Origin of the sequence: Micromonospora matsumotoense, assembly GCF_900091525.1 — a bacterium.
Lineage (GTDB): Bacteria > Actinomycetota > Actinomycetes > Mycobacteriales > Micromonosporaceae > Micromonospora > Micromonospora matsumotoensis.
Window position 1 is genome coordinate 1 of record NZ_FMCU01000022.1, and the last position, 57,671, is coordinate 57,671.

The window sequence follows — 57,671 nt, forward strand, 5'->3', positions numbered from 1 at the left end:
GGGTGGGGTCGGTGGGGTGGGTCAGGGTGGGGGTGGGGGTGGGGTGAAGAGGCGGCGGATGACGGTGCGGGCGGCGGCGCGGGGGTCGGCTTCGACGTCGGGCGGCAGCGCGCCGGAGAGCCAGAGGGTGGCGAAGCCGTGCACGATCGACCAGGCGGCCAGCGCGTCCGTCCGCGCCTCGCCCGGGGCGGCCCGGCCCACCGGCAGCGCCGCCACGCCGAGGCGCAGTGCCGCGCCCGCGCGCTCCCGGGCTGCCCGCACCTCGGGGGCGTCGGCCCGGTAGAGGTCGGGGCGGAACATCACCTCGAAGTGCGCCCGGTGGCGGACGGCGAAGTCCACGTATGCCACCCCCACGTCGAGCAGGTCGTCACCGGCCGCGGTCAGGGCGGCGGCCAGCAGGTCGAACCCCTCGACGGCGAGGGCGGTGAGCAGCCCGGCCTTGTCGCCGAAGTGGTGGGTCGGGGCGGCGTGAGAGACGCCCGCGCGGCGGGCGAGGTCGCGCAGGCTGAGCGCCGCCGGGCCGGACTCCCCGATCGCCGTCACCGCCGCTGCGAGCAGGGCGCGTGGCAGGTCGCCGTGGTGGTAGGCGCGGGCGTCGGTCATGACACCAGCATATCTTTACGTTGACAAGACGGTCGTTCGGGTGGCTATCTTGTCAGTATAAAGATTTGCACCCGAGGAGGCCCGCATGGTTCCGTTGATCGCCCTGCTCGTCGGCACCGCCGTCGCGCGCCTGGCCGGGCTGGCCGGCGTGGCCGCGCTCGACGGCTGGCACCCCGCGCTCCGCGTCGGGCTGGCACTGCTGTTCGTGCTGACCGGCTTCGCCCACTTCACCTCACCCCGCCGGGAGGGCCTGATCGCCATGGTCCCGCCGCGCCTACCCCACCCGGGCACCCTGGTCACCGCCACCGGGGTGCTGGAGTTGGCCGGGGCCGCGGCGTTGTTGATCCCGACCACCGCCCGTCCGGCCGCCGCCGCGCTGGCACTGCTGATGGTGGCGATGTTCCCCGCGAACGTCTCGGCGGCCCGGCGCGGCCTGACCCTCGCCGGTCGACCCGTCACCCCCCTCGGCCCGCGCACGGCGCTGCAGATCCTGTACGTCGGAGTGGCCCTGACCATTTCGTTTGGCCCCTGATGATCCGGGAGCTAACATACTCACCGTGCAGATGGAACCACTGCCTGTCTATCCCGACGTGCTCCACAGCGTGCCGCTCGGCCGGCTGCTGTCGGTCGCCGGGCACCTCGCCGACCAGCACTGGGGGCGCTACCTGGCCGAGCACCACGGCCTGACCCCGGCCGGGATGCGGGTGTTGTTCACCCTCACCCACCTCGACGACGCCACCCACCGGGACGTCGCCGACCGCTGTTTCGTCCGGCCCGCCACCCTCACCGGGATCATCGACACCCTCGAACGGGACGGCTTCGTCGAGCGCCGCCGCGACGACGCCGACCGGCGCAGCGTCCGACTGGCGCTGACCGACAAGGGGCGCGAGCACACCCGGGCCCTGGTCGACCGGATGCACACCACCACCCCGCTCACCTCCGTCGACGCCGATCCGGCCCGACACGCGGTGATCCGGGATTTCCTGATCGAGGTCATCACGACCATGTCCGACGGGGAGGACAAGAGGTTGACAACACAGCACCAGGAAACGACCGACGACCCGAGGCCCGGGAGCCATCCGTGCTGATCAGTCTGCTGCGCCGCTACCTGCGGCCCTACCACCGGCCGCTGGGCGCGGTGGTGCTGCTCCAGTTCGTCGGCACGATGGCCTCGCTCTACCTGCCGAGCCTCAACGCCGACATCATCGACCTCGGGGTGGCCCGGGGCGACACCGACTACATCATCCGTACCGGCGGCTGGATGCTGCTGGTCAGCCTGGTGCAGATCGCCTGCTCGGTGGCGGCCGTCTACTTCGGCGCGCGCACCGCGATGGCCTTCGGCCGGGACGTCCGCGCGGCGATCTTCGGGCAGGTCAACCGCTTCTCCGCCCGCGAGGTCGCCCGCTTCGGCGCACCCTCGTTGATCACCCGCAACACCAACGACGTGCAACAGGTGCAGATGCTCGTCCTGATGAGCTGCACCATGCTGGTCGCCGCGCCGATCATGAGCGTCGGCGGGGTGGTGATGGCGCTGCGGGAGGACATCGGCCTGTCCTGGCTGATGCTGGTCAGCGTGCCGGTGCTCGCCGTCGCGCTGGGCCTGGTCATCCGCCGGATGGTCCCCGGTTTCCGGCTCATGCAGACCCGGATCGACACCGTCAACCGGGTGCTCCGGGAGCAGATCACCGGCATCCGGGTGGTCCGGGCGTTCGTCCGCGAGCCGTACGAGACACAGCGGTTCGGCGTGGCGAACGCGGACCTGACCGCCACCGCCCTGCGGGTCGGCCGGCTGATGGCGCTGATCTTCCCGGTGGTGATGCTGGTGCTCAACGTCTCCAGCGTCGCCGTGCTGTGGTTCGGGGCGCAGCGGGTCGACTCCGGGCAGATCCAGATCGGCGCGCTGACCGCCTTCCTGGCGTACCTGATGCAGATCCTGATGGCCGTCATGATGGCCACCTTCATGCTGATGATGGTGCCGCGCGCGGCGGTCTGCGCCGAACGCGTCACCGAGGTGCTGGACACCGAGTCCTCGGTGGTCCCGGCGGCCAACCCGGTCACCCGGGTCGACGGCCACGGTGAACTGGAGCTGCGCAGCGTGGCCTTCCAGTACCCGGGGGCCAGCGCACCGGTGCTGCACGACATCTCGTTCCGGGCCACCCCGGGCCGGACCACCGCCGTGATCGGGTCGACCGGCGCCGGCAAGACGACCCTGCTGACCCTGATCCCCCGGCTGGTCGACCCGACCGCCGGTGCGGTGCTGGTCGACGGGGTCGACGTACGGGAGCTGGCCCCGGAGGAGCTGTGGCGGCGGATCGGCCTGGTGCCGCAGAAGCCGTACCTGTTCACCGGCACGGTGGCGAGCAACCTGCGGTACGGCAACCCGGACGCCACCGACGACGAACTGTGGACGGCGTTGGAGATCGCCCAGGCCCGGGACTTCGTGGCCCAGATGACCGGCGGCCTGGAAGCCCCGATCGCGCAGGGCGGGACGAACGTCTCCGGCGGCCAGCGGCAACGGCTCGCCATCGCACGGGCGCTGGTCCGCAAGCCGGAGATCTACCTGTTCGACGACTCGTTCTCGGCGCTCGACCTGGGCACCGACGCCCGGCTGCGGGCCGCGCTGCGCCCGGTCACCGCCGACGCCGCGGTGGTGATCGTGGCGCAACGGGTCTCCACGATCATCGACGCCGACCAGATCATCGTGTTGGAGGACGGGGGCGTGGTCGGGATGGGCCGACACGACGAACTGCTCGAGGACTGTCCGACGTACGCCGAGATCGTGGCGTCCCAGCAGACGACGGGGGTGCCCGCGTGACCGCCGTACCCGAGCAGAAGAAGGCCCCGGAGGCGACCACGCCGGAGCGGCTCCCGGCCGCCGGCCGGCGCACCGGCGGCCCGCCGTGGATGAACGCCGGCATGCCGGCGGAGAAGTCGATGAACTTCGGCCCGTCGGCCCGTCGGCTGCTCGGCCGGCTGCGACCGCACCGGGCGTCGCTGACCGGCATCATCGCCCTGGCGGTGACCAGCGTCGGGTTCAGCGTGATCGGGCCGAAGATCCTCGGCCACGCCACCGACATCATCTTCGCCGGGGTGATCGGCCGGCAGTTGCCTGCGGGCAGCACCGTCGACCAGGCGGTCGCCGGGATGCGGGCCGCCGGCAACGACAACTTCGCCGACATGGTCGCCCGGATGGACGTGGTCCCCGGGGCCGGCATCGACTTCGACGCCCTGGGCCGGACGCTGCTGTTCGCGCTCGGTCTCTATGTCGCCGCCAGCCTGCTGATGTGGTGGCAGGGCTGGCTGCTCAACGGGGTGGTGCAGGCCACCGTGCTGCGGCTGCGCGCCGAGGTGGAGGAGAAGCTCAACCGGCTGCCGCTGCCCTACTTCGACCGGCAACCCCGGGGTGAGCTGCTCAGCCGGGTCACCAACGACATCGACAACATCTCGCAGACCCTGTCGCAGACGATGAGCCAACTGCTCACCTCGCTGCTGACCGTGGTGGGCGTGCTGGCGATGATGTTCTGGATCTCGCCGCTGCTGGCGCTGGTCGCGCTGGTCGCGGTGCCGCTGTCGGTGATCGTGACGCAGCAGATCGCCAAGCGGTCGCAGCAGAAGTTCATCGCCCAGTGGACCCACACCGGGGAGCTGAACGGCCAGATCGAGGAGGCCTTCACCGGCCACGAGCTGGTCAAGGTCTTCGGTCGCTCCCCGGAGGTGGAGGCCACCTTCCACGCCAAGAACGAGGAGTTGTTCCGGGCCAGCTTCGGCGCCCAGTTCATCTCCGGGATCATCATGCCGGCGATGATGTTCGTCGGGAACCTCAGCTATGTGGCGATCGCCGTGGTCGGTGGGCTGCGGGTGGCCTCCGGGTCGATGAGCCTCGGTGACGTGCAGGCCTTCATCCAGTACTCGCGGCAGTTCACCCAGCCGCTCACCCAGCTCGCCTCGATGGCGAACCTGCTCCAGTCCGGGGTGGCCTCGGCCGAACGGGTGTTCGCCGTGCTCGACGCCGACGAGCAGAGCCCCGACCCGGTGACCCCGGCCCGGGTCGCCGAACCGCACGGCCGGGTCGAGTTCGAGAACATCTCCTTCCGGTACGACCCGGACAAGCCGCTGATCGACGACCTGTCCCTGGTCGCCGAGCCCGGCCACACCGTGGCCATCGTCGGCCCCACCGGCGCCGGGAAGACCACCCTGGTCAACCTGGTGATGCGCTTCTATGAACTGGACGCCGGGCGGATCACCCTGGACGGGGTGGACATCACCACGCTGCGCCGCGACGACCTGCGCGGCCGGATCGGCATGGTGCTCCAGGACACCTGGCTCTTCGGCGGCACCATCCGGGACAACATCGCCTACGGCCGCCCGGACGCCACCGAGGAGGAGATCCTCACCGCCGCACGGGCCACCTTCGTGGACCGGTTCGTACGCAGCCTCCCCGACGGGTACGACACCGTGATCGACGAGGAGGGCAGCAACGTCAGCGCCGGCGAGAAGCAGCTCATCACCATCGCGCGGGCGTTCCTCGCGGAGCCGTCGCTGCTGATCCTGGACGAGGCGACCAGCTCGGTGGACACCCGCACCGAGGTGCTGCTGCAACGGGCGATGGCGGCGCTGCGCTCCGACCGGACCAGCTTCGTCATCGCGCACCGGCTCTCCACCATCCGCGACGCCCACCTGATCCTGATGATGGAGAACGGCCGGATCGTCGAGCAGGGCACCCACCAGCAACTGCTCGCCGCGCGGGGGGCGTACCACCGGCTCTATCAGGCGCAGTTCGCCGCCGCGACGGTCGACGACGGGGCCGCGCCGGCACCGGTCGGGGGCTGAGCGACGCACCGGTGCGGGGGCCGGGGGGCGTCGTCCCCCGGCCCCCACGCCGTCAGCGGGGCGGGAGCAGTTCCGCCGAGCGGGCCGCGACCACCGCGCCGACCAGTCCCACCGCGTCCGCCGCCGGCATCGGGTCCAGCGCCCGGCCGTCGCGCAGGCGCAGGGCGACCGCGTCGACGGCCGCCTCCCGGGCACCGACCACCCCGACGTACGGCACCCGGCGGCGCGACGCGTCCCGGACCCGGGCGCCCAGCGAGCCGGCGGCGTCCACCTCGACCCGTAGCCCCGCGTCGACCGCCCGACGGGCCAACCGGGCCACCGCGTCGGCCTGCCCGGCGTCGACCGGCAGGAGCAGCAGTTGGACCGGGGCGTACCAGGGTGGGAACGCGCCCTGGTGCACCTCGATCAGGTAGGCGAAGAGCCGTTCCATGCTCCCCACCAGGCTGCGGTGCACCAGCACCGGCCGCCGCCGGGCACCGGACGGGTCGGTGTAGGACAGGTCGAACTTCTCCGGCTTGTCGAAGTCGAGTTGCACGGTGGAGAGGGTCGACTCCCGACCGGCCGCATCGACGATCTGGATGTCGATCTTCGGGCCGTAGAAGGCGGCCTCGCCGGGTGCCTCCTCGTGCTCCACCCCGTCGAGCGCGGCGCGCAGCAGCTCCTCGGCGCGGGCCCAGGACGCGTCGTCCCCGACGTACTTCGCCCCCGACCCGCGCAGCGACAGCCGGAACCCGGCCGGGCGGACGCCGAGCGCGGCGTGCGCCTCCCGGATCAACCGCAGGATCTCCCGGACCTCGTCGCCGACCTGCTCCAGGGTGCAGAAGTTGTGCGCGTCGTTGAGCGAGATGGCCCGCACCCGGGACAGCCCGCCGAGCACCCCGGACCGCTCCGCCCGGTACATCCCGCCCAGCTCGCCGACGCGCAGCGGCAACTCCCGGTAGGAGCGCCCACGGGCCCGGTAGACCAGCGCGTGGTGCGGGCAGAGCGCCGGCCGGAGCACGAACTCGTCGTCGGCGCTCAGCCGCATCGGTGGGAACATCTCGTCGGCGAAGTAGCCGAGGTGCCCGGACAGCGCGAACAACTCCCGTTTGCCCAGCGGCGGGGAGTAGACGTGCTGGTAGCCCGCCCGGCGCTCCAACTCGCGGACGTACTCCTCGACGGCGTGCCGGGCCGCCGCGCCGGCCGGCAGCCAGATCGGCAGCCCGGCCCCGGCCAGCGGATCGGAGACGAACAGGTCCAGCTCCCGGCCGAGCCTACGGTGGTCGATCATGTCGCGCTCCTTGATCGGGTACGACCCGGAGGCGACCTCCCCCGAAACGCCGCGAGGCCCCGGGCGGATCGCCCGGGGCCTCGTCGACGGTGAACGTCAGTGCGGCACGTCGGGATCTCCCGACGTCGTGGTCACCACCGCACTGCGCATACCGGCACCGTACGACCCCGGCGACGCCCGGCGCGAGCGCTTTTCCGGCCGGCGGCCGATCGGCACCCCTCCGACCTGCGCTCTTCCGGACGACGGCGACCGGTCAGCGCTTCTCGCAGGCGACCTTGTCCTTGTCCCGGTCCAGGTGGGTGTTCTTCGCATAGACCGAGTCCGACACGGTGAAGTTCGTGACCGGCTTGGTGCTGCCCCGGACCTTGTCCTTCGCGCCCTTCTTGCCCACCCCGTGCTTGTACTTCTTGTTCAACGCGGTGCAGTTCTTGTACTTCGTCGCCGCCGCCTCGGCCGGGCCGGTCACGACGACGAGGGTGCTGCCGAGCGCCAGGGTCACGACGAGCGCGCCCCGCAGCAGGGTGGAAACCATCTACGAGCCTCCGAAAGGGATATCGGTTGAGCCCGGGACGCTATCCGAGCGATGCTGGCGAGCGGGGCGTGCTGTCCCCGGGCCGACAGCCGATGTGCCCGAACGACGATCACCCCTCGGCCGGTGGCGGCACGACGCCGCTCCGACGGCGGCAGGCGTCGTACGACCCGTGCCGCCGACCACCGGGAAGGGGGAGACTGCCCGGCTCGTCCGTGGGGCGGGTGGCCGGTGGGGCTGGGGCGGACGGCCCCGGTTCGACCCGCCGAACCGGTCGTCGCCCGCGCGGCTGGGGTCAATGACCGGGTCTGCGCCGGTGGCGGCGATACGGTAGGCCACAGTTGCCATCGTCAGAATCGACAGAAGTCATGATCGACAATTGTCATCCGGGGCCGGCGGAGAACCGATGCCCTCCCATGGAGCGTTTCCGCTGGTCGGAGCAGAAATCCGGGCGGAGATTAGGAGGGTCGCCGGCACGGGACCTGCCGGCGACCCACGGCGGCCCGCTCGTCAGGAACGGGGGACCCGACGGGGATGGGGCCGCGTACCCAACGGTACGCCGACGATCCCCGATCCGCCGACCCCCTCCGGGCGGCGAGCGGCGAGCGGCAGACGGCGAGCGGCAGACGGCAGGTGGCCCTGCACCCCGCTACCGGTGGCACACGGCACGCAGTCGCGCTGTCGTCCCCGGTGGTGTCCGTGGTCACCACCGGGTGGTCCGGTCGTCGGTGCCGGGGCAGCCACCGGGAGGCTCGGTGCCTGGAATCGGCCCTGACCGGCGAGGTGGCAGTCGTGCCCGAGCTTCTCACTGATGTCGCATCGCCCCTGCTGGCGTACCTGTTGCTGATGGGTCTGCTCATCGCGGACGCCTTCGTGCCGGTCATCCCGACCCAGGCCGTCATGATCACCGGGGGCGCGCTCACCGTGGTGGGCGGGCTGAGCCTGCCGCTGACCATCGGCGTCGGGGCGCTCGGCGTCTTCGTCGGCGACCTGGCCTGCTACCTGCTCGGCCGCAGCGCACCGGACCGGCGGCGGGCCCGGCACGTGGACCCGGGTCGGGCCCGCCGGGTCGCCGGGCTTGTCACCCGGGGACTGCGCCGCCCCGGGCCGCTGACCATCCTGCTCTGCCGATTCGTGCCCGGGGGCCGGATGGCGGCCTGCTTCTCCGCCGGCCGCAGCCGCTACCCGTACCGGCTGTTCCTCTGTTACGAGGCGCTGGCGGCCGTCGGCTGGGCCAGCTACGGGGCCCTGGTCGGCCACCTCGGCGGCACCGCGCTCACCGGATCGGCCTGGCGGTTGGGGCTGGTCGCGGCAGCGGCGGCGGCCGGGTTCGGGGCGGCCGGCTGGACGATGACCCTGCTCAGCGCCCGCGCCGCCAGCAGAGAAACCCCCACCGACCTGAGCGCGTCCACACCCCCGCCGGTATAAGGTTTGCTTATATTGAAGGGGTGTGGGACATCAGACTGCATCCTGAGGTGGAGGCGTGGTTTCTCAAGCTGTGTCGCGTCGATCCCACAAGCGCGGATCTGGTCAGCGAAGCCATCGATCTTCTTGCCGAACATGGCCCTGCACTGGGACGTCCGTTGGTGGACCGTCTCAAGGGTAGTTCGTTTCACCACATGAAGGAACTACGGCCGGGGTCGAGCGGTACCACGGAGATCAGGATGGTCTTCGCCTTCGATCCGCAACGCGAGGCGGTCTTTCTGGTCGCTGGCGACAAGTCGGGACAGTGGCAGAGTTGGTACCAGAAGGCCGTCCCGCTCGCCGACGCCAGATTCGGGGAGCATCTGATCGCACTGAAGGAAGCGCAACGATGAGCAACGGATCCGACTGGCGTGAGGTCAAGGCCAAGGCCCGCGAGCTCGACCCCTCCTGGGAAGACCCCGAGCGGATCGCCCGGCGCGGCCGGTTCCGCGAAAAGATGCTCGCCTCGGTGAGCGGCGCGCAACTGGCCGAGATCCGCCGGCAGCTCGGCATGACCCAGCAGCAACTCGCCGAGGCATCCGGCCTGTCCCAGGCCAGGATCAGCCAGATCGAGACCGGCGAACACACCAGCCTGGAGACCCTTCGCGCGTACGTCACCGGACTTGGCGGTCAGGTGGACGTGGTCGCTCGCATCGGGAACATCCAACTCAACGTGGCCTGAGATTCCACCGCCGGTCGGCTTGTCGGTCGACCGGCACCGCACGTCAACCTCCGATCCGGCTGACATCGCACGGTCGGGCGTCGGTCAACTGCTCGACCGACGCCCGCCGGGTCACCGGGTCATTCGAGTTCGTGGAGCATGAGCTGGCGGGCCGCCTCGGTGATCGAACCGGACAGGCTCGGGTAGATGGTGATGGTCTGGGCCAGCTCGTTGACGGTGAGGTTGTTCTCGATCGCCATGGTGATCGGCAGGATCAGCTCGCTGGCCTTGGGGGCCACCACCACCCCGCCGACCACCTGGCCGGTGGACGGGCGGCAGAACAGCTTGACGAAGCCGTCCGCCAGGTCGTCCATCTTCGCCCGGGCGTTGCCGGTCAGCGGCAGCATCACCTGGCGGGCCAGGGTACGACCGGAGTCCGCCTCGTCCTGGGAGACGCCGACGGTGGCCAGCTCCGGGTCGGTGAAGACGTTCGCGGCGACGGTCCGCAGCCGCAGCGGCCGGACCGCCTCGCCGAGGGCGTGCCACATCGCGATCCGGCCCTGCATGGCGGCGACACTGGCCAGCGGCAGGACGCCGGTGCAGTCGCCGGCGGCGTAGATGCCGGGGACGTTGGTACGCGACACCCGGTCGACCGTGACGTAGCCGCCCTTGGCCAGCTCGACGCCGTACTCGGCCAGGCCCAGTCCGGCGGTGTTCGGGATCGAGCCGACGGCGATCAGGGCGTGCGAACCGGCCACCACCCGCCCGTCGGAGAGCACCACCTCGACGCCGTCGCCGACCCGCCGGACCGCGTCCGCCCGGGAGTTGTTGAGGATGCTCATGCCCCGGCTGCGGAAGACCTGCTCGATGGCCATCGCCGCGTCGGCGTCCTCGTGCGGCATCACCCGGTCCCGGCTGGAGACCAGGGTCACCTCGACCCCCATCGCCTGGTAGGCGCTGGCGAACTCGGCGCCGGTGACGCCGGAACCCACCACGATCAGGTGCGCGGGCAGCTCGGGCAGGTCGTACACCTGCCGCCAGGTGAGGATGCGCTCCCCGTCGGGCAGCGCGGTGGGCAACTGGCGCGGGGTGGCGCCGGTGGCGACCAGCACGGTGGACGCGGCGATCGAGTATTCCTCACCGCCGTCGGCCGGGGTGACGACGACCCGGTGGGTGTGACCGAGGGTGTCCTCGCCGAGTCGGGCGGTGCCCGCGACGAAGGTCACCCCGGCCTTGAGCAGCTTGGCGTGGATGTCGGCGGACTGGGCCAGGGCGAGCCGCTTCACCCGCCCGTGCACGGCCCGGGCGTCGACCGTGACCGCCTCCAGACCGTCGGAGTGGATGCCGAACTCCTCGGTGTCCCGGTAGCCGGTCACCACCTCCGAGCTGGCGATGAAGGTCTTCGACGGGACGCAGTCGGAGAGCACGCAGGCACCCCCGGCGCCGTCGGCCTCCACCACGGTGACGTCGGCGTCCAGCTGGGCGGCGACCAGTGCCGCCTCGTAGCCGGCCGGCCCCCCGCCGATGATCACGATGTGGCTCACAGCCCTCGCCCTTCCTCGGTGCTCACAGTGACTTTCTTCTCCCGAACCCGTGCGACACGCACCGTCGTATTCTCCCCCACCCGTCCGCCGGGCTATCGTCATCGCCGTGCGTCACTACGCGGCCTACGGCTCAAACCTGGACCCCGCCCGGATGCGGGCCTACTGCCCGCATTCGCCGATGGTGGGCATCGGCTGGCTGGAGGGGTGGCGGCTGACCTTCGCCGGCGAGGACGTGATCGGCTGGGAGGGTTCCGTCAGCACCGTGGTCGAGTCCCCGGGCGACCGGGTCTTCGTGGCGCTGTACGACATCGACCCCTACGACGCCGCCCAGCTCGACGAGTTGGAGGGCGTCACCGCCGGCACGTACCGCAGGCTCACCGTGCGGGTCTCGACGTTGGACGGTGACGTGACCGCCTGGGTGTACGTCTTCGACGGCTACGAGGGTGGTCTGCCGACCGCCTGGTACCTGTCGGAGATCGCGAACGCCGCCGAGAAGGCGGGCGCACCCGACGACTACGTCTCCGAGCTGCGGTCCCGCCCCACCGGCACCGCCTCGGCGTAACGCGTGTCGCACCCGTCCAGTGTGCTACCGGCGTCGGCGACGTCCGACAGCGACCCCGGCGGGCGTCACGCGGCGCACACCGGGCGCCCGGTCAGGCGGCGGCGGGCACGCTCCGCTCGTACAGGTCGATCCAGCGGGTGTCGCGTAGGCCCACGGAGCGGTAGAGGGTGACCGGGGCGGTCGGGTTGGCCAGGTCGACGCCGAGCCCGGCGTGGCCCCGGCCCTTGGCCGCGTAGACCGCGAACGCCCGTCGCAGCAGCGCCGCCCCCACCCCGCGCCGCCGGTACGCGGGCAGCACCGACAGGGTGCGTACCCAGCCCATGTCCTGCTCCACCGCCTGGTCGGACGAGTTCAGCGCGCCGGCCGGCGCACCGTCGACCTCGGCGAGGAACCACTCGTCCCAGACCCGCCCGCCGTCGGTGAGCCGGTCCCGCCAGCCCTCGAAGCCGACCGGCTCGTAGTCCGGGGTGTCCCGGAAGGCGGTGTCGTGGATCCGGTGGAACAGCCGCAGGTCGACCTCGTCGTCGGGGCGCAGCGACCGGACGGTCACCCCGGGCGGGGGTGGCGGCTCGGCGGGCAGGTCGGCCAGCGACCGGCCCATCCGCACGTACCGTTTGACCCGGGTGAAGCCGGCGGCGGTCAGCTCGCCCGCCCAACGGGTCTCCGGCGCGCAGACGGACGCGCGGGCGGTCAACGCGGGCCGGCCCCGTTCGGCGGCCCGTTCGGCGACCCGGCGCAGCATCCGGTCGAGCAGCACGGCCCGCAGCGCCATCGCGCGCTCCGGATCGACGAAGACGTCCAGGTATTCGCGGCCCACCCCGGTCGGGTTGTCCACCAGCGTCCAGCCGACGACCTGCTGATCAGGATCGGTCAGCAGCCAGGAGTCGCGTTGCGGGTCGAAGAACGGCGCGGTCAGCGCCGCCCGGACGTCGTCGGCGTCGAAGTCGGGATGGCCGATGGCGAACGTGTCGGCGGCGTGCACCACGGCGAGCAGCGCGGGCACGTCGTCCAGGGTGGGGCGGCGGGCGGTCCAGCCGGCGGGGAGCGTCACGCCGCAGATCCTGGCAGCCCGCCGGCGGGACCGCCGCCGATTTTCGCCGCCGCCCGCCCCGGACCGACCGCCGCAACGCCCGCCCGTCGGCCGGCCGGCCGGCCGTGCAACGAGCGGCCGGTGGGTCCCGGTGGTGCGGCCGCCGGCCAGGGAGCGGTCGGCGCAGAGCCGACGGCCGGGCCCCGCTAGCTGGCCGCGCCGGCCCGCAGCCGCGCACGGACGTCGGTGAGCAGCTCGATCAACTCCCGGCCCTCGGCCGGGCGGAGCGCGCCGAATCCGGCCGAGGTCAACCGGTCGGTCACCGCCTCGGCCCAGAGCCGCCGCCGCACCAACGGCCCGACCGGCGGGTAGGGCGGGGACCACCCGCACGCCGCCGCCCCGGCCTCCCCCTCCGGCCCGGCCAGCACCGCCTCCAGCGGTGTCATCCCGGCCGCCCGCACCGCCAGCAGGTACGCCCCGGCGAAGTGCTCCCGCAGCAGCATCAGCGCCACGGCCGCGCGGGCGCCCTCGGCATGCTCGGACAGCGGCATGGCCCGCCAGGCCGCGAAGAGCGGCATGCCGGTCGCGTCGGCGGCGGCCACCACCCGTTCCAGCAGGGCGGTCAGCCGGGGCGTGCCGGGCAGGTCGTCGAGGTGCTGGGCGCCCCACCGGCAGCACTCGGTCAGGTTCGCGGTGGCCACCTCCAGGGGCCGGACCACCCGGACGGCGGTGTCCCACCCGTCGGCGACGGCTTCCGGGGCGAGGAAGCCGAGCGCCGCCGCCACCGTCTCGGCGCGGATGTCCCCCAACGCGCCGGCCCGCCCGGTGACATAGAACGCCCAGCCGGGAATGCCCATCATCCTGGCCCGTCGCAGGGTCCCCGGGCAGCGGCTGAACAGCTCTCCCAGCTCCAGCACGGCGGGTTTGCTGCCGGCGGCGACCTGTTCCGGCGTCATTCCGACCGCCCGATGCACGCATTCATCGTGCTCAGTCTGCCTCGCCACCGCCAGCCGTGGCATCCCCCTCTTCGGCGTCCGCCGCCTCGATCACCCCCTCGACCTCCCCGGTGCGGCGGCGGGCGGCGGTGAGGGTCCGCTCGGCCGCCCGGCGGGCCAGTTTGGCCCGGCTCAGCTCCTGTTCGGCGCCGGCCCGACGACGTTCCAGTTCGGCCAGTTCCCGCTCGATGCGGTCGAGCGCGTCGACGCCCTCCCGCTCGGCCGTCGCCGCGCCGTCCAGCTCCCGTTCCGCCTGCCGCTGGGCGGCCCGCGCCGCCACCAGCTCCCGGTCCAGGGCCCGGCGGCGCTTCGCCCGTTCGGCCCGGGCGGCCCGCGCCGCCGCCCGCTCGCCACGGTCCCGTCGCCCACCGCCCCGGTCCACGTCCCGCTCCGGTACGGAGGCCACCTCCGCCCCGCCGCCGGTGGCCTCCCCGGCGGCACCGCCGGGGACCAGCCGTAGCTGGGGGCGGGGCACCTCACCGAACCCGGAGTGGTGCACCGCCCGCAGCAGCCGCCCGGAACGGACCTGCCCGGCCACCTCGGTGTCGGCGAGCGCGGCGTGCAGGGTGGCCTCGACCTCGGCCAGCGGCAACCGGGCGGCGGGCGGTGCGTCGGGAATGTCGGCGGCGATCCGGCGTACCTCGGCGACCAGCGCGGCGACCAGCCCCCGCCGTTGGGCGGACAACTCCCGCAGCCGGCCCCCCTTGAGGTCGCGCTGGGCGGTGCGCAGCGCCTCGGCCAGCGGCCCGAGGTCGGCGACCAGTTCGGGCCGGTCCAGGGCGAGCAGGTTCACCAGCCAGGCCGCCACGGTGGGCCGTTTGCACCGGGCGAGCACCCGGGCGGTGGCGACGTCCCCGGCCCGGCGGGCCTCGGCGACGGCGGCGTCCCGGGCGGCGACGAACCGGTCGGGCGGGGTGCGGTAGAGCTGCCGGGTCAGCGCGGATTCGTCGGCGGCCACGGCTCAGGCGTCGATCCGGCTGCCCGGCTCCAGCCGCTGGTAGTCGGTCCGGGACAGCGCGGTGTACTGCCGGTCCAGCACGCCGTACCCGTTGTCGTTGAGCAGCGCGTCGTGCAGCGCGTACGCCCGGCGGGGGGCGACCGCCCGGATGAAGTCGACCACCTCGGAGAACTTCGACCACGGGGCGTGGATCGGGGCGAAGAGCGTGTCCACCTCGACGCCCTCGGGGACGTGCAGCGCGTCGCCGGGGTGGTAGACCGTGCCGTCGACCAGGTAGCCGATGTTGTCCACCACCGGGATGTCGGGGTGGATGACGGCGTGCCGGCCGCCGACGGCGCGTACCGGGATGCCGGCGGCGGTGAACGTGTCGCCGGGGGTGACCGGGGTCAGTGCCGTCGCCGCGTCGCCGAGGACGGCACCGAGCGCGGCCGGCCCGTACACCGGGATCGGTTCCCGGTCCAGCCGGCGGGTGAGCGCGGCCACGTCGAGGTGGTCGGGGTGCTCGTGGGTGACCAGCACCGCGTCCGCCCCGTCCAGCGCCGCCGACTCGCTGAACACGCCCGGGTCGACGACCAGCACCGCCCCGTCGCGTTCGATCCGTAGACAGGAGTGCGAATACTTGGTGAGCCGCATCGTGACTCCTCGCTTATCGAATCGTGATGTCCTCAGCGCAGTCTGCCGGAACCGGGGCGGCAGCGCGCCGCGTCCGAGTTATCGCCGGCGAAACCGGCGTACGGACGACGACGGGAGCGGGGATGACATTGAGGACAGCGGCCGGTGGGGCGCGGGCCCTGGCGGCGATCGGGTTGGCGGCACTGCTGCTGGCCGGGTGCGGGGCCGCCGACCGGAGCAGCGAATCGGCCGACTCCGGTGGGGCGGCACCGGCCGAGAAGGCACCGGCGCGGGGAGCCCCGGGCGGGGCGGCGCCGGACCGCGACGCGGCGGCGGGGCAGGCCGGTACGGGTGCCCCGGACCTGCGGGTCGACCAGCGGGCGATCATCTACACCGGAACGATGCGGGTGCAGGTGGACGACGTGGAGGCGGCGGCCCGGCGGGCGGTGGACGCGGTCACCGCCACCGGGGGATTCGTCGGCGGGGACCAGCGCCGCAGCGTCGACGCGTCCGCCCAGGCGGAGCTGGAACTGCGGGTGCCGGCGGCGAAGTTCTCCCCGCTCGTCGAGGAGCTGGCCACCTACGGGCGGCAGCAACGCCGCGAGATCCGTACCCAGGACGTCACCGAGGAGACCGTCGACCTGGACGCCCGGATCATCACCCAGCGGGCCCGGGTGGACAGCGCCCGCCGGTTGCTGGCCCGGGCCAACACCGTGCCGGAGCTGGTCTCGTTGGAGAACGAGGTGACCCGCCGGGAGGCGGACCTGGCCTCGCTGGAGGCGAAGAAGCGTCGGCTGGCCGACCTGACCGCCCTCTCCACGATCACGGTGACCTTCGTCGGCCGGGACGCCTCGACGGCCGACGAGGAAGAGGAGGACCGGACCGGGTTCATGGTGGGTCTGCGGGGTGGCTGGACGGTCTTCCTCGCCTCGATGGGCGTGCTGCTCACCGTGCTCGGGGCGCTGCTGCCCTGGTTGCTGCTCATCGGGGTGCCCGTGACGGCGGCCGTGGTGCTGCTGCGTCGGCGACGCCAACGGCGGCGGCCCGCGCCACCGGTGGGACCGGTGGGCGGGGGCCGTCCGCCGACTCCTACCGGACCGCCGCCAGTGCCCGCAACGCGGTCTGCACCATGACGCGCACCCCGACCGGGATGGCCCGCTCGTCGACGTCGAAGGACGCCCGGTGCAGGTCCACGGTGGGGCCGCCGGCGCGGCCCACGCCGAGCCGGGCCAGCGCCCCGGGGACGTGTTCGAGATACCAGGAGAAGTCCTCACCGCCCATGCTCTGCGGCGTCTCCGCGATCCCCTCGGGGCCGAGCGCGGCGGCGGTGGCGGCGGTGAGCACGCCGATGGCGCGGGCGTCGTTGCTGACCGGCGGCCGACCCCGCAGGTATTCCAGGTCGACCGTCGCGCCGGTGGGCGCGATGACGTCCCGGACGACCTGAGCGACGATCTCGGGGGCCCGCTCCCAGGTGTCGCGGTCCATCACCCGCAGGGTGCCGGCCGCGCACGCCTCGGACGGGATGACGTTGTAACGGGTGCCGGCCGAGGCGTGGCCGAACACCAGCAGCAGCCCGCTGTTGGCCGGCACCCGGCGGTTGACCAGGGCCGGAACCTCGGTGACCAGCCGGCCGAGCGCATCGACCAGGTCGACGGTCAGGTGCGGGCGGGCGGTGTGGCCGCCCGGCCCGGTCAGCTTCACGGTGACGTTGTCGGCCGCCGCGGTGATCGGGCCGACCCGCAGCCCCACCCTGCCCACCGGCTGGTTGGGGTCGCAGTGCAGCGCGAAGATCTGCACCACGTCCTCCAGGCCACCGGCCTCGATGACCTCCAGCGAGCCGCAGGGCAGGATCTCCTCCGCGGGCTGGAAGATCAGCCGGACCCGGCCGTCGAGCTGGCCGGCGTCGGCGAGTTGGGCCAGCAGCATGCCGACGCCGAGCAGCACGGCCGTGTGCACGTCGTGGCCGCAGGCGTGGCATACCCCGTCCACCGTGGACCGGTAGGGGACGTCCTTCACGTCGGTCAGCGGCAACGCGTCGATGTCGGCACGGAGCGCGACGACCGGGCCGTCGGGCCGCCCGTCGACGTCGCAGATCACCCCGTTGCCCTTGGGTAGCAGTCGGGGGTGCAGCCCGGCGAGGGTGAGCTCCCGGGCGATCAGCGCCGCCGTCTCGAACTCCTCGCCGGAGAGTTCCGGGTGGGAGTGGAGGTGGCGGCGGGTAGCGATCAGGCCGGGTACCCGCAGGGCGAGCAGGTGATCCAGATCGTGGGGCAGGGGCTGGGACCCGGACGGTGCCTCCGCCCAGGACGACGCCAGCTGGCTGCCGTTGGGCAGCGTCAACGCACTCGTCACGTCGAATTCTCGATCACTAGGAATGGATGGATCATCGGGGAGGACAGCAGACAGCCTAGACCTCCGACGGTGACGCTGCGCAACCTCGTTACGGTAGCGATCAGAGCGCACAGCGTCACGTAAGCCCTGGTAGGAGGGCTCGAATATCTGCGGGACAGCAGGTAGATCGCGGTCGGACGCCGTCATCTGCCCCCCACCTCCTACAACGCGTAACCGATTGGGCGGTCGCGAAATCGGCGTCGATCCGGGGCCGTCGTACCCGAATTGTCGCATTGGTCGCCCGGATCGACTGCCGGTCGGACAATTAGCCGACGACCCCGGGTGGGCGGTCGATTCCAGACCGTGACACGACGTCCCCGGACGCGCCCGGACATGCTGTCCGTCCCGTTCACCACTCAGGTTTACCCAGGAAGCCCGCAGGCACACGCGTCGCCCCGGAGAGCCGCCACGCACCCGGGCGGCCCAGCACCGGCACACCGCGCGCTGTCACCGACGGTAGCCCCGCACCCCTCGCCTGGCGACCCCTACCGGTCCCGGCACGACGACGACGGCGACCCCTGCCGGCGTCGGTACGCGCCGGCAGGGAGTCGCCGTGAAGTCACCCACCGTGTCCCGCCCGCCCGGCGGGGTGAGGGTCAGAAGCGGTCGCTCGGGCGGTACGTCCCCCAGACCTGGCGCAGCAGCCCGCAGACCTCGCCCACCGTGGCCCTGGCCCGCAGCGCCTCCTTCATCGGGTAGAGCACGTTCTCGTCACCCTCGGCGGCGGCCCGCAACTCGGCGAGGGCCCGGTCGACCGCGTCGGCGTCCCGCTCGGCCCGCAGCTTGGCCAGCCGCTCCGCCTGGGTCGCCTCGATCGTCGGGTCCACCCGCAGCGGCTCGTACGGCTCCTCGGTGTCGATCTGGAACCGGTTCAGCCCGACCACCACCCGCTCACCCGCGTCGATCTGCTGGGCGAACCGGTAGGCCGACTGCTCGATCTCCCGCTTCTGGAACCCGGCCTCGATCGCGTCCACCGCCGAACCGTGGTCGAAGACCCGGTCCATCAGGTCGTTCGCCGCCGCCTCGATCTCGGCGGTCATCGCCTCCACCACGTACGACCCGGCGAACGGGTCGACGGTGGCGGTCAGGTCCGTCTCGTACGCCAGCACCTGCTGGGTGCGCAGCGCCAGCCGGGCGGCCTTCTCGGTGGGCAGCGCGATCGCCTCGACGAAGCTGTTGGTGTGCAGCGACTGGGTGCCGCCGAGCACCGCGCCGAGCCCCTGGATGGCGACCCGGACCAGGTTCACCTCGGGTTGCTGGGCGGTGAGCTGCACCCCGGCCGTCTGGGTGTGGAAGCGCAGCATCATCGACTTCGGGTCCTTCGCGCCGAAGTCGTCACGCAGCAGCCGGGCCCAGATCCGCCGGGCGGCGCGGAACTTCGCGACCTCCTCCAGCAGGGTCGTGCGGGCGACGAAGAAGAACGACAGCCGGGGGGCGAAGTCGTCCACCGCCAGCCCGGCGGCCAGCGCCGCCCGGACGTACTCCACCCCGTTGGCCAGGGTGAACGCGATCTCCTGCGCGGGCGTCGCGCCGGCCTCCGCCATGTGGTAACCGGAAATGGAGATGGTGTTCCACTTCGGCACCTCCTTGCGGCAGTACGCGAAGGTGTCGGCGACCAGCCGCAGCGACGGCTTCGGCGGGAAGATGTACGTCCCCCGGGCGATGTACTCCTTGAGGATGTCGTTCTGGATGGTGCCGTTGAGCGCCGAGCCGGACAGGCCGTTCTCCTCGGCGACGAGCTGGTAGAGCAGCAGCAGCACCGAGCCGGGGGCGTTGATGGTCATCGAGGTGGAGACCTTGTCCAGCGGGATGCCGGCGAAGAGCAGCCGCATGTCCTCGATGGAGTCGATCGCCACCCCGACCTTGCCCACCTCGCCGCTCGCGATGGCGTCGTCGGAGTCGTAACCCATCTGGGTGGGCAGGTCGAAGGCGACCGAGAGGCCCATGGTGCCGGCCCGCAGCAGCTGGTGGTAGCGCGCGTTGGACTCGGTCGCGGTGCCGAAGCCGGCGTACTGCCGCATCGTCCACGGCCGGGAGGTGTACATCGTCGGGTAGACCCCCCGAGCGTACGGGAACTGGCCCGGCTCACCGAGCCGGGAATCCAGCTCCGGGGGGAGGTCCGCAGCCGTGTAGACACCCTTGATGGGGAACCCCGACTCGCTCGCCCGCGCTTCGCTCATCCACGGATGGTAGGACGCGAGGGGGCACCGGTGGGGTGAGGGATGGCGCACATCTCGGTTCGGCATCGGTCGACGGCAGGTGAACGGCCGGGTACACACCGTTCGACTTGGCGGTCGGTACCGTCGGGTAGGACAAAGGTCCGCCGCGTCGGGTTTCGCATCGGGCGTCGGAACCAGCAAGATAGAGGCGTTGTGTCCCAGCCCCCTCGACTTTCCCGGTGGCTTTTCTGTGACTCAGATCCCGACGTGGAGCGGCGGACCAGTGAGTCCCCCCAACGGACGCGCGGCGCCCGGCACCACCATCGGTGGCCGGTACTCGCTGCGCTCCTCGGTGGGCAACGGCGGCATGGGCACGGTCTGGCGCGCGACAGACACCCTGCTGCGGCGCGACGTGGCGGTCAAGGAGGTCGTCCTGCCGCCCGGGTTGGCCCCCAGCGACCGGGACGCGATGTATGAACGCACCCTGCGCGAGGCCCGCGCCGCCGCCGCGATCCAGCACCCGGCCGTGGTCCAGGTGTACGACGTGGTCACCGAGGGTGGCCGCCCGTGGATCGTGATGGAGCTGCTGGACGCCCGCAGCCTCGCCGACATGGTGATCGAGGACGGCCCGGTGGCCGGGCGGGCGGTCGCCAAGATCGGCATCGCGCTGCTCGGCGCGCTGGAGGTAGCGCACGCCAACGGGGTGCTGCACCGCGACGTCAAGCCGGCGAACGTGCTGATCTGCACCGACGGCCGCTGCGTGCTGACCGACTTCGGGGTGGCCCGGATGCCCACCGACGTCCAGCTCACCACCCCCGGGATGGTGCTCGGCTCGCCGCACTTCATCTCCCCCGAGCGCGCCATGGGGCAGGATTTCGGCCCACCCAGCGACCTGTTCTCCCTCGGCGTGACGCTCTACACGGCCGTCGAGGGGCGTCCCCCGTTCGACAAGGGCGACCCGATCGAGACCATGCACGCGGTGGTCGAGGACCCACCGGCCACCCCCCAGCGCAGCGGCCCGCTGACCCGGGTGCTGATGGGTCTGCTGGAGAAGGACCCGGCCCGCCGGCTGGACGTACACACTGCCCGGGCGATGCTGCGCGAACTGCTCGCCGGCCCGCTGACCAGCACGGCGACCGCGGTCAACTCGGTCACCGACCCGTACGCGGTGGTGCCGGCGCAGCGCCCGTCGGCACCACCGGCCATCGCCGCGCCGCCGGCCGAGCCGAAGCCGAGCGGGCAGATCGGCGGCCGGGCGATGCTGGCCGCCGGCGAGTCGCTGACCGACCGGCTGGCGAAGCTGCGTCGGGGTGAACGCCCCAAGCCGGTGGTGACCTCTGCCGCCGCCCTCGACGACACCAGTGCCGACGCGCTCGCCGGCCCGCTGCACACCCCGACCGGCGCGATGTCGGCGCCGGGCGGGCCCACCGCCGGTGCGCTGCCGACCGGCCCGACCGCCGGGACGTACGGCAGGACCGAGGCCACCCAGCGGATCACCCCGGGTGCCGCCCCGGAGGCCACCCAGCGCATCGGTGGCGGCACCGCCGACGCCACCCAACGCATCGGTGGGCACCCGGACGCCACCCAGCGGATCGGCGGGGGCACCGAGACCGGCCGGGCCGGTTACGGGGCCGCGGAGCCCACCCAGGCCATCTACGGCGGCGGGAGCCCCGAGCCGACCCAGGCGGTGTACGGCGGGCAGTGGTCCATCCCCGGCACCGGCCAGTCCTGGACCTCGCCGCCCCCGCCGCCGGGCGGGGGTGAGGGTGGCGCGCTCGGCCGGGCGAAGGGTGCCGGCGGTCGACTCGTCGGCACGGTCAAGGGCTGGCCGCGCAAGCTCCAGCTCGCGGCGGCCGGCGGGCTCGCGGTGGTGCTGCTGATCGGCGCGGTGGCGCTGTTCGGCGGCGGCGACCCGGAGCCGACCCCTCCCCCACAGGCCGGCCCGAGCGCACCGGCTGCCGGTGGCGGCGAGCTGCCGCCGATGCAGGAGCACAGCGCCCGGGGCATCCGGGTGAACGTGCCGAAGGGCTGGCAGAAAGCGACCGGCGGGGTCTACATCGACTACGTCGACCCGCAGGACAAGGGGCGCAAGGTGCGCATCCTCACCGAGAAGTTCAGTGGCTCCTCGAGCCGTTGGGCCGAGGTGGCGGAGAACGGTCTGCAAAACCGGACGAGTTCCTGCGCCAAGCCCTACGAGCAGTTGGCGATGGGCGAGAAGAACCTGGCCGGCAAGTCGGCCGCCGAGTTCGAGTACACCTGCGGCGACGGCGGCGACAAGCGGCACGGGGTGTGGCGCGGGGTGGTGCACGAGGGAAAGGTCTACTCGTTCTATCTGACCGCCAACGATGCCAAGTTCACCGAGAGCAAGCCGATCTTCGACGAGATGGTCAAGTCGTTCCAGCTCACCGGGGCCAGCTGAGCCGGATCGTGCGGCGGACCGGGCCGGGTCGCACCACGAGGTGATCCGGGTCGACCGGACGCGGTGATCCGCCGCCGTGCTATCAAGAGGCATGGCGGCGGAAAGCACTGACCTCGACCGGATTCGCGACCAGGCTCGACGCTGGCTCGACGACGACCCCGACCCCGCCAGCCGGGACGAGCTGCGGGCCGTGCTCGACCGGCTACCGGCCAGCGCGCCGGAGCTGGCCGACCGGTTCGCCGGCCCGCTGACCTTCGGCACGGCCGGGCTGCGCGGCCCGCTGCGCGCCGGGCCGAACGGCATGAACCTCGCGGTGGTCACCCAGGCGGCGGCCGGGCTGGTCGGCTGGCTCGCCGCCGAGGGTGGCGAAGGTCCGCTGGTCATCGGGTACGACGCCCGGCACGGTTCCCGGGAGTTCGCCGAGCGCACCGCCCAGGTCGCCACCGGTGCGGGCCGGCCGGCGCTGCTGCTGCCCCGGCCGCTACCCACCCCCGTGCTGGCGTACGCGGTGCGCAAACTGGGCGGGGTGGCCGGGGTGATGGTGACGGCCAGCCACAACCCGCCGCAGGACAACGGCTACAAGGTCTACCTGGGTGCCCAGCTCGGTGGGGCGCTCGGCGCGGGCGCGCAGATCGTGCCGCCCGCCGACGCCGGCATCGAGGCGGCCATCCGGGCGGTAGGCCCGCTGGCGCAGGTGCCGCTGGGCCCACCCGGCCAGTTGCTCGGTGACGACCTGGTCGCCGCGTACGTGGAGCGGGCCGTCGCGGTGATCGCCCCGGGCGGACCGCGTGACCTGCGGGTGGCGTACACCCCGTTGCACGGGGTGGGTGCGGCGGTGCTGACCGCGACCTTCGCCCGGGCGGGTTTCCCGACCCCCGGGGTGGTGCCCGACCAGGCGGAGCCGGACCCGGCCTTCCCCACCGTCAGCTTCCCCAACCCGGAGGAACCCGGCGCGGTGGACCGGTTGGTGGCCCTCGCCGACGCCACCGACGCCGACCTGGCGATCGCCAACGACCCGGACGCCGACCGCTGCGCGGTGGTGGTCCGCCAGCCGTCGGCCCCGCAGGAGCCCGCGCCCTCGGCGGCTCCGGTGCCGGCCGGCGGCCCGGAGTCGGCGGGCAGCGCGGGATCGGCAGGCGGGGCGGGATCGGCGGGCGGGGCGGGATCGGCGGACGGCGCGGGATCGGCGGGCAGCGCGGGATCGGCGGGCAGCGCGGCGTCGGCGGGCGGGGCGGGGTGGCGGATGTTGCGCGGGGACGAGGTGGGGGTGCTGCTCGCCGACCACCTGATGCGGCGCGGCGTCGACGGCCTGTACGCCACCACGATCGTGTCGTCGTCCCTGCTCCGGGCGATGTGCGCGGCCCGGGGCCGGGCCTACGGCGAGACGTTGACCGGGTTCAAGTGGATCGTCCGGGCCGGGGGTGGGACGCCTCCCCTGGCGTACGGCTACGAGGAGGCGCTGGGCTACTGCGTGGCCCCCGAGCACGTGCGGGACAAGGACGGCATCACCGCCGCGCTGACCGTCGCCGAGCTGGCCGCCGGCCTGAAGGCGCAGGGGCGCACCCTGACCGACCGGTTGGACGAGCTGGCCGCCGAGTTCGGCGTGCACCACACCGACCAGTTGTCGATCCGGGTGGACGACCTGCGGATCATCGCCGACGCGATGGCCCGGGTCCGGGCGGCCACCCCGACCACGCTGCTCGGTGCGCCGGTCACCGAGGCGCAGGATCTGCTGCCCGCCGCCGACGTGGTGATCCTGCGTACCGCCGCCGCCCGGGTGGTGATCCGCCCCTCGGGCACCGAGCCGAAGCTCAAGGCGTACCTGGAGGTGGTGGAGCCGGTCGGCGACGGTGACGTGCCGGCGGCCCGCACCCGCGCAGCGGCGGCGCTCACCACGCTGCGCGCCGAGGTCGCCACCGCCCTCGGCATCTGACACCGCCCCGCCGCGTCTCCAGCCGTACGCCCTGCCGCGTGTTCAGCCGCGCGCTTCGCCGCGTGTCCAGCGCATGATCAACTCATTGTGGCCGATTTGGCGGTATCCGAGCGGGGTGGATACCGCTAAATCGGCGATATTGTGCGGCCTCACCCACCGAATCGGCCGACCGCGATATGCGCTCTCGGCCGGGATGCGGCGCACCCTGCCGCACGATCAACTCAATGTCGCCCATATAGCGGTATCCGAGCCTTGGGATACCGCTATATGGGCGACATGGCGCAACTCTGCCCCCGATTTCCGCGCGCGACCCGAGGCGGGGTGATGGGGGCTCGATTCGGCCCGGCCCGCCGACCCGGGAACCAGAAACGCGATCCACCTCGGGTTCGGTGGGCAGCCAGCGGGGGCCGGCGGGGCGATCATGCTCGGGAACGGCAACCGGTCGCCCGGGACCGGCACCAATCTCACCCCGTGTCATCTCTTGCCCACAGAGCGCTCGCGCGATTAGCATCAGCGCATCGCTCTCGCCATTTACCTGACGTCACCGGTATGCATTCCCACTGATGTTGCATCGGCGGCGGCCCGTTGTTTCATTCAGGACGGAAAGGTGTTGCACGGTGCGTGAAACACACAGTTCGACGGTGCCCCGACGGCAACTCGGCAGACTGCTCACCCAACTCCGGGAGGACGCCCACCTCAGCATCGACGCGGCGGCTGGCGAGCTGGACTGCTCCCGGCAGAAGCTCTGGCGGATCGAGCGGGGCCTGACCTCGGCCAAGACACCGGACGTCCGGGTGCTCTGCGAGCTGTATCAGGCCACCCCCGACCAGGCGAGCGTGCTGCTCGGGCTCGCCGAGGTGAGCCGGGCCGAGGGGTGGTGGCACGCGCACGGCAGCGCCGTGCCGTCCTGGTTCTCGCCCTACGTCGGGCTGGAGAACGTCGCCAGCAGCATTCGTCACTACAACGCCGAGCTGGTGCCGGGGCTGTTGCAGACCCCCGGCTACGCCACCGCGCTCTTCCAGCACAACCGGCCCGAGCTGGGCGAGGAGGAGCGGAAAAGGGCAGTGAGCTTCCGGATCCAGCGGCAGGGGCTGCTGGCCCGGCGACTGCCGCCGGCCCCCGCGCTGACGGTGGTCCTCAGCGAGGCGGTGTTGCGCCGTCCGGTGCCGGGCCGGTCGGTGATGGCCGACCAGCTCCGGCACCTGCTGGCCGTCGGCGAGCGGCACAACATCACCGTCCGGGTGCTACCGCTGGCCGCCGGGCCGCCGCTGGCCGCCGAGGCCGGCACCTTCGTGCTGCTCGACTTCCCGCCCTCGGTGCTCGGCAGCCCGTCCGAGCCGCCGACCGTCTATGTCGAAGGGCTCACCGGCGCGCTCTACCTCGACCAGCCAGCCGAGATCGCCGCCTACGAGCGCGTCTGGCAGGGGCTGGATTCCCTCGCCCTCGACGCGCAACAATCGACGGAGCTGATCGACGCGATCCGGGGAGAGTGCCATGAGTGACCTGACCGACGCCCGCTGGCGCACCAGCACCCGCAGCGGCACCAACGGCGGCGACTGCGTCGAGGTGGCCGACAACCTCGCCGGCATCGTCGGCATCCGGGACAGCAAGGACCCGACCGGGCCGGCCCTCACCGTCGCACCCACCGCCTGGTCCGCCTTCGTCACCGACGTCAAGGCCCACCGACTCACCCGCTGACCGGGCGACAATCGACCGCCTGCCGGCCCGACCCCGTCAGACCGGCAGCACGAGCGGACCGCAGCACGAGCGGACCGGCAGCACGAGCGGACCGACGACACGAGCAGACCGGCAGCACGCCCGGCGACGCCTCAGACGCGCTTGCCGAGCGCGTGGTCGACGGCCTGGCCCAGGGCGGTGACGACCAGTGCCACCGAGGGCCGGACCACCGACTCCTCCAGGCTGATCGTGCCGGAGAAACCGGCCCCACCGGCGATCTCCTCCATCCGGCGGCGGGCATCCTGCGCGGCGGTGCCGTCCAGGCCGAGCGCCGGCTCCATCCGCAGCACCGCCACCAGCGTGGCCAGCGCCGCCGTCCGCTCGTCGGGGAGCTGCTCGCCGGCCAGCGCCTCGGCCAGTCGCCGCCGACTGTCCTGCTCCACCGACGGGTCAGTGGTCGGGTAGCGGTGCACCACGATGAAGCCCAGCTCGGTCTCTTCCACATCGCGCACCACGCCCCGCTCGACCAGGTCGCCGAGGATGCGGTCGCGCAGGCCGTGCCGCAGCCGCTGCACCCAGGAGGACGGGCTGTGCGGGGTGTCGGCGGCCATCCGGCCCAGCACACCGTCCAGGATCGGCTCGCCGACCGGCGTCGGGTCGGTCACCGCCAGGTTCCCATCGACGTACGCGATCCGGCCGGCAAGGGCCAGCTCGACCAGGACGGCGGCGGCCATCCCCAGGTCGAGGCTGATCCGGGGCATGGTCGCCTTGCCGGACTCATCGTCATACGCGAGGAGCAACAACTCCTCGGCCACCGCAACACCAGTCATGGCCCGAGACGGTAGCGCCTGAACGCACCCCGCGCTCCCCGACTCGCTCTCCGTGGGAAGCCAACCCCGACGGTCGGTGCGACCGCTCCCCGCGACGGGCCCGCCACCCACCTGCTCACGGCGGCCCCGCCGCCCCGACCACCCGCTGCGCACCGGTTTCCGGGGCACCCCGGCCTAACGGGTCGCACCGGCGGTGGGCGGGTCAGAAACGGGGCATGCCGCCGAACTGGCGGTCACCGGCGTCACCGAGGCCCGGCACGATGAACATGTTGTCGTTCAGCCCCTCGTCGATCGACGCGGTGACCAGTCGCAGCGGGAGCCCCGACCGCTCCAGCCGGGCGATGCCGACCGGCGCGGCGAGCACGCAGAGCACGGTGATGTCGGTGCAGCCCCGGTCGGCGAGCAGCCGGCAGCAGTGCTCCAGCGAACCGCCGGTGGCCAGCATCGGGTCCAGCACCAGCACCGGCAGCCCGGACAACTCCCGGGGCAGCGACTCCATGTAGGCGCGCGGCTCGTACGTCTCCTCGTCGCGGGCCAGGCCGACGAAGCCCATCGACGACTCCGGCAGCAGCCCGAGCGCCGCGTCGGCCATCCCGAGGCCGGCCCGCAGCACCGGCACCAGCAGCGGCGGGTTCGCCAACCGGGTGCCCTCGGCCCCGGTGACCGGGGTCTGCACCGGGTACTTCTCGACCGGGAAGGTGCGCGCGGCCTCGTACACCAGCATGGTGGTGAGTTCGTGCAGCGCGGCCCGGAACGACGACGAGTCGGTCCGGGTGTCCCGCATGGCGGTCAGCCGGGACTGGGCGAGCGGGTGGTCAATGACGTGTACGTCCACGATCGCTCAACCTACCGGTCCGGGCCCGCCGGCAGTACGGGTGCGCGGCGGGCGGCGACGCGGCTCACCCGCGCCCCGTCGCGCCGGACCGCCCCGCCCGCAGCCGGCCGTGGCGTCCCCGCCCACCCACGCCCACCGAGCCGGCGGCGACGCCCGGACGGACGGCCGACCCCCGACCTGGGGCGCTGTGACCAGGATCACCCGACGCGCGGCTGCGTAGTATTCGGGGCATGACGGCGACAACGACGTCGGCCCGGTCGGACCTGTCCGAGCTGGGGCGATCCGAGACCGCGTTGCGGACCTTCCTGCACGGCCTGCCCGGGGTGGACCAGGTCGGCGCGGAGCAGCGGGCGGCACAGCTCGGCACCCGCTCGATCAAGACCACCGCCAAGGCCGAGGCGATCGACCTGGCCATCCGGATGGTCGACCTGACCACCCTGGAGGGGGCCGACACCCCGGGCAAGGTACGCGCCCTGGCCGCCAAGGCGCTGCGCCCGGACCCGGCCGACCCGACCTGCCCGCACGTCGGCGCGGTCTGCGTCTACCCGGCGATGGTGCCGCACGTGGCCGAGGTGCTGCGCGGCAGCGCCGTGCACCTGGCCAGCGTGGCGACCGCGTTCCCGTCCGGGCAGGCGCCGCTGGACGTCAAGCTCGCCGACACCCGGGCGGCCGTCGCCGCCGGGGCCGACGAGATCGACATGGTGATCAATCGGGGCGCGTTCCTGGCCGGGCGGTACACCGAGGTCTACGACGAGATCGTGGCGACCAAGGAGGCCTGCGGGGACGCCCACCTCAAGGTGATCCTGGAGACCGGCGAGCTGGCCACCTACGACAACGTCCGGCGGGCCTCCTGGCTGGGGATGCTGGCCGGCGGCGACTTCATCAAGACCTCCACCGGCAAGGTCCCGGTCGCCGCGACCCTGCCGGTGACCCTGGTGATGCTGGAGGCGGTCCGCGACTTCCGGGCCGCCACCGGGCGGCAGGTCGGCGTCAAGCCGGCCGGCGGGATCAAGAACACCAAGGACGCGATCAAGTACCTGGTGCTGGTCAACGAGACCGTCGGCGCCGACTGGCTGAGCCCGGACTGGTTCCGGTTCGGCGCGTCCAGCCTGCTCAACGACCTGCTCATGCAGCGCACCAAGCTGACGACCGGCATCTACTCCGGTCCCGACTACTTCACCCTGGACTGAGCATGATGTTCGAATACGCCCCTGCGCCCGAGTCGCGCGCGATCGTCGACATCAGGTCGTCCTACGGTCTGTTCATCGACGGCAAGTTCGTCGACGGCGAGAATCTCGACAAGACGGTCAACCCGGCCACCGAAGAGGTGCTCGCCGAGGTCACCTGGGCCGGCACACAGGACGTCGACCGGGCGGTCCGCGCCGCCCGCAAGGCGTACGACAAGGTCTGGGGTCCGATGCCGGGCCGGGACCGGGCCAAGTACCTGTACCGGATCGCCCGGCTCGTCCAGGAACGCTCCCGCGAGCTGGCGGTGCTGGAGTCGCTGGACAACGGCAAGCCGATCCGGGAGTCCCGGGACGTCGACCTGCCGCTGGTCGCCGCGCACTTCTTCTACTACGCCGGCTGGGCCGACAAGCTCCCGTACGCGGGCTTCGGCGCGGACCCGCAGCCGCTCGGGGTGGCCGCCCAGGTCATCCCGTGGAACTTCCCGCTGCTCATGCTCGCCTGGAAGGTCGCCCCGGCGCTCGCCGCCGGCAACACGGTGGTGCTCAAACCCGCCGAGACCACGCCGCTGACCGCGCTGCTGTTCGCCGAGATCTGCCAGCAGGCCGACCTGCCGGCCGGCGTGGTCAACATCGTCACCGGCGCGGGCGACACCGGCCGGGCGCTGGTGGAGCACCCGGGCGTGGACAAGGTCGCGTTCACCGGCTCCACCGGGGTCGGCAAGGCCATCGCCCGGTCGGTGGCCGGCACCCGCAAGAAGGTCACCCTGGAGCTGGGCGGCAAGGCCGCCAACATCGTCTATGACGACGCGCCGATCGACCAGGCCGTCGAGGGGATCGTCAACGGCATCTTCTTCAACCAGGGCCACGTCTGCTGCGCCGGCTCCCGGCTGCTGGTCCAGGAGAACGTCGCCGAGCAGGTGCTCGACGCGCTCAAGCGGCGGATGGCGTTGCTGCGGGTCGGCGACCCGCTGGACAAGAACACCGACGTCGGGGCGATCAACTCGGCCGCCCAGCTGGCCCGCATCCGGGAGCTGTCCGACGCCGGGGCGGCCGAGGGCGCGCAGCGCTGGTCGCCGCCGTGCGAGCTGCCCGAGCGGGGGTTCTGGTTCGCGCCGACGATCTTCACCGGGGTCACCCAGGCGCACCGGGTCGCCCGCGAGGAGATCTTCGGCCCGGTGCTGTCGGTGCTGACCTTCCGCACCCCGGCCGAGGCCGTGGAGAAGGCCAACAACACGCCGTACGGGCTGTCGGCGGGGATCTGGACCGACAAGGGCTCGCGCATCCTGTGGACCGCCGACCGGCTGCGCGCCGGGGTGGTCTGGGCCAACACGTTCAACAAGTTCGACCCGACCTCGCCGTTCGGCGGCTACAAGGAGTCGGGCTACGGCCGCGAGGGTGGCCGGCACGGGCTGGAGGGGTACCTCAATGTCTGAGCGGGTGGCGGTACGCAAGACGTACAAGCTCTTCATCGGCGGGAAGTTCCCGCGCAGCGAGTCGGGACGGTCGTATCTCGTGCAGGACTCCAACGTGTCGTTGGCATCGCGCAAGGACGCGCGGGACGCCGTGGTCGCCGCGCGGGCCGCCGTCAAGGGGTGGGCCGGGGCGACCGCGTACAACCGGGGTCAGATCCTCTACCGGGTCGCGGAGATGCTGGAGGGCCGCCGCGACCAGTTCGTCGGGCTCGGCATCCCGGCCGACGAGGTGGACACGGCGATCGACCGCTGGGTCTGGTACGCCGGCTGGGCCGACAAACTCCCCCAGGTGTACGGCGGCGCGAACCCGGTCGCCGGGCCGTACTTCAACCTGTCCACGCCCGAGCCGACCGGGGTGGTGGCCGTGGTGGCCCCCGAGTCCCCGGCGCTGCTCGGCCTGGTCAGCGTGGTCGCCCCGGCCATCGTCACCGGCAGCACGGTGGTGGTGGCGGCCTCCCCGTCGGCCCCGCTGGCGGCGGTGACCCTGGCCGAGGTGCTGGCCACCTCGGATCTGCCCGGCGGGGTGGTCAACCTGCTCACCGGCCGGATCACCGAGACCGTGCCGACGCTGGCCGCGCACCTGGACGTCAATGCGATCGACCTGGCCGGAGTGGTCGACACCGACCTGGCGGCCGATCTGGAGGGCCGGGCGGCGGAGAACCTCAAGCGGGTGCTCCGACCGCTGCCGGCCGACCACGACTGGGCGGGTGACCCGGGCCTGGCCCGGATGACCGCGCTGCTGGAGACCAAGACGGTCTGGCACCCCAAGGGGGTGTGACCGGCTCCGGCCCACCGCTGACCGCCGGCATCCCCGCGCCGACGGTCAGCGGTCCGGTCCGATCGTCAGCGGCCCACCGCCACCGCGACGACGACGCGGTCGGACGTGATCGGGGTGGGCGTCGCGCCGTTGGCCGCATTGATCCGGTAGACGGTGCGGGAAGACCCACCCGACTGGCACCCGAGATAGAAGAACGATGCGCTGTCGCGGGCCCAGGCGACCGGGTATCCGGTGCAGTAGTTGGCCGGCGTCAGGCTCCACAGCCGGCCACCGGCCGGCGAGTAGCCGTACACCCTGCCGAAGTCCGTCCCGACGGCGATCGTCGCGCCGTCCGGCGACCACGCGGCCGGGGTGAGGCCCTCGTCGCGGCCTGCGGTATAGAGGGTCTTCTTCCCGCTGCCGTTGGTGGCGCTCGTGTAGAGCGTCGCGGGCTGGGTGCGCGTGGTCATCGCCCACCGGTCGGTCGAGGGGTTCCAGGACGGCGGCCCGTCCCACCGGTTCGTGCTGACCCGGGTCGGGGTGCCACCACCGGCGGCGACGACGTAGATGCCGTCCGACGGGCAGGTGTAGTTACCGAAGCTGCTGCTGCGCGAGAAGCTGATGGTGGCGCCGTTCGGGGACCACACCGGGAACGTGTCGAAGGTGTCGACGCTGCACTTCGTGTCCTGGGAAGTGAGCTGACGGTCCTGTCCGGTCGCCACGTTGCGGACGAAAAGCGGCTTGCCCCGCCCGGAGGTGGTCCGTTGGATGACGACCTCGGTGCCGGCCGGGTTGACCGCCAGTCCCGTCACCCCGCCGGAGAAGGTGCCGCCGATCTGGCGTTTCGCCCCGCCCCGGTCGTCGGTCTGCACCAGTCGCAGCGTGGTGTAGCAGTCGCTGCTCATGCACTCGACGGCATAGAGGTGCTGCGGCAGCGGAGCCTGCGCGAGCGTCCGGCGGTAGCGCAGGATCGACGGGTTGCTCTGGTCGAAGCCGAGCGAGGGCAGGGCGATGCCGGCACCGGCGTCCAGGCCGCCGGTGAGCGTCCACCACGGTTCGGCAGCCGGGTTGGCCGACAGGCCGACGTTGACGTCCGCCGTCAGGTACGGGCCGGCCACCCCGTACAGGAACAGCTCGAGCCGGGGACCCACCCGGGCCGACAGTGACGCGCCACCGGACAGGGTGGGTGCCGCGTAGCTGAAGCTGCTGCCGGTCTGGGCGATCGGGCGCAGACCCGCACCGGCCGACCACGACAGCCCCAGCGTGCCTTCGGCGTGCTGGGTGGCACCGGCGGTGACCTGGGCACTGACCGTGCCGTCGGCAGAGAGGTAGAACTGCAACTGCGGGGTGACCACCACCGGCACCGGCCCGACGGTGAACGTGATCGGCGTGAACCGGATCGGCGTGGGCAACAGCGGCACCGGGCCGAGGTGGCAGCCGCTCGCCGCCTGCGCGGTGGCGGTCAGCGAGGCGTCCTGGGAGAGGGTGCCGGTGAAGGTCACCGACTGCACCGAGAACCAGCCCCACTCGACCGAGAGGTTGACCGACGGGCTGACGCTGATGCTTCCCACCACCTTGACCGACCCGCCGCCGGAGCAGCTCACCGTCCGGTCGATGCCCTGTCCCACCGGGCTGGTCGCCTCCCGGCCGGCGAGGCGTCGACGCAGCCGGTCCGGGGTCAGGGCGGGCGGTTCCGCTGCGGGTGACCGGTCGGCGGTGACGACGTCGTCGGCGGACAGCGGCGCGGACACCGCGAAGTGCCCGGCCCCGAACGCCTCCTGCAACGTCGCCGGTTCGGTGCTCAGCACCCGGTTGCCCTGGGCGTCGGTGGCCGTGTCGACGACCCTGACCAGCAGCCCGTCGGGCGTCGTCGGCCCGGTGCCGGCGGAGAGCACCTCGCCGGGTTGCGGGTTCACCGCCGTCGGGGCCAGCACCACCTGGCGGTCACCGCCGGGCGGGCCGGTCACCGCCCGGACGTCACCGGCGCGGACCGGACGGGTGCTGCTGGGCACCGCCGTGTCGCCGAGGAAGTAGCCGACCACGTCGACGACGACGTGGGTGGCCCCGGCCGAGTTGTGCACCAGCATGCCGCCATCGACACCGAGCGGGGCGACGGAGAGATTGGGCACGACGCCGCCGGGGGTGAAGTTGAGATCCGACGCGGTGGGTCGGGCGGTGACGGACGGGTAGACGGTGAGGAACCCGGCGCTCGTCGGCTGGACCGCCGTGACATTGGCGACCAACCCGGTGGGCGGCAGCGCTGCGGTGGCCGCCGGCAGACCGGCACGTCCCGCCACGGCGACCGGCAGCGAACTGCCGCCGGCCACCGGCCCCTTCGCGGCACCCAGCCCGGTGCGGGTGTCCACGATCCGGGTCGGCGGGACGCTGGCCAGGTAGGCCCCACCGACGGCGGGGTCCGAGCCGTCGCTGAACCAGCCGGTGACGTCGATGACGAGCGGGGTCGACCCGGCCCGGTTGTAGAAACTCACCTTGCCGTCGGTGCCGACGGGCACGATCACCCGGTTGGCGAGGACCTGTTTCGCCACGAAGTTCAGCGTCGAGGCGGTCGGCCTGGGCTGCCCCGCCGGATAGGCGGTCACGTAACCGGCGGCGTCGGCACCGGCCACCGTGGTGTTGAGCACCACCGCGGACACCCCGGCGGCCGGCACCCCGCCGGCCCCGGTGACCTGGACGTCGAGCCGACCGTCCGGGCCGGGGGTGGTGCCACCGGAGCCGGTGCGGGTGTCCACCAGCCGGGTGGGGCTCAGACCGTGGAACAGACCGGCGGCGGGTGAGGCGGTGCGCGCCGTGGAGAACCAGCCTGCGGCGTCGGCCACCAGGTGGGCCGCGGCGGACGAGTAGAGCACGACGGTGCCGTCCACGCCGACCGGCACCACGACCAGGTTGGCCACCGTCTGCCCCCGGGCGTAGTTCACGTTCGAGGCCGTCGGCCGGGCCGTCCCGCCCGGGTACACCGTGACGAAGCCACCCCCGGTCGGCGCGGTGACCGTGACGTTCACCGCCACCGCCGCCGCTCCCGTGGCGGGGATGCCACCTCGGCCGGCCACGGCCAGGGTCACCTGTCGGGTCGCCCCGGCCGGTGCGCCCAGTCCGGAGCGGGTGTCCAGCAACCGGGCCGGTGGCACGGCGACCAGTGAACCGCCCGGGGCGGTCAGGGTGACGGCGTTGCCGGCCCGGGTGGGTGCCGACTGCTCCGCCCCGGCCAGGGCCGTCACCTGGGCGACGTAGCCGGTGTTCGGGCGCACCCCGGCGAGCACCGCGTGGTCCGCGTCGGCGGGGAGGTCGAGGGAGAGCCCGGCGGGGACCGTGCTCACCCGGTAGCCGGTGATACCGGTGCGGTCCGTGGGGGGCGTCCAGTCCACCCGCAGGGCCAGCCCGTCGGCCTCGGCCATGACGGACACGGGGCCGGACGGCACCCCGGCGGCGGACGCCGGCACGGCCGGGAACGCCCCGAGAACCGTCGCGGCGACGATGACGGCCAGCCGACGGACGTGTGCCTTCATGGGTGCCTCCTTCACAGACTGGAGATCGTTTACCAGTCGGGTCGGGCCGCCGACAGGGGACGGTCCGGCAACGGACAGCGCGGTGCCCGATCAGGTCCGAACGGCCCCGGTCGGCGTCGATCGACCAGCGCCGCCGCCGGCCGGACGGATCACCCGACCCCACCCGACGGCCGATGGCCCGGTCGGCCCGGTCGGCCCGGTCGGTCGAGCCGGCAGCCCAGCGGGCGGTCCGACGGCCGGTCGTACTACCGGGGGTAGGATTACCGGGTGACTCGGTTGGGTGATCTTGAGCGGGCGGTGATGGACGTGCTGTGGGACGTGGTCCCGGGCACGTCGGACGGGGTGACCGTGCGCGAGGTCGCCGAGGCGCTGGACGGGCGCGAGTTGGCGTACACGACGGTGATGACCGTGCTGGACCGGCTCGCCGGCAAGGGCATGGTGCAGCGGGAACGCGAGGGGCGGGCCTGGCGCTACCGGGCCGCCGCCAGCCGGGAGGCGCACATCGCCCGGCTCATGCTCGACGCCCTCGACCTCGGCGGCAGCCGGGACGCCGCGCTGGTGCGCTTCGCCCGTTCGGTGACCGGCACCGAGGCCGAGGTGCTGCGGGCCGCGCTCGGCGCGGAGGCGGGGCTGACCGGCCCCGCACCGGCCGGGCCCGACGCCGGTGCGACCGGCTCCGGACCGGCGGGGCAGGACGCCCGGCCGACCGGCCGGCACGAGGCCGGGCTGACCGACCGGGTCGGGGACCCCCGCGCCGGCCGGGCCAGGGCCGCCGACGAGGCGACGGACCGGTAGGGCGGCCACCGTGGCGTACGCCGTGCACTTCGCCGGGGCGATCCTGGCCTGCTGGCTGACCGCACAGGTGCTGGCCGGCTCCACCTGGACGTGGCGGGCCCCCCGGGTCGCGATCGTCTGCTGGCAGGCGGTCGGGCTGGCTCTCGGCCTGTCCGCGATGGGCCTGCCGATGGCGCTCGGGCTGACCGCCTACGGTCGGCCGACCGGCGGGGCGCTGCTGGCCCTCGCCGGAGACCTGGCCCACGGCACCCTCCCGGCCGGGGTGACCGCCGTCCACCTGGGCCTGGTCGGGATCGGCTTCGGCATCGGCGCGGTGCTGCTCGGCACCACCGTACGCAGCGTGCACTCCGCCGTACGGGCCCAGCGTCGGCACCGGGACCTGCTCACCCTGGTCGCCCGCCGGGACCCGACGATTCCCGGCGCGCTGGTCCTCGACCACCCCGGCGCCGCCGCGTACTGCCTGCCCGGGGTGCGCCCCCGGGTGGTGGTCAGCGCCGGCACGCTCAGCCTGCTGGACCGGGCCGAGTTGGCGGCGGTGCTCGCCCACGAGCGGGCGCACGCCCAGGAGCGCCACGACCTGGTGCTGTTGCCGTTCACGGCACTGTGCCGGGCGCTGCCGTGGTTCCGGTGGGTCCGCGCCGCCCACGAGCGGGTGGCCCTGCTGGTCGAGATGCGGGCCGACGACAAGGCCCGTGAGCTGCACGCCGATGCCCCGCTGGCGGGCGCGCTGCGCCGGTTCGCCGCTGCCGGGCACCGGGTCACCCCGGCCGGCGCGCTCGGCATCGGCGACCGCGACCTCGACGTCCGGGTGCAGCGACTGCTGGTCGCCGACCGGCCGCCCCGGCTGCTCGGGGCCGCCGCGCTGGCGGTGACGACCACCCTGGCCGCCCTGCCGATCTCCCTGTTCCTGCGCTGACCGCCGCCGGTCGGACCGACCGCGCACTGCCGGACCGCCGCGCGCTGCCGGACCACGGCCACCCGGCTGGATCGACTGCGCCCTGCCCCGCCGATCGCGCCATGCCGGCCTGATCCGTCCCGTCCGCCGGAGCTGGCGGCGATGCCGGGCGGGTGGATAGGTAGCAATGCTACGTGTAGCCTGCCTACGACAAGCGGGACTACGTTTAGAGAGCGATCATGGACACCCTGCTCCTCGCGCGCCTCCAGTTCGCCACCACCACCTCGATCCACTTCCTCTTCGTGGCGGTCACCCTCGGTCTGGTCACCCTGCTGGTCGGCATGCAGACCGCCTGGTTCGTCACCGGCAATCCGCAGTGGGAACGGCTGACCCGGTTCTGGGGCCAGCTCTACGTGATCAACTATGTGCTCGGCATCGCCACCGGCATCGTGCTGGAGTTCCAGTTCGGGCTGAACTGGAGCGGGTTGTCGCGCTACGTCGGCAACGTCTTCGGGGCCCCGCTGGCGATCGAGACGCTGGTGGCGTTCTTCCTGGAGTCGACGTTCCTCGGCATGTGGATCTTCGGCTGGCACCGGCTGCGGCGCGGCGTGCACCTGGCGCTGCTCTGGGGGGTCGCGCTCACCGCGTACGCCTCGGCGTTCTGGATCATGGTGGCGAACGCCTGGCTCCAGCACCCGGTCGGCTATGAGCTGCGCGACGGCGTCGCCCAGCTCACCGACTTCGGGGCGCTGCTCACCAATCCCACCCTCGGGATGGCCCTCGGTCACGTCATCGCCGCCAGCCTGCTCACCGGCGGCATGCTGATGGCCTCGGTCAGCGCCTGGCACCTGCTGCGGCGTACCACCGATTTCGCCCTGCACCGCACCTCGCTGCGGATCGGGCTGGTCACCGCCGCCCTGGCGGTCACCATGGTGCAGGGCTTCGGCTTCGCCCAGTTCGGCCCGGTCGGCGAGTTCCAACCCACCAAGTTCGGCGGCGGCCCGACCGCCGACGCCGCGGTCGCCGAGTGGACCAGCCGGTTCGGCCCGGGTGACTACACCCCACCGGCGCTGTCCAGCGTCGGGCTCGGCTTCATGATCCTGATCGGCTTCACCCTGGGCTGCGTCTGGTTGCTGCTGCCGCTGCTCTGGCGGGACCTGGTGATCCGGCTGCGCTTCCCGCTCTGGCTGACCCTGTGCGCCCTGCCGCTGCCCTTCGTCGCGGTGCTCCTCGGCTGGCTCGCCCGGGAGGTCGGCCGGCAGCCCTGGGCCGCGTACGGGTTACTCCCCACCGACCGGGCCGTCTCCGACGTCGACCCGAGCCTGATGCTCGCCTCGCTGATCGGTTTCAGCCTGCTGCTCGGCACCCTCGCCGTCACCAACTGGACGCTGCTCGCCCGGCACGCCGCCCGGGGCGCCACCGACCCGGCGCTCGGCCGCCCGCCCGGCGTCCAGGACGACGAGCCCCGGCCCACCCCCGCCTTCGCCTGAGAGGACCCCCGATGGCACTCGTCTGGTACGCCCTGCTCGGCCTCTTCGTCGCCGGCTACCTCGTCCTCGCCGGCTACGACTACGGCGTGGGGCTGCTGCTCGCCCGGCGGGGCACCCCGGCCACCCGCCGCGCCGGGCTCACCGCGCTCGGCCCGTTCTTCCTCGGCAACGAGGTCTGGTTGGTGGCCGCCGTCGGCATCCTCTTCGGCGTCTTCCCCACCCTGGAGGGCGAACTCCTCTCCGGCTACTACCCCGCCGTGGCCGGGGCACTGGTGGGGGTGATCCTGGTCACCGCCGGGGTGCAGCAGCGCAGTCGCCCGACCGGGCCGGCCGCCCGCCGGGGCTGGGACCGGGTGATCGTGGTCGGCAGCGCGCTGGCCGCGTTCGGCTGGGGTGCCCTGCTCGCCGGGCTGCTCCAGGGCCTGCCGATCGACGCCGACGGGCACGTCGCCGGACAGGCCCACCTGGCGACCCCGTTCGTCGCCGCCACCGGGCTCGCCCTGCTCACCCTGGTCGCCGCGCACGGTGCGACCTTCCTCACCCTGCGACTGCCGGCCGCCGACCTCCCGGCGACCGCCCGGCTGGCCCGCCGGCTGCTCGTCGGGGCGCTCGCCGCGGTCGCCACGGCCGCCGCGCTGGGCCTGCTCTCCGACCGGGTACGCGCGGCGACCCGCCAGCCGCTGCCCGCCGTACTGCTGCTGGTGGCGCTGGTCGGGGCGCTGGTGGCGGCCCGCGCGGCGCTGCGCCGGGGTCGGCCGGGGGTGGCCCTGGCCGCCACCAGCGCGGCCCTCGCCCTGCCGGTGGCCCTGGTCGGCGCGGCGCTCTGGCCGGCCGTGCTGGTCTCCACGGTCGACCCGGCGGCCACCGTGGGCGTCACCGACGCGGCGGCCAGCGGACCGACGTTGCGGCTGCTGGGCTGGCTGCTGCTGCCCCTCCTGCCGGCCCTACTAGGCTTCCAGGCAATGTGCTGGTGGGTGTTCCGGGGACGGACCGACGGCAGGGCACCGGTGTACTGGTGAACCGCCGTCCCTTCGACCCGCGTCTGCTGCGCCGGGTCCCTGCGGCCCGGCGCGACCTCGCCGTGCTCGCCGCCCTCGGCGGGCTCACCGCACTGCTGGTCGTCGCGCAGGCCACCGCCCTGGCCACGGTGCTCGCGACCGCCATCCACGGCCGGCTGGACACCGCCGCGCTGGCCGGCTTCGTCGCCGCCGTCGGCGGCCGGGCCCTGGTCTCCTGGGGACAGGGCACCGTCGCCGCGCGGGCCGCCGCCACCGTGAAGGCCACCCTCCGCGCCGACCTGCTGTCCGCCGTCGGCCGGCACGGGCCCGGATGGGTCGCCGGCCAGCGGGCCGGCCAGCTCGCCACCCTCACCGGGCGCGGACTCGACGCCCTGGACGCCTACTTCACCGGCTACCTCCCGCAACTCGTGCTCAGCGTCACCGTGCCGGCCGCCGTGCTGGCCCGGCTGGTCTTCGCCGACTGGAGCTCGGCCCTGATCATCGTGCTCACCATCCCGCTGATCCCGGTCTTCGGCGCGCTGCTCGGCTGGCAGGCCCAGGCCGCCACCGAACGGCAGTGGCGTCGGCTGTCGATGCTCGGCGGGCACTTCCTCGACATGGTCGCCGGGCTGCCCACGCTGCGCGCGTTCGGCCGGGCCCGGGCGCAGACCGAGGTGGTCCGCCGGATGGCCGACGGGCACCGGGTCGCCACCATGAAGACCCTGCGGATCGCCTTCCTCTCCGCGCTGGTGCTGGAACTGGTCGCCACCCTGTCGGTGGCGCTGGTCGCGGTGCCGGTCGGCATCCGGCTGCTGGACGGCGGGATCACCCTGGCCACCGCCCTGCTGGTGCTGCTGCTCACCCCGGAGGCGTACCTGCCGTTGCGGACCGCCGGCAGCCGGTTCCACGCCAGCATGGAGGGGCTCACCGCGCTGGACGAGGCGCTGACCGTCTCCGCCGTCACCACCGGCCCGACCGCCGGGGTGTCGGCCGGGCCTGCCACGGTCGGTACGCCGTCCGGGGCGGACGAGATCGTCTTCACCGACGTCACCGTCGCGTACGAGCGGACCACCGCGTTGCGGGACGTCACGCTCACCATCCGGCCCGGCGAGCGGATCGCCGTCGTCGGGCCGAGCGGTGCCGGCAAGAGCACCCTGCTCGGCCTGCTGCTCGGCTTCGTCACGCCCACCGCCGGCCGGATCACCGTCGCCGGGGTCGACCTGGCCGACGTCGACCCCGACGACTGGCGGCGGCAGATCGCCTGGGTGCCGCAGCGGGCCCATCTGTTCGCCGCCACGCTGGCCGACAACATCCGGCTCGGCGCCCCCGACACCCCGGACGTCGCCCTGGCCGGCGCGGTCACCGACGCCGCCCTGGACGAGGTCGTCAACGCCCTGCCCGACGGGCTGGGCACCCTGCTCGGCGAGCGCGGCCACGGGCTGTCCAGCGGTCAGCGACAGCGGGTCGCCCTGGCCCGCGCCTTCCTCCGGGACGCCCCGCTGGTGCTGCTCGACGAGCCGACCGCCCGGCTGGACACGGCGAGCGAGTCGACCGTCCTGGCGGCCACCCGGCGGCTGGTGGCCGGCCGGACCGCCCTGCTGGTGGCACACCGGCCGGCACTGCTGGCAGACGCCGACCGGGTCCTGCACGTCGCCGCCGGCCGGGTGACCGAGCTGACCCCGGCACCGGCCGGGGAGGCCCGCCGATGAGCACCGGACCGACCCCCGCCAGGCTGCCCGCACCGACCCGTTCCCCAGCCGGGGAGGCCCGCCGATGAGCACCGGTTCCGCCCCTGCCGGCCGGCCCGAGCGGGTGGTGCTGCGACTGGCCCGGCCGTACCTGGGTCGGCTGCTGGGGGCCGGGCTGCTCGCCTCGGCCACCGAACTCGCCGGACTGGCCCTGATGGCCACCGCCACCTGGCTGCTGATGAGCGCCGCCGGCCAGCCACCGCTGGATCGGCTCACCGTCGCCATCGTCGCCGTCCGGGCGCTGGCCGTCAGCCGGGGCGTGCTGCGCTACACCGAACGGCTCGCCGGGCACGATGCCGTGCTGCGCCTGATCACCGACGTCCGTGCCCGGGTCTTCGCCACCCTCGCCGCCCGGCCCACCCCGGCCGGCCAGCGCACCGGGGACGCCCTCAGCCGACTGGTCTCCGACGTCGAGGCGGTTCAGGACCTCCTGCTCCGGGTGCTCGTACCCGGGGCGGCAGCCGCCCTGGTCGGGGTGCTCGCCGTCGGTGGGGCCGCGCTGATCTCGCTGCCCTCGGCCGGGGTGCTCGCGGTCGGCCTGCTGGTCGCCGGGGTGGCGCTGCCGGTGCTGGCGACCGCGCTGACCCGACGGGCCGCCGACGAGGTGGCGCCGCTGCGCGGGGCGCTCGCCACCGACGCCGTCGACCTCACCCACGGTGCCGCCGACCTGGCCGCCTTCGGGGCCACCGGCCAGGCGCTGCGGGCCGCGACCCGCCGTGCCGACCGGTTGGCCCGACTGGAACGCCGGCTCGCCGCGACCGGCTTCGCGGTGGACGCGGCCGGGGTGCTGGTGGCCGGGCTGACCGCGGCCGGGGTGGTGCTCACCGCGCTCCGCGCCGACGTGGCCGGGGTGCTGGTGGGCGTGCTCGCCGTCGGCACCCTCGCTGCGGTGGAGATCGCGTTGGCGCTGGTCGGCGCGGCGCGGCAACGGACCCAGCTCCGCGCCGGCCTGTCCCGGGTCGCCGCCCTGCTCGACGAACCCACTCCCGAGACCAGCCCGGTGCAGGCCGCTGGCCCGGTGGTGAGCGGTGGCCCGGTGGACGGTGGTCGCCCGGCGCGGAGCGGTGGCCCGGGGAGCGCGGGGGCGGTGGCGCGCGACGTGCGGTTCGACGGGGTCGTCGTCCGGTACCGCGAGGGTGCCGCACCCGCACTGGCCGGATTCGACCTCGACCTGCCCGCCGGACGTCGGATCGCGGTCGTCGGACCGAGTGGCGCCGGCAAGAGCACCCTGGCCGCGGTGCTGACCGGGGCGGTACGCCCCGACGCCGGCCGGGTGACCCTCGCGGACCGGGACGTGTCGGCGTACCCGCCCGAGGAACTGCCCCGGGCGATCGGTGGCCTGCTCGCCGAGGCGTACGTCTTCCATGCCTCGGTGCGGGAGAACCTGCTGCTCGGCCGGCCGGACGCGGACGAGGCGGAGCTGTCCGCCGCGATGCGCGCCGCCGGCCTGCTGGAGTGGGTACGGGAGCAGCCGGACGGCTGGGACACCCTGGTCGGCGAGGAGGGCGGTCAGCTCTCCGGTGGACAGCGGCAGCGGCTCGCGCTGGCCCGGGCGCTGCTCGCCGCCCCCGGCGTACTGGTGCTGGACGAGCCGACCGAGGGCCTCGACCCGGTCGCCGCCGACACGGTGCTCGCCGGGGTGCTGGCAGCGACTCCCGCCGGGCGTTCGGTGCTGCTGATCAGCCACCGGCTCAGCGGCCTGGCCGGGATGGACGAGGTCGTGGTCCTGGACGCCGGCCGGATCGTCCAGCGGGGGCGGCACACCGATCTGGTCACCGCCCCCGGCTGGTACCGGGACCAGTGGGTGCTCCAGGAGGCGGCCGAGCGCGGATACCTGGCACTGACTCCCTGACGCCGGGTCCCGCCCCGGCGGCCGGGGCCTGGATCGCGGTCGGGCCCCCGATCCACACCGGGGCCCGGGTCCGGGAATCTCCCCGACGCGCGGGCACGTCGGGCCGTGGCAGGGTGGTGCCATGCGCGCCTGCGACGAGGTAGGGATCGACGAGCGGCTGCGGGAGCTGGAGTCCCGGCTGCGCGGCCCGGCCCGGCTCAGGACCGAACTGATCCGCGAGGTACGGGACTCGCTGGACGACGCCACCGAGGCGTACCGGGAAGCCGGCCTGCCGGCGCGGGACGCCGAGCGGCGGGCCGTGGCCGACTTCGGTACGCCGGCGGAGCTGGCTCCGGCGTACCAGGCGGAGTTGGCCGCCGGAGCGCTGCGCGGGCTGTCCCGGCGGGCACTGGTGATCGCCGTCCTGCTGACGGCCGGCGGTGACCTGACCTGGCGGGGGTCGAGCTGGAGCGGCGGGCCGCCACCACCGGCCGGTTATCAGCTGCTCGCCGGATCGATGAACGGCATCTGGCTGGTCGTGGCCGGGATGGCGCTGGCCGCCCTGTCGTTCGGGGCCTGGGCGGCCCGTCGGGGCCGGGCTGCCACGACGGTGGGCCGGCTGCTCGGCTGGGGACTGACCGGGGCACTGGTCGTCGGTGCGGTGGCCGGGGTGGCGCTCTTCGCCTGGTCGGTCGCGCTGTGGGACGCCGCCCTGACCTGGCCCCCGATGATCATCGGGGCGGTGCTGGCCGGCGCCGCCCACTTCGCGCTCTTCCGGGCCTCCCGCTCGTGGCTGGTCGCCGCCCGCTGACGCACACCGGTGACGCGGGGTCAGGCGGGCGCGGCGGGCGGGCCAGCGGGGTCGAGGAACCGGCCGACGGTGGCGCTGAACTCGCGCCAGCCGGCCCGCTCGCCGGCCAGCGAGGCCCGCCCGGATTCGGTGAGCCGGTACGTACGCCGCTCCCGACCGTTGACCGTGCTCCAGGAGCTGGCCACGTGACCGGCCCGCTCCAGCCGACGCAACGCCGGGTAGATGGTGCCGGTGGGCAGATCCAGCTGGCCCGAGCTGCGGGCGCGCAGCGCCTCGATGACCGCGTAGCCGTGCAGTTCCCCCTGCTCGAGCACGGCCAGCAGCAGGGCGTCGAGGTGGCCGTGCAGCGCCTGAGCCTTCATGCGTAGCTACGCTACTTGTCTGCCGCCCGGACCACCAGTGGGCACGGGTTCCGGCCGCCGTCGGGGTGCGGGGTCGGCCCATGCCCGGCCGCCCATTAGGGTATGTGCCCAGAGTCACTCGGCGACCGCAGTGCCGCCGAGTGGGTAACCCGACGCACACGGAGGTCAGCGTGGCCCGCCAGTCGCCCCAACGGCCCGACGCCGACGAACCCGCGCTCGGCGACACCGACGGGCCGGCCGGGCCCGACGTGGAGCCCGGCCCGGCCGACCGCTCGCTCTGGGACGAGCTGAGCATCGATCCGGTCGAGATCGCCCTGCCCGCCGGCACCGGTTTCACGCTTCGGGCGTACCGGGCGGCGCGCGAGCTGACCCCGACGGACGTCGCCGAGCGCGACGAGGACGACCCCTTCCTGGCCCGACGTCAGGTCGCCGAGACCGAGGACGACGAGGAGGTGGTGATCCTCGACGAGGAGTTCGCCGCGCTCTCGGCCGAGGACGAGACCGAGGACGACGCCGACCGGAAGGGCGGGACCGACGGCAAGCGCGCCGGCGGCAAGGGCAGCGCCGACACCGACACGCCCGACGCCGACGCCGATGCCGATGCCGATGCCGACGAGGACGCCGCGGACGACGACGAGGACGCCGACGGCGACGAGGAGGTGCCGGTCTTCCTGACCCACAAGGGCCGGCTGCTGCTGTTCAAGACGCCCGAGTCGCTGGTCAGTTTCATCCGCTCCGGGGCACCCAACGACCTGTCTCAACTGGACGGTTGGAATGAACTGTCCGAACGGGTGGAGCCGACCGACATCGCCCCGCGCGACGAGGACACCTACGAGCTCGACCTGGTCGTGGAGAACCTGCGCGGTGGGCACGACACGTGGGACCCCACCCTGCTGATCGAGGCCGGCGAGGTCGCCCGTGACCTGTCGTACGCGCTGCGGCTACCGGCCGTGCTGGACATGCTCTCGGCCGGATCCAGCCTGGACGATCTCGACGAGGCGCTGCGCGCTTCTGTCAACGGCGGAGTCGGTGGATTTCTCGGCCGTAGGCGGCTGAAGAAAATCGGTGCCCAGACCGCAAGCTTGGGATGGCGCACCATTGTCGGCAAGATCTCTGCCGTCGTGGACTGGCGCGACTGACCCCGAACGGGGAGCATCAGTGGCTGGCAGAGAATAGACCTGTGTCCCGGAGGGAGGACGACGCCGTGGCGCTCGTGCGCGTGTACTGCGGTCTGGCCTCGGCAGATCCGGCCGACCGACCGACCTCGGCCGGATCGACGTTGACGTCCGCCGTGGTCGACGACGCAGGCCGTCTGCTGCACGTCTACGAGATCAGTGACGACGCAGCGGGCTACGCCCAGCTCGTCACGCTGCTCGTGGAACGGTCGGGCGGGCCGAGCGGCGCGGCGATCGCGGCCGACAGCGACGACCACACGGTCACCTCGCTGCTGAGTGCGGCCGGCCGTCCACTGGCGATCGCCGACGACGACTCGGTCGACGACTTCGCCGAGCGGTTCGCCGACGACGACTCCCTGGAGGAGATGCAGTCCGCGCCGGCTGAACGGCGGGCGGTGGGCCTGGCCCGTGCCCTCCAGGCCGGCGCGCTCTCCGCGGTCACCCTGCCGGCTCCCCGGGACCTGGCCGGCTTCAAGCAGGTTCTCGCCGCACACGCCGCCCTGTCCAGTGGTCGGCACTCCGCCGCCGTGGCACTGCGCGAGGTGCTCCGCGAGCTCTACCCGGCCGCCCTGCGGGCGTACCCGGACCCGGCCGATCCGGTGGCGTTGGCCGTCCTCGACGCACTGCCCGAGCCGAACATGCTCGGCGGCACGTCGGCCCGGGGCCGCGACATGTCCGTCGCCGCCGAGGCGGTCGCCGCACACCTCACCGCCGACGGGGTGGCCGAGGCCGGGGAGATCGAGGCGGCGGTCACCGCGCTACGGGTCGCCATCTCCGAGACTCCGCGCCGAGCGACCGTCAACCGGGCGCTCACCTCCGCCGTCGCCGAGACCGTTCGGCAGTCGGTCGCCGCGGTACGCGCCTGTGACGCCGGCTGCGAGGCCCTGGTGGGCGCGCTCAGCAGCCGGGTCAGCGCCCCGAGCCCGTTGCCGGGCCGCCGGGCCGCCGCCCGCCGGGGCGAGCAGGTCGGCGAGCTGACCGGCATCAGTGGCACCGGCACGGGCCTGCGCCCGGTCCGGCCCCCCGAGCCGGCACCACCGGTCCCGACCGGGCGACGTAGCCGTCCCGAGCCGGTCCCCGGTGGGGCGATGCCGACCGCGCCGCGACCGCTCGGCCCGCCGCCGGTGGCCCCCGCCCCGATCGCTCCACCGCCGGTGGCCCCCCGGCCGGTGACCCCGGCCGCCGCCGGCCTGCCGACCTCGGCGCCGCCCGCACGGATGGACCAGGGCATGCCGCCGGGCCGACCCGGGTCGGACGCGCCGACCACCATGATCCCGCCGATCCGGCGCGGGATGGATGCTCCGGCGAACCGGCCGGTCTCGGCCCCGCCGCCGCCCCCTCCGGGGATCACCCCGATCGCCCCGGCGCAGCGCGGCAACGTGCCACCTGCCGAGGCCGGTGAGCCGTTCCGGCCGACGCTGACCACCGCCGCGATCAACAACGCCCGCGCCGAGCGGCAGCGCACCGTGATCCCACCCCGGCCGAAGACCAGTGGTGCGCTCTCGACGCCCACCGGTGGATTCAGCGCGACCGACCTGAACGTCCCGGTGCCGCTCTCCCGGCCCGAGCCGGAGCCCACCGCCCCGCCGGGTTCGCGGGCGAACTGGCCGCTGGTCAACAACCCGGAGAACCCGGCCGACAGCTCCGCCACCAACCCGGTCGTGCCGGCGTACGGTGAGCGGGCCGGTCGATCGGCTGACGCCCCCGCCGACCCGGGTGCCGGCCGTCGGATCACCCCGCCCTGGCTGGCCGACGACCTGCCCCAGGAACCGCCGATGTTGCGGCTGGTGGAGCCGCCGCCGCTGGCCGACCGGGCGTTGCGGGGCGGGCTGGACGCCGCGGCCGATCCGCACCTCGACACGCCCCCTCTGCGGTTGGTCGACCGGGATGAGGCCGGCCGCCCCGGACGGGCCACCCGGCCCGACCGTCCGGAGCGCCTCGACCGGCCCGAGCGCCCCGAGCGGGCGGAACATCTGGACCGCCCGACCCGGGTCGACCGGCCGGCGCGCCTGGAGCGGCCGGAGCGCCTTGACCGACCTGAGCGCCTGGAGCGACCCGAGCGTCTTGACCGGCCCGAGCGGTCGGAGCTCCTCGACCGCTCCGAGCGGCCGACGCGCAGCGAGCGGCCGAGCCTGGAGCGGCGACCGGAGCCGGTCGAACGTCGTCCCGCGCCGATGGAGCACCGCCCGCCACCGGTCTCCGACGAGGGCGATGGCGACCTGCTGATCTTCGCCCAGGCCAAGTCGGCGTGGTTCGTCGGGCACGGCGACGAGAATGACCTGGAGTGGTCGTCCACCGCGGACACCGGGTGGCAGGCCGCCGAAAAGGTGGCCCAGCCGGCGGTCGGCGCGGAAACCTCGGCCGGGCTGCCCAAGCGGGTCCCCCAGGCCAACCTGGTTCCCGGCTCGCCGCTGCGCGAGGAGCGTCCGCTGCGGATCGTCCGGGACGCCGCGAGCCTCGCCGAGAACACCACCGGCTACTTCCGTGGCTGGCGTCGTGGGCAGGAGATCGGCGGTTTCGCCGTTGGCGGCCGGCCGGGGCGTGAGGCCGCTGGCGGCTGGGACTTCAGCCGCGACCCGACCGAGCGGGAAGACGATCGGGAGTACGAGTTCCGCTCCGCCGGATACCGGTCCTGACAGTCTGACGGTTTCGCCTGGCCCGGTCCGGTTCTTCCGGCCGGGCCAGTGCGTTGCACCGGGGACGGCACTCCCCCCGGTGATCACCACAGCGCATTGACCCCGCCCAGGTGGCCCTCAGCGGCCGCACGAGCACGGCGACGGGACGCTTCCTCACCGGCTACCGGCCGGTGCGGCGGGCCGTGACCGAGAAACGCGAACGCGCCCGGTCACGGCCGGAGCCGCCACCGGGCGCGTCGGAGTCGATCAGGCCGGCGCGACCGCGCGCGACCGGCGCATGGTGAGCACGTACTCGACCAGCGAGATCAGCACGTGCTTGGTCGATTCCCGGTTACGGGCGTCGCAGGCCACCACCGGCACGTCGGTCGAGATCGCCAGCGCGTCCCGGACGTCCTGCGGGTCGTGGTACTGCATCCCGTCGAAGCAGTTGATGGCCACCAGGTACGGCAGCCGCCGGTGCTCGAAGAAGTCGATCGCCGCGAAGCAGTCGGCCAACCGGCGGGTGTCGACCAGAACCACGGCACCGATGGCGCCCCGGACCAGTTCGTCCCACATGAACCAGAACCGCGTCTGACCGGGTGTACCGAACAGGTACAGGATCAGATCCCGATCGATCGAGATACGGCCGAAGTCCATCGCCACCGTGGTCGTCGTCTTGCCCGGCACCTGCCGGGTGTCGACGACGCCCACGCCGGCGGAGGTCATGATGGCCTCGGTGGTCAGCGGTGTGATCTCCGAGACCGAACCGACCAGCGTCGTCTTGCCGACGCCGAACCCACCGGCGATAACGATCTTCGCCGACGTCACGCGCCCGTTCGGGGCAGGCGGCCGCTGCGACATGTCAGAGCCTGCGAAGTCCACTCAGCACCCTCTCCAGCAGTTCAGTGCCCACCGCGTCGTCCGAGTCGTCCAAGATGGTCGGCTCGTGGACCGCGACCAGGCCGTCCGTCGCCATGTCGGCGATGAGCACCCGGGCCACGCCCAGCGGGAGCTGCATCCGCGCCGCGATTTCCGCGAGCGACTGCACCCGTCCGTCACACAGCGCGGCGATGTACTGGTGCTCCCGGCCCTGACCGCCGTTGCCGCCGGCAGTAGCGCGACCGCGCACCGTCGTCTCGACGAGCGCCTCCAGGGCGATGTCGAGCCGGGGACGGGTACGACCACGGGTCACGGCGTACGGCCGGACCAACGCACCTGTCGGTTCGTCACGATCGACCATCTCGCCGCTCACCTCCTTCGCACCCGTCACCGGTTCTCACCCGGTGGAACCCGTCGTTGTTGTCGTTGTCCCGCGCCGACCAGGTGGTCAGCCCGGTCAGCCCATCATCCCGACAGCCGTCCGAGCCTGCGGGGTGAGCGCGTCGCCCACCCGGTCGACCAGCAACGCCATCTCGTAACCGACCTGACCGACGTCACAGCTACGGGCGGCCAGCACGGCGAACGACGACCCGTCCGAGATGGACATCAGGAACAGGAAGCCGTTGTCCATCTCGACGACGGTCTGCAACACCGCCCCGCCCTCGAAGCAGCGGGCCGCACCCTGGGTCAGGCTGACCAGGCCGGACGCGATCGCGGCCAACTGGTCGGCCCGGTCCCGGGGCAGGTCGCGCGACGAAGCGAGGAGCAGGCCGTCGGCGGATACCGCGACCGCGTGCGCGACACCCGGCACCCGGTCGGCGAAGTTGGCCAGCAGCCAACCAAGATCCTGCGTAGTTGTCATCCTTCTTGCTCCTTCTGCCCGCTCCCGCGCGCCGGGCCGAAGCCAGACGGCGAGGATTGCTGCCCGCCCGGAGTCGCGTCCGGGTTGGTGGGGTTGTCCGGGGTGGTCCGGCCGCGTTGCACACCTCGATGGTAGGCCGAGAGCAGACCTCTGACCGCCTCCGGCGTACGTCGCTGCACCGATGTGGTCGGCTTCTCGATCGCCCCTGGCACGAGCTGCGCCATCGGCGTCCGCTTCGGCAGGCCCGTCTGGGTGGTTCCGGCCACCGGCGCCTCGGTGGCGGCCACCGCTGCCCGCCAGCCGTCGTCGGCGGCGGTCTGCCAGGCGGTGGGCTGCGGGGCGGGGCGGCGGGTCACCGGGCCGTCGCCGCGACCGGGGAGACCCCCGTTGCCTGTCGACCCGTTGTCACGCGGCACGCCCCCGACCGGCGCGGTGTCTGCCATCGGTGCGCCGCCTGTCGTCCCTGGTGCGGTGTACTGGGCCGGGTGGATGGCGGTGTCGACGGCGGACTGCGAGGTCCCCGCGCCGTTGGTCACCGACTGCTTGGCACCGGCTGCTTCGTCCGGGCCTGGCTTGCGGGTGCGGAACCAGGCCGACTCGAGTTCTCGGAAGATCGGCAGTTCCATCGTCTCGTCCGCGTACCGCTGCTGAGGAGCCTGCTGCGGCGTCAACGGCCGGTTGATGGCCGGCTGTGCGGCCCGTACCGGTGGCGTCACGGGCTGCCGAGGGGCCGGCGGCGTCGGCTCGGAGCGCGGCACCCGGGGCAGCTCGGTGGTCATGTCCAGTGCGGCGGCAAGCCGCTCGGGGACCGGCGGGGTGGCCGTGTCGCGGTCGGGGTTGGCCACCGGCGGCCAGGCCGGCGGTGCGCCGGCACCCGGTGCGGCCCCGCCCGAGGTGGGCCGGCCCGGCAGCGGACCGCTGGGCGATCCGGAGACCGGCGCGCCCGGGTGACCGGCGTACGGGGACGCCGACACCGGGTAGCCCGTGGAGGGCTGACCCGATACCGGGTAACCCGACGAGGGCTGACCCGACACCGGATAGCCGGAGACCGGCTGGCTGGACACCGGGTAACCGGAGACCGGCTGACCCGAGACGGGCTGACCGGAGACCGGCGCGGCCGGGTACGAGGGCGGCAGCGGTGGCGCCGACACCGGCGGGACCGGTGGGGAGCTGTAGGGCCGGGCCTCGGGGCTGCTCGGTAGCTGGCGCGGGATGATCGGCTGCTGGCCGGTGCTGTCCGGGTCGTCGGTGCTCCGCCGCTGGGGCAGCGGATCGATCGACTGCCCGTTGGTGGGACGCGGGTTGAAGCTGTCGCCACCGTTGATTCCGCTGGCACCGGTGAGGTCCGACCAGGCGGGCAGCCCGCGTCCGCCGTTGGCGGGGGGAACGGAGCCGTTGCGCGGGGCGGCCGGATCGAAGGGTCGGCCGCCGAAGGTGACCTGGTTGCCGGAGTCCCCCTGCCGGGGGGCCGGCGGTTGGCCGTTGCCGAGCGCGGGCAGCGCGCCGAAGGTCGGGGTGCCGCCGGACCCACCGAAGGCCGGGGCCGGGCTGGGACCGCCGAAGGCCGGGGCGGCGCCGCCGAAGCTCGGGGTGCCGCCGCCGAAGGCCGGCGCGGCGCCGCCGAACTGGGGGCCGGGGCCCGGCAGGCCAGGGGTGCCCGGGGCCCGGCCGGTGAGGGCGCGGGGCACCAGCACCGAGGTGGGCAGGACGACCTCGGCCACGGTCCCCCGGTCGGTGCCGGGTCGCAGCTCGACCTTGACGCCGTGCCGGGAGGCCAGCCGGGCGACCACGACCAGGCCCATCATGCGGGAGACGGCCACGTCCACCTGGGGTGGGGTGGCGAGCCGATCGTTGAGGTCGGACAACTGCTCGGCGCTGATGCCGATGCCCCGGTCCTCGACGTAGAGCGACGCGCGGTCGCCGACCCGGCGGGCCTCGACCATCACCTGGGAGTCCGGCGGGGAGAACGCGGTCGCGTTGTCGAACAGCTCGGCGACCAGGTGGACCAGGTCGTTGACCGCGTGCGCGGAGACCTCGATGTCCCGGTCGATGACCCCGAACTCGATCCGGGTGTAGTGCTCGACCTCGGACTGGGCGGCGCGCAGCACGTCGATCAGGGCGGCCGGCTCGCGCTGCACCCGGGTGGAGTCGGCCCCGGCGAGGACCAGCAGGTTCTCGTCGTTGCGGCGCATCCGGGTGGCCAGGTGGTCGAGCTGGAACAGCTCGGCCAGGCGGTCCGGGTCCTCCTCGCCGCGCTCCAGCCGGTCGAGGTGGCCGATCAGCCGGTCGACCAGGATCTGCGAACGGCGGGCGAGGTTGACGAACATCGTCGCGACCGAGGAGCGGAGCGCCGCCTGCTCGGCGGCGGTCCGGACGGCCTCCAGGTGGACGGCGTTGAACGCCTCGGTCACCTGGCCGAACTCGTCCCGGCTGCGGACCGGCAGCGGCTCGGCGATCTGGTTGGCCAACTGCGCCGGGGACTGCTGGCCGGTGAACTGCGGGTCCCGCAGCCGGGCCACCGCCTGCGGAAGGCCGAACTGGGCGATGGACAGCGCACCCTGGCGCAGCTCGCGCAGCGAGCGGGCCATCGACCGGGCGACCAGGTAGGCGAAGAGGATGGCCAGCAGCAGCATGCTGAGCAGCAGGCCGGTCTCCAGGAAGACCTGACGCTGCACGTCGGAGCGCAGTTCGTCGGCCTTGGCCACGACGTCGCTGTCGAGTCGCACCTCCACGGCCCGGTTGAGCTGGGCGTACGCGACCATGGCCGCGTCCCACTGGTCGGTGCTGAAGGTGAGGCCGTCCAGCTTGTCGCTGTTCAGCGCGCTGACCTGACCGGCGTAGATGTCCGCCTGGCGTCGGTCCGAACCGGAGATCGTCTGGTCCTGGAACTCGCGCTCGGCGCGGCTGGCCACCGCCTGGAAGCTCTGCAGGGCCTGCTGCTCACCGGTGTTGCTGGAGATGTACAGCTCCCGCAGGGCGGGCGTGTACGCCTTCTGCAGCAGTACCTGGTGGACCGCGATCCGGCGGACGGAGGCGTACTCCTTGGCGCGGGCCATCGCCGCGGCGGCCCGCATCTGGTCGCTCAGGTCGTTGTCGCCGGCGAGCTGGGTGGCCGAGTCACGGATGGTGATCAGATTGTTGATCAGACCGGTGTACCGGCTGACCGCCTCGCTGAGCCGGAGCTTGCCGTTGTAGACCTGACTCCGGATGCCGGGCATCTCCGACAGGTCGCCGTCGATCCGGTCGAGCTGCGTCTCCAGGGTCGCCGGCAGGCCCTCGATCTCGCCGCGCTGTTGCGAGTAGGGCGTCTTCGACTGGTCGACTCGCTGGTTGACCCGGTTGTACGCCTCCTGGTATTGCGCACGGGCCTGTCCCTTGGGCGAGCCGAGCAGCAGCACGGCGTTGGTGCGCTCGTCCTGGAGGGTGTTGACCAGGTCACCGGAGTAACCCACCAGATTGGCCAGGTCACCTGCCCGGTTGGCGTTGTTGAGCATCTGCAGGTGGTCCACCAGCCCGCTGGTACCCACGACGACCGTGGCGATGGTCGGCACGATCATGATCAGGCCGAGCTTGGACCAGATCGGCATGTCGCGGAGCCGGCCGGCCGGCCGACGCAGACGCGACAGGAAGGAGCCCGCCGTCGTTGGCCGTTTGCTCACGTCACCGCCCTCGCGATTCCAGCGTCTCCGCGTCGCCACGGGCAACGCCCAGCAACCGACCCGGCGGGTCGGACCTCCGAGATTCCATCACGGCTCCCCTGAAAGAGAAAGCCCAGGTTGTCGGTCACCGGAGGTGTGATGAGATGTTGATGCAATTTGATCGCAATCCGTCTTTCCGGAGTCACTCAAAGTAATGGAATATCGCCACCGCGTTGTCCTCCTCGCCGGGCCCTCCGGGTCCGGAAAGTCGTACATAGCCCAACGAACCGGCCTTCCCGTGCTCTGCCTGGACGACTTCTACAAGAACGGTGATGACCCTACGTTGCCGCGACAGAACGGACTGGTCGACTGGGACGCGCCCGAGTCGTGGGACGCGGGAACGGCCGTGGAGACAATTGACCAACTGGCCCAGCGGGGCCGGGCCGATGTGCCCGTCTATGCGATCGGTGCGGATCGCCGGGTGGCCACCCGGCCATTCGAAGTGACCGGATCGCCACTTTTCATCGCCGAAGGGATTTTCGCCGCCGAGATTGTCGAGGAGTGCCGCCGTCGGGGGCTGCTCGCCGGGGCGTACGCGCTGCGTCGGCCGCGCGGGGCGACCTTCGTCCGCCGGCTGGCCCGGGACCTGTCCGAGCAGCGCAAGGCACCGAAGGTGCTGATCCGGCGCGGGGTGGCGCTGCTGCGCGCCGAACCGGCGGTGCTGCGCCGGCAGACCGGCCTCGGTGCCGAGGCGGCCCACGCCCGGGAGATCCTGCGCCGGGTGGCCGACCTGGTAGCCGGCCACCCGCCCCGGTGAATCAGCCGATCAGCTTCGCGTACGCCGGCTTGATCACCTCGTCGATGATCGCCAACCGCTCGTCGAACGGGATGAAGGCGCTCTTCATCGCGTTGACGGTGAACCACTGGAGCTCCTTCCAGCCGTAGCCGAAGTTCTCCACCAGCAGCGCCATCTCGCGCGACATCGAGGTGCCGCTCATCAGCCGGTTGTCGGTGTTCACCGTCACCCGGAACCGCAGCTCCCGCAGCAGCCCGATCGGGTGGTCGGCGATGGATGCCACCGCCCCGGTCTGCACGTTCGACGACGGGCACAGCTCCAGCGGGATCCGCTTGTCCCGCACGTACGCGGCCAGTCGGCCGAGCGTCGGCACCGGGCCGGGGGTGATGTCATCCACGATCCGCACCCCGTGGCCGAGCCGGTCCGCCCCGCACCACTGGATCGCCTGCCAGATCGACGGCAGCCCGAACGCCTCGCCGGCGTGGATGGTGAAGTGGAAGTTCTCCCGCTGGAGGTATTCGAAGGCGTCCAGGTGCCGGGTGGGCGGGAAGCCCGCCTCCGCGCCGGCGATGTCGAAACCCACCACCCCGGCGTCCCGGTGCCGGACGGCCAGCTCGGCGATCTCCTGCGACCGGGCGGCGTGCCGCATCGCGGTGAGCAGGGTGCCGACCCGGATCGGGGTGCCCGCCGCGGCAGCCTCCGCGCTGCCTTCGACGAAACCGGCGACGACCGCCTCGACCACCTCGTCCAGGGTGAGGTTCTGCTCCAGGTGCTGCTCGGGGGCGAACCGGACCTCGGCGTACACGACGCCGTCGGCGGCCAGGTCGAGCGCGCACTCGCGGGCCACCCGACGCAGCGCCGGGGTGGTCTGCATGACCGCGACGGTGTGCGCGAACGTCTCCAGGTAGCGCTCCAGCGAACCGGAGTGCGCCGCCTCGGCGAACCACCGGCCGAGCGCCTCGGGGTCGGTGCTGGGCAGCTCGTGACCCACCTCGGCGGCCAACTCGACGACCGTCGCCGGCCGCAGGCCGCCGTCGAGGTGATCGTGCAGCAGCGCCTTCGGGACCTTGACGATGTCCTCGTATCGGATTGCGACCATCCCCCGACCCTAGTCACGCGCCCCGACGGCTGGCGATCAGGCTCGCGCCGACCCGCCGACCCGCCGACCCGCCGACCCGCGTGCCCGCGTGCCCGCGTGCCCGACCTGCGTGCCGGGCTGGCCCGGCTCGCAACATCGCCGACATGGCGGTGTCGACGCGAACGGATACCGCTACCTCGCCACACTTGAGTTGATCAGACACACCACCGGCCCGACCGGCCCGCGCCGTAGGCTGCTGCGGGTGACCGCGCCGCACCCGTCCGAGCAACCCGTCGACGCGACGCACCCGCAGATCGTCGCCCGGCTGCGCTGCCCGGTCTGCGCCCAGCCGCTGGCCGCCGCCACCGACACCCGCGCGCTGCGCTGCCCCCGCCGGCACAGCTTCGACCTGGCCCGCCAGGGGTACGTCAACCTGCTCACCGGCCGCGCCCCGCACGTCGGGGACACCGCCGAGATGGTCGCCGCCCGAGCCGACTTCCTGGCAGCCGGGCACTACGACGTGATCTCGTCCGCCCTGGCCGAGGCGGCGTCATCCGCCCTGGCCGCGCCGAACGGACCGACGCAGGCGACCGAACCGACAGAGACAGGCGGACCGACAGCAACCACCGGACCGACAGAGACGACCGGACCAGCAGCAGCGACCGCGCCGGCGCAGGCGGGCGAACACGCGGAGACGACCGGCGCGGCGCAGGTGGGCGGACCGGTAGAGGCGAACGGGAGCGCGGACCGCCAGGCGGAGGCGGGCTTCGGGGCGTACCCGCTGGTGGTGGATGCCGGGGCGGGCACCGGGTGGCACCTCGCGGCGGTGCTGGCGGCGCTGCCCGACGCCGTCGGTCTGGCCCTGGACGTCGCCAAGCCGGCGCTGCGCCGCGCCGCCCGCGCCCATCCCCGGGCCGCCGCCGCGCTCGCCGACACCTGGCAGCAGCTGCCGCTGGCCGACCGGTCGGTCGCCGTGCTGCTCAACGTCTTCGCCCCGCGCAACGGCGTCGAGTTCCACCGGGTGCTCCACCCGGCCGGGGCGCTGCTGGTGGTCACGCCCACCGACGCCCACCTCGCCGAGTTGGTCGACGTGCTCGGGCTGCTGCGGGTCGACCCGGCCAAGGCCGACCGGGTCGCCGACAGCCTCGCCGGGCAGTTCACGCCGGAACGCACCGCCGTGCACACCGCCCGGCTCACCCTCGACCGGGCCGAGGTGGCCACCCTGGTCGGGATGGGGCCGAGCGCCTGGCACACCGACCCGCTGCGGCTCGCCGCCGCGATCGAGGCACTGCCCACCCCGGTCACCGTGACCGCCTCGGTACGCCTCACCGCCTGGCGACCCCGCTGACCACGGCGTCACCGGGCACGGGACGACCCGGTCGACCACGACGTGACGGGGGGACCGGCCGGTCGCCGGGCCACGAGGGCCCTCCGCCGGCTCAGGTGGAGAGGTCGACCTCTTCCCAGCCCGGCGGCTCGTCGTGGTAGGGCCCGCGCAGCATCACCGCCCACTCCAACGCCCACCGGCGCTGGCCGATCGCGTTCGCGTCCACCAGGCCGGGCAGCCGCTGACCCGACTTCTCCACCTCCAGGTACGCCCAGTCCAGGCAGTAGTGCAGGTCGAGCAGGGCGGCGGCGTCCGCCGGGTGCTGCGGGGCGGCCAGGATGCGGGCCCGCCACTGGCCGAAGGTCTCCCCACCGGCGAGGTACGGCATCCGCTCCACCAGCCGTTCGTCCACCGGGATGGTCGGGTCGAGCTGCTTGCTCAGGCCCAGCACCCAGGACAGCGAGAAGAGCGCGTCGTGGTGCAGGACGAACGAGCGGTGGTCGCCCTTGCCGCCCACCACGAACTGCCACTCGGGCGGGGTCACCATGTCGACCAGGTGGGAGTCGAGCAGCCAGCTCATCGCGGTCTGCGCCGGCATCCCGAAGCAGCGGGCCAGGATCAGGTGCAGCACGGCGATGCGGGCCTCGATCTCCACGGTGGGCCGCAGTTCGATCTCGTCACCCGGCTCCCAGACCAGGGGAAACTGGGTCGGTGGCAGGGGCAGACGCAGCCGGGACAACTCGTCGAGGCTCGCCTCGCGGACCTCCCGGGGATCGGGCGCGGCTACCAGCACGATCGGATTCCCTGTCTGCTCACGCGGTGTTACCGCCGTTCGGTCCCCCTGACCAGGGAGGATAGCGTTCCGTTGCGACCGGCACCATGCCGGCCGACCCCGTCGGTCGACCGGTCGCCGGTGGTGCGAACTTTCAGCCGATCCGCTCGATGACCAGCGGCGACGTCGCCGGCGCGACGGTCGACACCCGCACCGCACGGGCGGCCTCCGCGGCCGCCGCCGGCAGCCGGGTCGCGTCGTCGGCGCGCAGCTCGTACAGCGGTTCGCCGACCCGTACCGGATCGCCGGGGCGCTTGTGCAGCACCACCCCGGCGGCGGCGCTGACCGGGTCCTCCTTGCGGGCCCGACCGGCGCCGAGTCGCCACGCGGCCACCCCGATGGCGTACGCGTCGACCGACTCGACGTAGCCGTCGGTGTCGGCGCGGACCACCTCGGTCTCGTGGGCGGTGGGCAGCGGGGCGTCCGGCTCACCGCCCTGGGCGCGGACCATCGCCCGCCAGGCGTCCATCGCCCGCCCGTCGCGCAGCGCGGCGGCCGGGTCGGCGTCGGGCAGGCCGGCCGCGTCGAGCATCTCCCGGGCCAACGCCAGGGTCAGCTCCACCACGTCGGCCGGGCCACCGCCGGCCAGCACCTGCACCGACTCGGTCACCTCGATCGCGTTGCCGACGGTCAGGCCGAGCGGGGTGGACATGTCGGTGAGCAGGGCCACCGTCCGCACGCCGTGGGCGTCGCCGAGCGCCACCATGGTCCGGGCCAGTTCGCGGGCGTCGGCCACGTTCTTCATGAACGCCCCGGAGCCGACCTTGACGTCGAGGACCAGCGCACCGGTGCCCTCGGCGATCTTCTTGCTCATGATCGAGCTGGCGATCAACGGGATCGCCTCCACGGTACCGGTGACGTCGCGCAGCGCGTACAGCTTGCGGTCGGCCGGGGCGAGGGCGGCACCGGCCGCGCAGATGACCGCGCCGACGTCACGCAGTTGGGCGATGAACTCGTCGTTGCTCAGCGCCGCCCGCCAGCCGGGGATCGACTCCAGCTTGTCGAGGGTGCCGCCGGTGTGCCCGAGTCCCCGGCCGGAGAGCTGCGGCACCGCACCGCCGCAGGCCGCCACCAGCGGGGTGAGCGGCAGCGTGATCTTGTCACCGACCCCGCCGGTGGAGTGTTTGTCGACGGTCGGCCGGGCTACCGCCGAGAGGTCCAGCCGCTCCCCGCTGGCGATCATCGCGGCGGTCCACCGGGCGATCTCCGGCGTCGTCATGCCGCGCAGCAGGATCGCCATGGCCAGCGCGGACATCTGCTCGTCGGCCACCAACCCCCGGGTGTACGCGTCGACCAC

47 protein-coding genes and 2 pseudogenes (1 of these 49 running past the window's edge) are annotated in these 57,671 nt (G+C 73.4%); 28 read left to right on the top strand and 21 right to left on the bottom strand.

The genetic code is table 11. The annotated features are described in order from the left end of the window. Window positions 1–21: 21 nt before the first annotated feature. The gene (locus GA0070216_RS28845; protein ID WP_091252681.1) at window positions 22–603 is read right to left on the bottom strand and encodes a TetR/AcrR family transcriptional regulator; all 582 of its coding nucleotides are present in this window, start codon (window positions 601–603) and stop codon (window positions 22–24) included. 85 nt (window positions 604–688) lie between these two features. Here GA0070216_RS28845 and GA0070216_RS28850 point away from each other — a divergent pair, with 85 nt between their 5' ends. The 4 genes from GA0070216_RS28850 (at window position 689) to GA0070216_RS28865 (ending at window position 5,433) form a co-directional block, all read left to right on the top strand. After that, window positions 689–1,135, top strand: coding sequence for a DoxX family protein (locus GA0070216_RS28850; protein WP_091252684.1), 447 nt, complete (start codon window positions 689–691; stop codon window positions 1,133–1,135). A gap of 31 nt (window positions 1,136–1,166) precedes the next feature. Continuing rightward, window positions 1,167–1,691 carry a MarR family winged helix-turn-helix transcriptional regulator gene (locus GA0070216_RS28855; protein WP_091252685.1) on the top strand — a complete coding sequence of 175 codons (525 nt, stop codon included), beginning with the start codon at window positions 1,167–1,169 and terminating at the stop codon, window positions 1,689–1,691. Beyond that, on the top strand, window positions 1,685–3,418 hold the full coding sequence (locus tag GA0070216_RS28860) for an ABC transporter ATP-binding protein (protein WP_091252687.1): 1,734 nt from the start codon (window positions 1,685–1,687) through the stop codon (window positions 3,416–3,418). The genes GA0070216_RS28855 and GA0070216_RS28860 overlap by 7 nt, the downstream gene beginning before the upstream one ends. 89 nt (window positions 3,419–3,507) lie before the next feature. Then, on the top strand, window positions 3,508–5,433 hold the full coding sequence (locus tag GA0070216_RS28865; protein ID WP_091252853.1) for an ABC transporter ATP-binding protein: 1,926 nt from the start codon (window positions 3,508–3,510) through the stop codon (window positions 5,431–5,433). A gap of 52 nt (window positions 5,434–5,485) precedes the next feature. On the opposite strand, the gene thrS is transcribed toward GA0070216_RS28865, so the two are convergent. Then, on the bottom strand, window positions 5,486–6,703 hold the full coding sequence (gene thrS / locus GA0070216_RS28870) for a threonine--tRNA ligase (RefSeq protein WP_091252689.1): 1,218 nt from the start codon (window positions 6,701–6,703) through the stop codon (window positions 5,486–5,488). Window positions 6,704–6,956: 253 nt separating this feature from the next. Next, a complete protein-coding gene (locus GA0070216_RS28875) occupies window positions 6,957–7,235 on the bottom strand; it encodes an excalibur calcium-binding domain-containing protein (RefSeq protein WP_091252691.1) in 279 nt (92 codons plus the stop codon). A 789-nt stretch (window positions 7,236–8,024) separates the two neighbouring features. Between GA0070216_RS28875 and GA0070216_RS28880 the strand changes: the two genes are divergently transcribed. Genes GA0070216_RS28880 through GA0070216_RS28890 form a run of 3 tightly spaced genes read left to right on the top strand, consistent with a single transcriptional unit; the run spans window position 8,025 to window position 9,378 of the window. Beyond that, complete coding sequence (locus GA0070216_RS28880; RefSeq protein ID WP_091252855.1) at window positions 8,025–8,660, top strand: DedA family protein; 636 nt, start codon at window positions 8,025–8,027, stop codon at window positions 8,658–8,660. A 20-nt stretch (window positions 8,661–8,680) separates the two neighbouring features. Continuing rightward, the gene (locus tag GA0070216_RS28885; protein WP_091252694.1) at window positions 8,681–9,049 is read left to right on the top strand and encodes a type II toxin-antitoxin system RelE/ParE family toxin; all 369 of its coding nucleotides are present in this window, start codon (window positions 8,681–8,683) and stop codon (window positions 9,047–9,049) included. Beyond that, the gene (locus GA0070216_RS28890) at window positions 9,046–9,378 is read left to right on the top strand and encodes a helix-turn-helix domain-containing protein (protein WP_091252696.1); all 333 of its coding nucleotides are present in this window, start codon (window positions 9,046–9,048) and stop codon (window positions 9,376–9,378) included. The genes GA0070216_RS28885 and GA0070216_RS28890 overlap by 4 nt, the downstream gene beginning before the upstream one ends. A 119-nt stretch (window positions 9,379–9,497) precedes the next feature. On the opposite strand, the gene GA0070216_RS28895 is transcribed toward GA0070216_RS28890, so the two are convergent. Next, on the bottom strand, window positions 9,498–10,901 hold the full coding sequence (locus GA0070216_RS28895) for an NAD(P)H-quinone dehydrogenase (RefSeq protein WP_091252698.1): 1,404 nt from the start codon (window positions 10,899–10,901) through the stop codon (window positions 9,498–9,500). A 106-nt stretch (window positions 10,902–11,007) separates the two neighbouring features. Here GA0070216_RS28895 and GA0070216_RS28900 point away from each other — a divergent pair, with 106 nt between their 5' ends. Beyond that, window positions 11,008–11,463 carry a gamma-glutamylcyclotransferase gene (locus tag GA0070216_RS28900; protein ID WP_091252700.1) on the top strand — a complete coding sequence of 152 codons (456 nt, stop codon included), beginning with the start codon at window positions 11,008–11,010 and terminating at the stop codon, window positions 11,461–11,463. Window positions 11,464–11,554: 91 nt separating this feature from the next. On the opposite strand, the gene GA0070216_RS28905 is transcribed toward GA0070216_RS28900, so the two are convergent. From GA0070216_RS28905 to GA0070216_RS28920, 4 genes are all read right to left on the bottom strand, one after another. After that, complete coding sequence (locus tag GA0070216_RS28905) at window positions 11,555–12,514, bottom strand: GNAT family N-acetyltransferase (RefSeq protein WP_091252702.1); 960 nt, start codon at window positions 12,512–12,514, stop codon at window positions 11,555–11,557. A gap of 185 nt (window positions 12,515–12,699) precedes the next feature. After that, a complete protein-coding gene (locus GA0070216_RS28910) occupies window positions 12,700–13,449 on the bottom strand; it encodes an SCO6745 family protein (RefSeq protein WP_091252704.1) in 750 nt (249 codons plus the stop codon). A 31-nt stretch (window positions 13,450–13,480) separates the two neighbouring features. Beyond that, window positions 13,481–14,446, bottom strand: coding sequence for a hypothetical protein (locus tag GA0070216_RS28915; RefSeq protein WP_091252707.1), 966 nt, complete (start codon window positions 14,444–14,446; stop codon window positions 13,481–13,483). Window positions 14,447–14,449: 3 nt separating this feature from the next. Continuing rightward, on the bottom strand, window positions 14,450–15,079 hold the full coding sequence (locus tag GA0070216_RS28920) for an MBL fold metallo-hydrolase (RefSeq protein ID WP_091252710.1): 630 nt from the start codon (window positions 15,077–15,079) through the stop codon (window positions 14,450–14,452). 122 nt (window positions 15,080–15,201) lie between these two features. On the opposite strand from GA0070216_RS28920, the gene GA0070216_RS28925 reads away from it, so the two are divergent. Further along, window positions 15,202–16,191, top strand: a complete 990-nt coding sequence (locus GA0070216_RS28925; protein ID WP_091252713.1) for a DUF4349 domain-containing protein — start codon at window positions 15,202–15,204, stop codon at window positions 16,189–16,191. Here the strand turns inward: GA0070216_RS28925 and GA0070216_RS28930 are convergent. After that, entirely contained in the window at window positions 16,148–17,410 is a 1,263-nt protein-coding gene (locus tag GA0070216_RS28930; protein WP_091252716.1) for an amidohydrolase, read from the bottom strand. The two genes, GA0070216_RS28925 and GA0070216_RS28930, sit on opposite strands and share 44 nt — an antisense overlap. Before the next feature lie 635 nt (window positions 17,411–18,045). Continuing rightward, complete coding sequence (locus tag GA0070216_RS28935) at window positions 18,046–19,629, bottom strand: acyl-CoA mutase large subunit family protein (protein ID WP_091252718.1); 1,584 nt, start codon at window positions 19,627–19,629, stop codon at window positions 18,046–18,048. A gap of 229 nt (window positions 19,630–19,858) precedes the next feature. On the opposite strand from GA0070216_RS28935, the gene GA0070216_RS28940 reads away from it, so the two are divergent. From GA0070216_RS28940 to GA0070216_RS28960, 5 genes and pseudogenes are all read left to right on the top strand, one after another. Then, window positions 19,859–22,027, top strand: coding sequence for a serine/threonine-protein kinase (locus tag GA0070216_RS28940; RefSeq protein ID WP_091252721.1), 2,169 nt, complete (start codon window positions 19,859–19,861; stop codon window positions 22,025–22,027). Between the two features lie 91 nt (window positions 22,028–22,118). After that, window positions 22,119–23,090, top strand: a pseudogene (locus GA0070216_RS36500) (phosphohexomutase domain-containing protein); the annotation flags it as partial. A 168-nt stretch (window positions 23,091–23,258) separates the two neighbouring features. Further along, a pseudogene (locus tag GA0070216_RS36505) lies at window positions 23,259–23,960 on the top strand (phosphohexomutase domain-containing protein); the annotation flags it as partial. Between the two features lie 617 nt (window positions 23,961–24,577). Beyond that, the gene (locus GA0070216_RS28955) at window positions 24,578–25,462 is read left to right on the top strand and encodes a helix-turn-helix domain-containing protein (RefSeq protein ID WP_245722805.1); all 885 of its coding nucleotides are present in this window, start codon (window positions 24,578–24,580) and stop codon (window positions 25,460–25,462) included. Then, on the top strand, window positions 25,455–25,658 hold the full coding sequence (locus tag GA0070216_RS28960) for a DUF397 domain-containing protein (RefSeq protein WP_091252727.1): 204 nt from the start codon (window positions 25,455–25,457) through the stop codon (window positions 25,656–25,658). The genes GA0070216_RS28955 and GA0070216_RS28960 overlap by 8 nt, the downstream gene beginning before the upstream one ends. 131 nt (window positions 25,659–25,789) lie before the next feature. Here GA0070216_RS28960 and GA0070216_RS28965 read toward each other — a convergent pair whose 3' ends face one another. Next, entirely contained in the window at window positions 25,790–26,467 is a 678-nt protein-coding gene (locus GA0070216_RS28965; protein WP_091252730.1) for a GOLPH3/VPS74 family protein, read from the bottom strand. A 202-nt stretch (window positions 26,468–26,669) separates the two neighbouring features. Continuing rightward, window positions 26,670–27,302 (bottom strand): uracil phosphoribosyltransferase, encoded by a 633-nt coding sequence (gene upp, locus GA0070216_RS28970; protein ID WP_091252732.1) that lies wholly within the window; start codon window positions 27,300–27,302, stop codon window positions 26,670–26,672. Between the two features lie 230 nt (window positions 27,303–27,532). On the opposite strand from upp, the gene deoC reads away from it, so the two are divergent. The 3 genes from deoC to GA0070216_RS28985 are packed head-to-tail and all read left to right on the top strand — an operon-like array spanning window position 27,533 to window position 30,739. Further along, complete coding sequence (gene deoC / locus GA0070216_RS28975; RefSeq protein WP_091252735.1) at window positions 27,533–28,492, top strand: deoxyribose-phosphate aldolase; 960 nt, start codon at window positions 27,533–27,535, stop codon at window positions 28,490–28,492. 5 nt (window positions 28,493–28,497) lie between these two features. Continuing rightward, entirely contained in the window at window positions 28,498–29,922 is a 1,425-nt protein-coding gene (locus tag GA0070216_RS28980) for an aldehyde dehydrogenase family protein (protein WP_091252857.1), read from the top strand. Continuing rightward, entirely contained in the window at window positions 29,915–30,739 is an 825-nt protein-coding gene (locus GA0070216_RS28985; protein ID WP_091252738.1) for an aldehyde dehydrogenase family protein, read from the top strand. Before GA0070216_RS28980 ends, GA0070216_RS28985 begins: the two co-directional genes overlap by 8 nt. A 65-nt stretch (window positions 30,740–30,804) precedes the next feature. On the opposite strand, the gene GA0070216_RS28990 is transcribed toward GA0070216_RS28985, so the two are convergent. After that, complete coding sequence (locus GA0070216_RS28990) at window positions 30,805–34,242, bottom strand: fibronectin type III domain-containing protein (protein ID WP_091252742.1); 3,438 nt, start codon at window positions 34,240–34,242, stop codon at window positions 30,805–30,807. 267 nt (window positions 34,243–34,509) lie between these two features. Here GA0070216_RS28990 and GA0070216_RS28995 point away from each other — a divergent pair, with 267 nt between their 5' ends. The 7 genes from GA0070216_RS28995 (at window position 34,510) to GA0070216_RS29025 (ending at window position 42,810) form a co-directional block, all read left to right on the top strand. Next, complete coding sequence (locus GA0070216_RS28995; protein WP_091252744.1) at window positions 34,510–35,037, top strand: BlaI/MecI/CopY family transcriptional regulator; 528 nt, start codon at window positions 34,510–34,512, stop codon at window positions 35,035–35,037. 10 nt (window positions 35,038–35,047) lie between these two features. Then, a complete protein-coding gene (locus GA0070216_RS29000; RefSeq protein WP_091252746.1) occupies window positions 35,048–35,953 on the top strand; it encodes a M56 family metallopeptidase in 906 nt (301 codons plus the stop codon). Between the two features lie 218 nt (window positions 35,954–36,171). Beyond that, window positions 36,172–37,422, top strand: a complete 1,251-nt coding sequence (locus GA0070216_RS29005) for a cytochrome ubiquinol oxidase subunit I (protein ID WP_091252747.1) — start codon at window positions 36,172–36,174, stop codon at window positions 37,420–37,422. A gap of 11 nt (window positions 37,423–37,433) precedes the next feature. Beyond that, window positions 37,434–38,441: a cytochrome d ubiquinol oxidase subunit II gene (locus GA0070216_RS29010; protein ID WP_091252749.1), complete on the top strand. Its 1,008-nt coding sequence runs from the start codon at window positions 37,434–37,436 to the stop codon at window positions 38,439–38,441. After that, entirely contained in the window at window positions 38,438–40,129 is a 1,692-nt protein-coding gene (gene cydD, locus GA0070216_RS29015; RefSeq protein WP_091252751.1) for a thiol reductant ABC exporter subunit CydD, read from the top strand. The genes GA0070216_RS29010 and cydD overlap by 4 nt, the downstream gene beginning before the upstream one ends. A 64-nt stretch (window positions 40,130–40,193) precedes the next feature. After that, entirely contained in the window at window positions 40,194–42,020 is a 1,827-nt protein-coding gene (cydC, locus tag GA0070216_RS29020) for a thiol reductant ABC exporter subunit CydC (protein ID WP_091252753.1), read from the top strand. 121 nt (window positions 42,021–42,141) lie between these two features. Continuing rightward, on the top strand, window positions 42,142–42,810 hold the full coding sequence (locus GA0070216_RS29025) for a permease prefix domain 1-containing protein (RefSeq protein ID WP_091252755.1): 669 nt from the start codon (window positions 42,142–42,144) through the stop codon (window positions 42,808–42,810). A gap of 20 nt (window positions 42,811–42,830) precedes the next feature. On the opposite strand, the gene GA0070216_RS29030 is transcribed toward GA0070216_RS29025, so the two are convergent. Then, complete coding sequence (locus tag GA0070216_RS29030; protein ID WP_091252757.1) at window positions 42,831–43,172, bottom strand: PadR family transcriptional regulator; 342 nt, start codon at window positions 43,170–43,172, stop codon at window positions 42,831–42,833. Window positions 43,173–43,312: 140 nt separating this feature from the next. Between GA0070216_RS29030 and GA0070216_RS29035 the strand changes: the two genes are divergently transcribed. Continuing rightward, on the top strand, window positions 43,313–44,311 hold the full coding sequence (locus GA0070216_RS29035) for a DNA primase (RefSeq protein WP_091252759.1): 999 nt from the start codon (window positions 43,313–43,315) through the stop codon (window positions 44,309–44,311). 41 nt (window positions 44,312–44,352) lie between these two features. Then, a complete protein-coding gene (locus tag GA0070216_RS29040) occupies window positions 44,353–46,983 on the top strand; it encodes a transposase (protein ID WP_091252761.1) in 2,631 nt (876 codons plus the stop codon). Window positions 46,984–47,229: 246 nt separating this feature from the next. Here GA0070216_RS29040 and GA0070216_RS29045 read toward each other — a convergent pair whose 3' ends face one another. The 4 genes from GA0070216_RS29045 to GA0070216_RS29060 all read right to left on the bottom strand — a co-directional run bounded on the left by GA0070216_RS29045 (window position 47,230) and on the right by GA0070216_RS29060 (window position 52,362). After that, a complete protein-coding gene (locus GA0070216_RS29045) occupies window positions 47,230–47,823 on the bottom strand; it encodes a GTP-binding protein (RefSeq protein ID WP_091252763.1) in 594 nt (197 codons plus the stop codon). Window position 47,824: 1 nt separating this feature from the next. Continuing rightward, on the bottom strand, window positions 47,825–48,202 hold the full coding sequence (locus tag GA0070216_RS29050) for a DUF742 domain-containing protein (RefSeq protein ID WP_091252858.1): 378 nt from the start codon (window positions 48,200–48,202) through the stop codon (window positions 47,825–47,827). Window positions 48,203–48,298: 96 nt separating this feature from the next. Further along, window positions 48,299–48,703 (bottom strand): roadblock/LC7 domain-containing protein, encoded by a 405-nt coding sequence (locus tag GA0070216_RS29055; RefSeq protein ID WP_067304724.1) that lies wholly within the window; start codon window positions 48,701–48,703, stop codon window positions 48,299–48,301. Further along, entirely contained in the window at window positions 48,700–52,362 is a 3,663-nt protein-coding gene (locus GA0070216_RS29060; protein ID WP_091252765.1) for a sensor histidine kinase, read from the bottom strand. The genes GA0070216_RS29055 and GA0070216_RS29060 overlap by 4 nt, the downstream gene beginning before the upstream one ends. A 385-nt stretch (window positions 52,363–52,747) precedes the next feature. Between GA0070216_RS29060 and GA0070216_RS29065 the strand changes: the two genes are divergently transcribed. Beyond that, window positions 52,748–53,158: a uridine kinase gene (locus GA0070216_RS29065; RefSeq protein WP_245722806.1), complete on the top strand. Its 411-nt coding sequence runs from the start codon at window positions 52,748–52,750 to the stop codon at window positions 53,156–53,158. Between the two features lies 1 nt (window position 53,159). On the opposite strand, the gene GA0070216_RS29070 is transcribed toward GA0070216_RS29065, so the two are convergent. Beyond that, window positions 53,160–54,236 carry an adenosine deaminase gene (locus tag GA0070216_RS29070; protein ID WP_091252770.1) on the bottom strand — a complete coding sequence of 359 codons (1,077 nt, stop codon included), beginning with the start codon at window positions 54,234–54,236 and terminating at the stop codon, window positions 53,160–53,162. 292 nt (window positions 54,237–54,528) lie between these two features. On the opposite strand from GA0070216_RS29070, the gene GA0070216_RS29075 reads away from it, so the two are divergent. Further along, on the top strand, window positions 54,529–55,563 hold the full coding sequence (locus tag GA0070216_RS29075; protein WP_425413207.1) for a putative RNA methyltransferase: 1,035 nt from the start codon (window positions 54,529–54,531) through the stop codon (window positions 55,561–55,563). A gap of 91 nt (window positions 55,564–55,654) precedes the next feature. On the opposite strand, the gene GA0070216_RS29080 is transcribed toward GA0070216_RS29075, so the two are convergent. Then, a complete protein-coding gene (locus GA0070216_RS29080) occupies window positions 55,655–56,335 on the bottom strand; it encodes a DUF4272 domain-containing protein (RefSeq protein ID WP_091252772.1) in 681 nt (226 codons plus the stop codon). 133 nt (window positions 56,336–56,468) lie between these two features. Then, window positions 56,469–57,671 carry the 3' portion of a thymidine phosphorylase gene (locus GA0070216_RS29085; protein ID WP_091252774.1) on the bottom strand. Its footprint extends 78 nt past the window's final position, so the window shows 1,203 of its 1,281 coding nt (coding positions 79–1,281); the start codon falls outside the window, past its right edge; its stop codon occupies window positions 56,469–56,471.

What these genes read in the sequence shown, in the direction of transcription:
- GA0070216_RS28965 (WP_091252730.1), bottom strand. Translation starts at nt 26,467, where the DNA reads ATGACTGGTGTTGCGGTGGCCGAGGAGTTGTTGCTCCTCGCGTATGAC.
- GA0070216_RS29025 (WP_091252755.1), top strand. Translation starts at nt 42,142, where the DNA reads ATGCGCGCCTGCGACGAGGTAGGGATCGACGAGCGGCTGCGGGAGCTG.
- GA0070216_RS29050 (WP_091252858.1), bottom strand. Translation starts at nt 48,202, where the DNA reads ATGGTCGATCGTGACGAACCGACAGGTGCGTTGGTCCGGCCGTACGCC.
- GA0070216_RS28990 (WP_091252742.1), bottom strand. Translation starts at nt 34,242, where the DNA reads ATGAAGGCACACGTCCGTCGGCTGGCCGTCATCGTCGCCGCGACGGTT.
- GA0070216_RS29055 (WP_067304724.1), bottom strand. Translation starts at nt 48,703, where the DNA reads ATGACAACTACGCAGGATCTTGGTTGGCTGCTGGCCAACTTCGCCGAC.
- GA0070216_RS28865 (WP_091252853.1), top strand. Translation starts at nt 3,508, where the DNA reads ATGAACGCCGGCATGCCGGCGGAGAAGTCGATGAACTTCGGCCCGTCG.
- GA0070216_RS28980 (WP_091252857.1), top strand. Translation starts at nt 28,498, where the DNA reads ATGTTCGAATACGCCCCTGCGCCCGAGTCGCGCGCGATCGTCGACATC.
- GA0070216_RS28890 (WP_091252696.1), top strand. Translation starts at nt 9,046, where the DNA reads ATGAGCAACGGATCCGACTGGCGTGAGGTCAAGGCCAAGGCCCGCGAG.
- GA0070216_RS28925 (WP_091252713.1), top strand. Translation starts at nt 15,202, where the DNA reads ATGACATTGAGGACAGCGGCCGGTGGGGCGCGGGCCCTGGCGGCGATC.
- cydC (WP_091252753.1), top strand. Translation starts at nt 40,194, where the DNA reads ATGAGCACCGGTTCCGCCCCTGCCGGCCGGCCCGAGCGGGTGGTGCTG.
- GA0070216_RS29010 (WP_091252749.1), top strand. Translation starts at nt 37,434, where the DNA reads ATGGCACTCGTCTGGTACGCCCTGCTCGGCCTCTTCGTCGCCGGCTAC.
- GA0070216_RS28845 (WP_091252681.1), bottom strand. Translation starts at nt 603, where the DNA reads ATGACCGACGCCCGCGCCTACCACCACGGCGACCTGCCACGCGCCCTG.
- GA0070216_RS29030 (WP_091252757.1), bottom strand. Translation starts at nt 43,172, where the DNA reads ATGAAGGCTCAGGCGCTGCACGGCCACCTCGACGCCCTGCTGCTGGCC.
- deoC (WP_091252735.1), top strand. Translation starts at nt 27,533, where the DNA reads ATGACGGCGACAACGACGTCGGCCCGGTCGGACCTGTCCGAGCTGGGG.
- GA0070216_RS28920 (WP_091252710.1), bottom strand. Translation starts at nt 15,079, where the DNA reads ATGCGGCTCACCAAGTATTCGCACTCCTGTCTACGGATCGAACGCGAC.
- GA0070216_RS29045 (WP_091252763.1), bottom strand. Translation starts at nt 47,823, where the DNA reads ATGTCGCAGCGGCCGCCTGCCCCGAACGGGCGCGTGACGTCGGCGAAG.
- GA0070216_RS28875 (WP_091252691.1), bottom strand. Translation starts at nt 7,235, where the DNA reads ATGGTTTCCACCCTGCTGCGGGGCGCGCTCGTCGTGACCCTGGCGCTC.
- GA0070216_RS29005 (WP_091252747.1), top strand. Translation starts at nt 36,172, where the DNA reads ATGGACACCCTGCTCCTCGCGCGCCTCCAGTTCGCCACCACCACCTCG.
- GA0070216_RS29070 (WP_091252770.1), bottom strand. Translation starts at nt 54,236, where the DNA reads ATGGTCGCAATCCGATACGAGGACATCGTCAAGGTCCCGAAGGCGCTG.
- GA0070216_RS28850 (WP_091252684.1), top strand. Translation starts at nt 689, where the DNA reads ATGGTTCCGTTGATCGCCCTGCTCGTCGGCACCGCCGTCGCGCGCCTG.
- GA0070216_RS28910 (WP_091252704.1), bottom strand. Translation starts at nt 13,449, where the DNA reads ATGACGCCGGAACAGGTCGCCGCCGGCAGCAAACCCGCCGTGCTGGAG.
- thrS (WP_091252689.1), bottom strand. Translation starts at nt 6,703, where the DNA reads ATGATCGACCACCGTAGGCTCGGCCGGGAGCTGGACCTGTTCGTCTCC.
- GA0070216_RS28855 (WP_091252685.1), top strand. Translation starts at nt 1,167, where the DNA reads ATGGAACCACTGCCTGTCTATCCCGACGTGCTCCACAGCGTGCCGCTC.
- GA0070216_RS28935 (WP_091252718.1), bottom strand. Translation starts at nt 19,629, where the DNA reads ATGAGCGAAGCGCGGGCGAGCGAGTCGGGGTTCCCCATCAAGGGTGTC.
- GA0070216_RS28960 (WP_091252727.1), top strand. Translation starts at nt 25,455, where the DNA reads ATGAGTGACCTGACCGACGCCCGCTGGCGCACCAGCACCCGCAGCGGC.
- GA0070216_RS28985 (WP_091252738.1), top strand. Translation starts at nt 29,915, where the DNA reads ATGTCTGAGCGGGTGGCGGTACGCAAGACGTACAAGCTCTTCATCGGC.